The sequence below is a fragment of the Sanguibacter hominis ATCC BAA-789 genome (assembly GCF_012396185.1).
In the GTDB taxonomy this organism is placed as follows: domain Bacteria; phylum Actinomycetota; class Actinomycetes; order Actinomycetales; family Cellulomonadaceae; genus Flavimobilis; species Flavimobilis hominis.
The window spans coordinates 226494-283556 of sequence record NZ_JAAXOW010000004.1 but is presented as its reverse complement, the minus strand read 5'-3'; the positions used below and the strand labels follow the sequence as shown (position 1 = coordinate 283556).

Below are 57063 nucleotides of genomic sequence, written 5' to 3'. Positions count from 1 at the left end.
CCCCCCCCCCCCCCCCCCCCCCCCCCCCCTCGGCGTCACTTGACGGCGATCGAGTCGATCGCCTTCTGGACCTCGGAGCGCAGCTCGTCCGAGATGGGGGCGGAGCCCGCGACGCTCGGGTCGGCAGCGCGGTCCTGGCCCTCGGCGGAGGCGACGTAGGACAGGAACGCCTTGACGTTGGCGACGTCCGCCGCGTCCTCGTAGACCGAGCACGCGACCGAGTAGGACATCAGCACGAGCGGGTAGGCGCCGGCCTCCGTCGTGGTGCGGTCGAGCTCGACGACGAGGCGCTTGTCCGTCGCGTCCTCGGCGCGCGGCGACGCGTCGACGACCTTGGCCGCGGCCTCCGCGGAGAACGGCACGTACTCCTCGCCGACCTTGATCGCGACGGTGCCGAGGTCACCGGCGCGCGAGGCGTCGGCGTAGCCGATCGTGCCCTCGGCCGCGGAGACCGTGTCGACGACGCCCGACGTGCCCTGACCGGACTGGCCACCGGCGACGGGCCAGTCGCCCGAGACCTCGTGCGGCCACGCACCGTTGCCCGCGGCGGCGAGGTACTCGACGAAGTTCTCGGTCGTCCCCGACTCGTCGGACCGGTTGACGGGCGTGATCGCCAGGTCAGGAAGCTCGACGCCCTCGTTCTCGGCGGCGATCGCCGGGTCGTTCCACTTCTTGATGTCGCCGTTGAAGATCTTCGCGATGGTCTCGGCGGAGAGCTGGAGGTGCTCGGCGCTGAGGTTCGGCAGGTTGTAGATGACCGCGATCGGGCTGATGTACAGCGGCAGCTCGAGAGCCTCGCCGCCGTAGCAGCGCTCGGTCGCGGCGGTGAGCTCCTCCGGCTTGAGCGCGGCGTCGGAGCCCGCGATCTGCACGGAGCCGGCGAGGAACTGCTCGCGGCCCGCTCCGGACCCGGCGGGGTCGTAGCTGAGGGAGACGTCAGGGGCGATGTCACCGAAGCCGGCGATCCACCCCTCCATGGCCTTGCCCTGCGAGGAGGCGCCCGCGCCGGCGAGGATGCCGGAGAGGTTCTCCGAGGTGGGGGCCGTGGTGGTGGCGGAGCCGCCCGTCTTGCTCGGCTCGGCGGAGTCGCTGCCGCAAGCAGCGAGGCCGAGAGCGAGAGCGCCCACCGCGAGGACTGCTCCAGAACGAGTGATGCGGCTGAGAGTCACTGGGAGTTCCATCCTGTGCGAATCACGTCGCGGCCTCGTCGGCCGCGCGACGAGAGCGGTGCGCTCTCGATCCGTGACTGACGTTAGGAAGGCAAGGTGACCCCTCCGGAGTTCCTCGGTGAACCCCGGATGAACTCCCCCCGAAGTCGTGGGACGCCTCCGGGGGGCTCTCCTGCGTCGCCGAGCAGCTGACCTGCGTCGATGTCGGGACGGCGACGTCCAGGTGAACGCGCGTCACCTGCCGTTCAGTCGTCCGCGAGCTTGTAGCCCAGGCCTCGCACGGTCAGCAGCAGCACGGGGCTGCCCGGGTCCTTCTCGATCTTCGCGCGGATGCGCTTGACGTGGACGTCGAGCGTCTTGGTGTCCCCGACGTAGTCGGAGCCCCACACCCGGTCGATGAGCTGCCCGCGCGTCAGGACGCGCCCGGCGTTGCGCATCAGCAGCTCGAGCAGCTCGAACTCCTTGAGCGGGAACGCGACCGCCTCGCCGTGGACGCTCACCGTGTGCCGGTCGACGTCCATGCGGACGGCGCCGACGGTGAGGACGCCGTCGTCGTGCGTCTCGACAGGGGCCGCAGGCGCCGCTGCGGACGCCGCGACGACCTCAGCGTGACGTCGCAGGACGGCCCGCATCCGCGCCAGCAGCTCGCGGAACGAGTACGGCTTGGTGACGTAGTCGTCGGCTCCGATCTCGAGCCCGACGACCTTGTCGATCTCCGTGTCCTTGGCCGTCAGCATGATGACCGGGACGTTGGAGCGGGTGCGCAGCTCTCGGCACACCTCGGTCCCGGAGAGGCCAGGGAGCATGAGGTCGAGCAGGACGAGGTCGGCGCCGCCGTCGTCGAAGGCGGTGAGCGCGTCGGGACCGGTCGCGACGGCGACCACCTCGAAGCCCTCGCGCTCGAGCTGGTAGGTCAGCGGCTCGGCGTAGGACTTCTCGTCCTCGACGACCAGGATGCGGGTCATGCGGAGCGTTCCTCCTCGTGGTCGCCCGTCGATGGCACGACGGGAGCTGCAGCGAGCTCCTCGGGCGCGCGGGCGGCCGGGATCTTGATCGTGAACGTGGAACCCTGGCCCGGCTCGGACCAGATGGAGATCTCACCGCCGTGGTCGGCGACGACGTGCTTGACGATGCTGAGCCCGAGGCCGGTCCCGCCGGTCTCGCGCGAGCGCGCAGGGTCGACGCGGTAGAACCGCTCGAAGATGCGATCTTGCTGGTCGGACGATATCCCGATGCCCTGGTCGACGACAGACAGCTCGACGAAGTCGTCGACCCGCTTGACCGCGACCGAGACGGACGAGCCGTCGGCGGAGTAGCTCACGGCATTGTCGAGGAGGTTGCGCAGCGCGGTGACGAGCAGGTTGTGGTCGCCGTAGACGTAGCCCGTCAGGTCGCCGGCGACCGAGAGCCTGATCTTGCGGCTCTCGGCGGGCGTGCGGGCACGGTCGAGCGACTCGGTGACGATCGTCTCGACGGGCACGGCGCGCAGCCCGTCGAGCGCCCCCGCGACCTGGAGCCGCGAGAGCTCGATGATCTCGTGGACGAGCGCGCCGAGACGCATGGCCTCGGACTGCATGCTCCCCGCGAAACGGCGCACGGCCTCCGGGTCGTCCGCGGCGTCCTGCACCGTCTCCGCGAGGAGCGAGAGCGCCCCGACGGGTGTCTTGAGCTCGTGGGAGATGTTGACGACGAAGTCGCGGCGCACCGCCTCGAGGCGGCGCGCCTCGGTCCGGTCCTCAGCGAGCACGAGCACGTGCCGGCTGTCGACCTGCGCGACCCGGACCTGGAGGAGCACGTCGCCGCGTCCCGACGGGCCGCGCGGCAGCTCGAGCTCCTCGTCGAGGATCTCGCCGCTCGCGCGCACCTTGGCGACCATGTCGTCGATCGCCCGGTGCACGATCGCGTCGTGCCTGACGATCCCGAGCGCGTACGCGGGCGCCGACGCGCGGACCACCTCGTCGGCCTCGTTGAGGACGATCGCGGCAGAGCGCAGGACAGCGAGCACCCGGACGAGACCCTGGTCGAGGTCGGCTGGCGGGCCGACGGGATACTCCCGCTGCTTGCTCTCGCTGTACCGGAACGCGAGCATCGCGACAACGCCGGTGCCGAGCCCGACCACCCCGGCGATGAGCATCCCGATTCCGTCCACGGGCCCAGCGTAAGGCCGTCGTCGCAGGCGCAGGCCGCGTGGCAGCCCTTTGTCGCGCAGCGCTCGACAAGTGTTCACCTAGGGACGACCTCGTGTTCACCGAGGGGCCGCGCAGCCCTGGCAGGCTCGCTGAGACAGGCGCCCGTGCGGGCGTTCGGACGATGACGAGGTGGACATGCGGCAGATCTTCGAGGCTGAGCTCAAGCAGGTCGGTGACGACCTCGCGGAGATGAGCCGGCTGGTCGAGCAGGCGATCGTCAAGGCAGGCACGGCGCTCTTGACGGCAGACATCGAGCTCGCGCAGCAGGTCGTCGCGCAGGACCAGGCGATCGACGAGCTCGAGCGAGACCTGGACGAGCGCTGCGTGCTGCTGCTCGCGCAGCAGCAGCCGGTGGCGACGGACCTTCGCGTCGTCGTCTCCGCGCTGCGGATCAGCTCGTCGCTCGAGCGGATGGGCGACCTCGCCCGGCACATCGCCCAGGTGGCGCGCGGCCGGTACCCGCGGCACGCCGTGTCGGGTGACCTGGAGGCGACGTTCGCCCAGATGAACGACGCAGCGGTGCGGGTCGCGCGGCGCGTGACGACGCTGCTCACGACGCGGGACCTCACGGTCGCGCACAACATCGAGCGCGACGACGACCTGCTCGACACGCTGCACCAGGACACGTTCGCGGCGCTGCTCGGCACGACGTGGTCGGGTACCCCGCAGGAGACGGTCGACGTGACGCTGCTGGGCCGGTACTACGAGCGGTTCGGCGACCATGGCGAGTCCGTCGCGCGGCGCATGCTCTACCTCGTGACGGGTGCGTTCGAGGAGGCGCGGCCCTGAGCCGGTCCTCGTGACCCGGCGTGCGCGCCGGTACACCACGCACGACAGCAGGCCCGGACCTCACGGTCCGGGCCTGCTGTCGTGCGTGGGGCCTGCTGTTACTTCTTGCCCTGGTTCGCGACGGCCTTGATGGCCTCCGCCGCGGCGTCGGGGTCGAGGTACTGGCCGGGCTTGACGGGCTTGAGGGTCTCCTCGTCCAGCTCGTAGACGAGCGGGATGCCGGTCGGGATGTTGAGGCCTGCGATGTCCTCGTCGGAGATGCCGTCGAGGTACTTCACGATCGCGCGCAGCGAGTTGCCGTGCGCGGCGACGAGGACGGTCTTGCCGGCCTTGAGATCAGGGACGATCTCCGCGTCCCAGTACGGGAGCGCACGCTCGAGGACGTCCTTGAGGCACTCCGTGAGGACCTGGGGAGCGTCGGCGTAGCGCGGGTCGGCGTCCTGCGAGAACTCCGAGCCGACCTCGATCGCGGGCGGCGGCACGTCGTAGGAGCGGCGCCACAGCATGAACTGCTCCTCGCCGAACTCGGCGAGGGTCTGGGCCTTGTCCTTGCCCTGGAGCGCACCGTAGTGACGCTCGTTGAGGCGCCAGCTGCGCTTGACCGGGATCCAGAGGCGGTCCGCGGCGTCGAGCGCGAGGTGCGCGGTGTTCATCGCGCGGCGCAGGAGGGACGTGTGCACGACGTCCGGGAGGACGCCAGCGTCGCGGAGGAGCTTGCCTCCGCGCTTCGCCTCCTCGACGCCCTTCTCAGAGAGGGCCACGTCGACCCAGCCGGTGAACAGGTTCTTGGCGTTCCATTCGCTCTCGCCGTGGCGGAGCAGCACGAGGGTGTAGGTCATGGTCCCCATTGTTGCGCACGGAGCGCCCGCGCACGCAGGGACCTTTCGGCCGTGGGACGGGCGCGGTGCCTCCCGGCTCGTGCGGTCGGCGCCGCCGGCGATCGCCGACGACGTGCGCTCAGCCGCGCTCGCGCCGCACCTTCGCGGCGAGGTCGTAGACGTCGAGCATCGCCGCAGCCGCGGCGTCCCACCCGTACGACCGGCCGACGGCGAGCGCCCCCTCACCGAGGCGCGCCCGGCGTGCGGGGTCCGCGAGCAGCCGCTCGAGCTCTCCCGCCCAGCGGCGCGGGTCGTGACCGTCGACGAGGACGCCCGACACGTCGTCGTGCACGACCGTCCGCAGGCCGCCGACGGCGGCCGCGACGACCGGGGTGCCGCACGCCTGCGCCTCGACCGCGACGAGGCCGAACGACTCGGTGTGGCTCGGCACGGCGACGACGTCGACCGCGCGGAACCATCGCGCGAGCTCCTCGCGGGGGGCAGGCGGCCGGAACAGGACGTGCTCGCTCACGCCAAGCCGGTGCGCGAGCGCCTCGAGCTCGCGCACCGCGGTGGGCCGGCCCGAGGGGCCGCCGAGGATCACGAGGGTCGGCAGCACGTCGAGCGTCCCGCGCTCGAGCGCGCGGCCGCGCATGATCGCGAGGGCCTCGACGAGCACGTCCGGGCCCTTGAGGAGCTGGACGCGCCCTGCGAACAGGACGACCGGGCCGTCGGGCAGGCCGAGCTTGCGGCGCTCGGCTGCGCGCGGCGTCGCCGACGGCGCGAAGATGTCGAGGTCGACCCCGGGCGGGACGACGTGCACCCGCTCGGGTGCGGCGTCGTACAGGTCGACGAGCTCGTGCGCCTCTTGCGCCGTCGACGCGACAAGGCCGTCCGCGGCCACGACGACCTGCTCCTCGCCGATCACGCGGCCCCGGGGCTCAGGGGTGTCGCCGGGCGCGAGCGCCGCGTTCTTGACCTTCGCCATCGTGTGCATCGAGTGCACGAGGGGTACGTCCCACCGGTCCGCGGCGAGCCAGCCGGCCTGCCCGGACAGCCAGTAGTGCGAGTGCACGACGTCGTACCAGCCGACGCGCCGCGACGCCTCCGTCCGCAGCACGCCGGCCGTGAAGGCGCACAGCTGTCCTGGCAGGTCGTTCTTGTCGAGACCCTCGAACGGTCCCGCCGTCACGTGCCGCACGAGCACGCCGTCGGCCATCTCGACGACCTCGGGCTGGGACGACGCCGTCGCCCGCGTGAAGATCTCGACATCGGCACCCGAGCGCGCGAGCGCGTCCGCGAGCCCGGTGATGTAGACGTTCATGCCGCCCGCGTCGCCCGTGCCGGGCTGTGCGAGCGGCGACGTGTGCACGCTCACCATCGCGACGCGCAGCCCGTCGCCCCGCCCGCTCACCGGAGGAGCCTCGGGGCGTGCAGGACGCCGGTGGGGCAGCACAGATCCATGCGACAAGTATCCGCCCGTCAGCGCCAGCCTGACGTGCGGGACGCGTCACACGCGGCCCCGGACCCGCAGGAGAGGTTCCGCCTCTCCCGCACGGATACGTCCGATCCAGGCCAGAAGTCCCATGCGAGACCGTGAATAACCGCGAGAACGTAGGAGTCATGACAGGAACCACCACGCCAGCGTCCGGCCTCAGCGGCCTCGCAGCGCTGCGTGCACAGCTCGAGTCGGAGCCCGCCGTCGTCGACCCGGACGCCCCGGTCGTCGACGCCGCGAACCTCGCTGACGAGCACATCGTCTGTCACTGCACGAACGTCACGGCTGGCGAGCTGCGCGGCCTCATCCACGAGGCGGGCGTCGCTTCCCTCACCGAGGTCCAGCGCTGCACGCGCGCGGGCGGGAGCTGTGGCAAGTGCCTTCCGCTCCTGACGGAGGTCGTGACGATCGAGCTCGGCCGCGCGGGGATCTCCGCCTGACGCGACCCATGATCACCGGCGCCGGCTCCCTGTCATCCCCCGAGACAGGGCGTCGGCGCTGGTTCTTTCCGCCCAGATGAAGCGTGAGCCCGTGTCTCGCTAGACCGGCACGACGCACGAGGGACGCACGGGCAGCGTCAGCCGGGAGAGCTCGCGCCCTGAACCGTCTGCGCCGATCTCGATCGCGACCAGCTCGTGGCTGCCCTGCGCCGCGACGACGACGACGTCGGCGGACGCGGTCCCGCCTGGGAGCACGGCATGGTGCCGCGGCCACTGCCCGCAGGGCGTGTCCGCTAGGTGCGCGAGGGTGACGCCGTCCGTGCCGCGCGCGACCGCGAACGTCGCGAGGACGTCCTGCCCCCGCACCCCCACGTGCAGGCGCGTGCCGGTGCCGTCGAGGGTGAGGTGCGCGGGCTGGCTCGGCCCGTCTCCGGCAGGGGTCGCGCAGGCCGGGAGCACCTGCAGCACCTCGCCCGCGTCGCCCTCGCCGGGCAGCCGCACGACGGCGACCGTCGAGTCGAGCTCGCACGCGACGATCGCGACGCCCTCGGGCAGCAGCACGAGGTGCCGGGGGCCCGAGCCCGCAGGCATGGCCATCGTCACGCCGTCCTGCTCGATCCCACCGTCGGTGATGCGGTAGCGCACGAGCTGGTCCGTGCCGAGGTCTGCTGCCCACGCGTGCGCGCCGTCCGGGGCGAGCGTCGCGGAGTGCACGTGCGACGCGTCCTGCCGGTCCGCGTGCGGGCCGGTCGCGCCGTCGTGCGCGTGGACCCGCGCGGCCGCCGCGGGGGTGCCGTCGGTCGCGAGCGGGACGCTCCCGAGGACGGCGGAGCCGGGCGCGCCCGAGCCGTAGCAGGACACGAGCAGCTCGGCGCCGAGAGGCTCGAGGTGGCACGGGAAGCCGCCGCCGGCCGACGCCGTCGCGAGCGGGCGCAGGGCCGTCGCGCTGTCGTCGGGGTCACCGATCGCGAACGCCGCGACCGCTCCCTGGGGCTCGAGCTCTTGCGTCGCGTAGAGGACGGGCAGGGTGGGGTGCAGGGCGACGAACGACGCCTGTGCGAGCGGCGCCGCGCGGCCGCGGTCGACGAGCGTGCCGTCGTCGAGCAGGTCGACGCGCCACACCCCCTCGGCTGCGGGGACCACGCCGTCCTGCGACGGGTAGGTGCCGATCCAGAGCCTCACGCGTCCTCCTCCTGCCCGGCCGGGCCGAGGCCCGCGGGGCGCGGTCCTGCTCCGGCGTGGTCCGCAGCCGTGGGTGCGGGGATCCCGTCGAGCTCGGACCACGCCCCTGGCTCGAGGGCTCCCCAGTCCCCCGGGTTCGCGACGACGAGCCGCAGCACGGAGAGCGCGGCGCCCGACATGGCGGCACGAGTTCCCGAGACCGATGCCTTGACCTGCATGTCGACCCACGGCGCGGTCAGCACGCGCTTGTGGAGCTCGCGGTGCACGTGATCGACGAGCCAGTCGGTGAGCGGCGAGTAGATGCCGCCGAGCACGACCTCGTTGATGTCCGTGAGGTTCATGAACGACGACAGCGCGATGCCGAGCGCACGGCCGCCGCGGGCGAGCGCGTCGCGCGCACGGGTGTCGCCGAGGCGCGCGGCCTCGATGAGCGCCTCGACCGGCAGGTCACGGGCGAGTCCGGCCGCGGCCATGAGGGAGTCCTTGCCCGCGTAGGTCTCTAGGCAGCCCTCGGCGCCGCACGTGCAGTCGGGGCCGTTCGGGTCGACGGTGACGTGACCGAGCTCGCCGCTCCAGCCGTGGTCGCCCTTGAAGACGACGCCGCCGTCGACGAGGGCGCCACCGATGCCGACCTCTCCCGACACGTAGAGGAAGCTCGGGCGGGCGGCGTGCAGCGCGCGGATCTCGGCGACTGCGGCGAGGTTGGCCTCGTTGGCGACGCGGACGCCGATGGTGTCGAACGGGGCGACCGTGCGCAGGGCGCTGAGGTCGTCGTCGGCCCATCCGAGGTTGGGCGCGAGGCGGAGCGGCCCGTTGACGCGGTCGACGATGCCGGGGAGGGCGAGGCACGCCCCGGCGACGCGCGCGCCGTGCGCGGTCGCGGCGTCGACGACGCGGCTGCCGAGGCCGCCGAGCAGGGGCAGGACCTCGTCGGGCGACGAGTGGCGGAAGTCGTCCTCGACGATCTCCTCGGCGATGACGTTGCCGGCGAGGTCGATCGCGCATGCGCCGAGGTAGTCGACGTTCGCCTCGAGCCCGATGCCGACGATCGTCCCGCGTGCGGGGACGAGGGGCACCGCGGGGCGTCCTGCGGTGCGGCGCGCGACGGGCTCGAGCTCGTGGACCATGCGCGCGGAGACGAGGAGGTCGACGAGCGCGGACACGGTCGCTCTGGTCAGGCCGGTGCCCACGGCGAGGTCGGCGCGGGAGACGGGCTCGGTCGCGTCGACGATCTGCTCGAGCACGAGCCCGAGATTGTGCTCGCGCATCGCGGACTGGCTGGCTCCTGCGCCCGTGCTGTGCGCGCGAGACGTGGCCTTCGTCCGGGCTGCGGCACTGCCGCCCGTTCCCCTTGCGTTCATGGGTTGACCTTAGCCGAATCTGGCGATAAGTTCAGCCACACAACAAATCTCGACGAGGAGACCTCCCCATGTCGCTCACCCCCACCCGCGAAGACAAGTTCTCCTTCGGTCTCTGGACCGTGGGCTGGAACGCACAGGACCAGTTCGGCAGCGCGACGCGCCCGTGGCTCGACCCGGTCGAGTCCGTGCACAAGCTCGCCGAGCTCGGTGCCGCACACGTCACCTTCCACGACGACGACGTCGTCCCGTTCGGCTCCTCCGCGGCTGAGCGCGACTCGATCCTCGAGCGCTTCAAGGGTGCGCTCGCGGAGACCGGTGTCACCGTCGAGATGGTCACGACCAACACCTTCTCCCACCCGATCTTCAAGGACGGCGCGTTCACCTCGAACGACCGTCGCGTGCGCCGCTACGGCCTGCGCAAGGTCATCCGCAACGTCGACCTCGCCGCCGAGCTCGGCGCCGACACGTTCGTCATGTGGGGCGGCCGCGAGGGCGCCGAGTACGACTCGGCCAAGGACCTCAAGGCTGCGCACGACCGCTACGCCGAGGGCCTCGACACCGTCGCCGCGTACATCAAGGAGAAGGGCTACAAGCTCCGCATCGCGCTCGAGCCGAAGCCCAACGAGCCCCGCGGCGACATCCTCCTCCCGACGATCGGCCACGCCCTCGCGCTGATCTCGACGCTCGAGAACGAGGACATCGTCGGCCTGAACCCGGAGACGGGCCACGAGCAGATGGCGGGCCTCAACTACACGACGGGCCTCGCCCAGGCGCTGTGGGCGAACAAGCTCTTCCACATCGACCTCAACGGCCAGCGGTCCATCAAGTACGACCAGGACCTCGTGTTCGGTCACGGCGACCTGTTCTCCGCGTTCGCGACCGTCGACCTGATCGAGAACGGCTTCCCGTCGGGCGGCCCGAAGTACGACGGTCCGCGTCACTTCGACTACAAGCCCTCGCGCACCGAGAGCTTCAAGGGCGTGTGGGAGTCGGCCGAGGCCAACATCCGCACCTACCTCATGCTCAAGGAGCGCGCGATCGCGTTCCGCGAGGACCCCGAGGTCCAGGAGGCCCTCGAGGAGGCCGGTGTCTACGAGCTGTCGCAGCCGACCCTCGCCGAGGGCGAGACGCTGAGCGACCTGCTCAACGACCCGACCGCCTTCGAGGAGCTCGACGTCGACGAGGTCGCCTCGCGCGGCTTCGGCTTCGTCCGCCTCAACCAGCTCGCTCTCGAGCACGCCATCGGCGCGCGCTGAGCCGTCCGGTCCGCCAGGACCACCTCACCGGAGCTGTACCCCTGCAAGCGCCGGTGACGCTGCCGACTCCCAGGCAGCACCCCGAGCCGTCCGGTCCTCGCCCCTCCAGCGACGACCGGGCGGCTCGACCCTCATCCACCCTCGGTCACGACGCCGTGGCCGCACACCCGAAGGACACTGATGGCACTCGTCGCCGGTGTGGACTCCTCCACCCAGTCCTGCAAGATCGTCATCCGCGACTCCGAGACCGGCGCCCTCGTCCGCTCGGGCCGCGCGAAGCACCCCGACGGCACGACCGTCGACCCGAACGCCTGGTGGGCGGCGCTCGTCGAGGCGGCCGCTGACGCGGGCGGGCTCGACGACGTCGCCGCGATCGCCGTCGGCGGCCAGCAGCACGGCATGGTCGCGCTCGACGCCGACGGCAACGTCATCCGTGACGCGATGCTGTGGAACGACACGAGCTCTGCGCCTGACGCTGCCGACCTGATCGCCGAGCTGGGCGACGGCGACGTCGCGGCGGGCGCTCAGGCGTGGGCGGACGCGATCGGCTCGGTGCCGGTCCCCTCGCTCACGGTCACGAAGCTCCGGTGGCTCGCCCGTGTCGAACCGGAGAACGCTGCGCGCGTCGCCGCCGTCGCCCTCCCGCACGACTGGCTGACGTGGCGCCTCATGGGAGCCCCGAGCCTCGACGCGCTCACGACGGACCGGTCGGACGCGTCGGGCACCGGCTACTGGTCCCCCGCGACGGGCGAGTACCGCCGCGACCTGCTCGTGCGGGCGCTCGGCCACGACGTCACGCTCCCTGCCGTCGTCGCGCCCGGCGCGAGCGCAGGCGTGACCGACTGCGAGCTCACCCGCGGTGCCGTCGTCGGCGTGGGCGCGGGTGACAACGCGGGCGCTGCGCTCGGCCTGAACCTGCGGCCGGGCGACGTATCGATGTCCCTCGGCACGTCCGGCGTCGTGTGCGCGGTCTCCGAGGCTCCCACAGCGGACGGCTCGGGCCTCGTCGCGGGCTTCGCGGACGCGACGGGCCGCTTCCTGCCGCTCGTGTGCACGCTCAACGCGTCCCGGGTCCTCGACTGGGCGTGCCAGCTCCTCGGCGTCGGCTACGACCGTCTCGCCGAGCTTGCGCTGTCGGCACCCGCGGGCGCCGAGGGCGTCGTCCTCGTGCCCTACTTCGAGGGTGAGCGCACCCCGAACCGTCCGACCGCGACCGCGTCGCTGCACGGCCTGCAGCTCGGCACGGGCACGCCGACGAACATCGCGCGTGCAGCGGTCGAGGGCATGCTGTGCGCGCTGGCCGACGGCGTCGACGAGATCGAGCGGCACGGCGCGTCCGTCTCGCGCCTCCAGCTGATCGGGGGCGGCGCGCAGTCGCCCGCGGTGCGGGCGATCGCGCCCGTCGTGCTCGGGGTCGACGTCGTCGTCCCTGCACCGGGTGAGTACGTCGCCGATGGCGCTGCGCGCCAGGCGGCGTGGGCGCTCTCGGGCGCGGCCGAGGCGCCGTCGTGGTCGACGTCGCTCGAGGAGCCGGTGGTCGTCGCTGCGGACACGTCCGAGGCGGGACGCGCGACGACGCGCCTCGTCCGGGAGCGCTATGCGGCGGCGCGCGAGCTGGTTCTCGAGCGCCCCTGACGACCGTCCGCAATAGCGAGAGCCCGTGCGCGAGAGAATCGCGCACGGGCTCTCCTGCGTCGCTCTGAAGCCCCGTCAGCGGGTAGTACGGAGCTCGTTGTTGCGCACTCCTCAGCACGCCGGCGGGTGTGAAAATGGGCCCTAGCCGACAGGTCGGCAGGGCCCATTCTCGGGTCGACCGCTGCGCGGTCGGATCAGATCAGCTGGCCGCCTCGTATGCGGCCTTGATCTCCGCGGAGATACGTCCGCGGTCATTGACCTTATGGCCGTTGGCGCGAGCCCACTCGCGAATCTCGTTCGCGTTCGACGAGCTGCGCGACGAGCCGGAGCGACGTGCCGCGCGGGGGGCCGCCGACCTGCCGACCTTGCGTCCGTGCCCGATCCACGGGGCGAGCGCCTCGCGGAGCTGGCCAGCGTTGTCAGCGTTGAGGTCGATCTCGTAGGTGACACCGTCGAGACCGAACGAAACGGTCTCGGTCGCCTCGCCACCGTCGATGTCGTCCACCAGGATGACCTGGACCTTCTGCGCCATGGTTTCTCACCTCGCCAATCTTCTCAGAGCCTGCAGGCGATCTGAGAATACGCCCGCAGGCGCACGATCGCCCCCGATAAGGCGATTATTGACGCGGACGGCTCTCGCGTCAAAACGAACGCGCCGGACAACCAGGGGGTGAGATGAACGATCAGTCCGTGTGGCCGGATTCCTGGGCGCGACGGGCGGCACGTTCCTTGAGGCGTTCCTCTGCCTCGAATGCGGCGAGAGCGTCACGTTCCGAGCGGTCGGAGCGAATGATCGCGCGGATAGCCAGGTAGAACAGCGCGAAGACCCCGACAGACGGGATGAGTGCGCCCAGGGCCGCGAGGAAGGAGTCCACGACCCCAGCGTACCTACGGGCCCGTCGGCGAGGCCGCCCTCTCGCCTGGGACCTTCGTCACCGCGGCGGTACACGAGATGAACCCATCGCCAGCGCCGCGATGCCCGGGATGTCCGCTTTTACCACCGGGCAATCCGGACAGGTGGCCACCGTTAGCGGATCGTTACCTCCCAGGATTCCGCAGGATGCTGCGGCTGAGATATGTTCAGTCGCAGAACAAATCGACGCAGCGTTGCGTTCAAGAAGTGAAGGCTGCACGATGGTGTCCGCCGGATCCGGTCCGACCCGATGGTGGGTCTGATCACGAGGCGTCGAGGTCGACGCCGGGTCCGGACGCACCCGGTTCTTCGTTCCGACCGGAACAGCAAGATCAGACGAAGGGAAATGCCAACGATGTCTACCACCCGCAAGCTGCTCGCGATCGCCGGCTCGGCGTCGCTCATCCTCGGGATGGCTGCGTGCAGCTCCGAGCGCGAGACCCCCGCCGCCACCACGCCCGCCCCGGGCGCAACCTCCGGCGCCCCCGCAGGCGACGGCGCACTCATCGGTGTCGCGATGCCGACCCGTTCGCTCGAGCGCTGGAACAACGACGGCGCGCACGTCGAGTCCCTCCTGAAGGAGGCCGGCTACGAGGTCTCGCTGCAGTACGCAGACAACAAGGTCGAGGAGCAGATCAAGCAGCTCGAGACCATGATCAACCAGGGCGCCAAGGTCCTGGTCGTCGCCTCGATCGACGGCACCGCGCTCAGCAACGTCCTCGAGACCGCCGCCGCGGCGGGCATCAAGGTCATCGCGTACGACCGTCTCATCAACGGCACGGACGCTGTCGACTACTACGCGACGTTCGACAACTACCAGGTCGGCCAGCTCCAGGGGAAGTTCATCGAGGAGCAGCTCGAGCTCGCGACGACGACCGAGAAGTTCAACCTCGAGCCCTTCGCCGGTTCGCCCGACGACAACAACGCGAAGTTCTTCTTCTCCGGCGCGTGGGACGTCCTGCTCCCCTACGTGCAGGACGGCAAGCTCGTCGTCCCGTCCGGCAAGGACCCGAAGTCGAACGACGAGTGGACCAAGATCGGTATCCAGGGCTGGGAGTCCGCCAAGGCTCAGGCCGAGATGGACAACCGCATCAACTCGTTCTACGGCGACAAGAAGGTCGACGTCGTCCTGTCCCCGAACGACTCGCTGGCCCTCGGCATCGAGCAGTCGCTCGAGTCGAACGGGTACAAGCCGGGTGCCGAGTGGCCGCTCATCACGGGCCAGGACGCCGACAAGGCGAACGTCATCAACATGCTCGCTGACAAGCAGGCGATGACGGTCTGGAAGGACACCCGCACGCTCGGCACGCAGGTCGCCAAGATGGTCGACCAGATCATCAAGGGCGAGACCGTCGAGGTCAACGACACCGACACGTACGACAACGGCAAGAAGGTCGTCCCGTCGTACCTGCTCGCTCCGCAGGTCGTCACGAAGGACACGGTCCAGAAGGACCTCGTCGACTCGGGCTTCTACAAGGCCTCGGACATCGGTCTCTGACCTCACACTGCGTCCACCACGGACCATGACGTCGGGGTGACCTGACGCCACCCGCCGGGGCGGGGCTGCACGCCCCGCCCCGGCACACCGAAATCTCCAGCACGAGGACGAGGACATGTCCACGCACAGCAACATTCTCGAGATGCGCGGTATCACGAAGACCTTCCCGGGCGTCAAGGCGCTCCAGGACGTCACCCTCACGGTGAAGCGCGGGGAGGTGCACGCGATCTGCGGCGAGAACGGCGCAGGCAAGTCGACGCTGATGAAGGTGCTCTCCGGCGTCTACCCCCACGGCTCCTACACGGGTGACATCTACTTCGAGGCCGAGCCCTGCGAGTTCCGCACGATCCGCGACTCCGAGGAGCGCGGCATCGTGATCATCCACCAGGAGCTCGCGCTCAGCCCGCACCTCTCCATCGCCGAGAACATCTTCCTCGGCAACGAACGCTCACGCGGCGGGGTCATCAACTGGACCCGCACGAACGCCGAGGCGGCTCAGCTCCTCGCCCGGGTGGGGCTCAGCGAGAGCCCGGACACCAAGATCAAGGACATCGGCGTCGGCAAGCAGCAGCTCGTCGAGATCGCCAAGGCGCTCTCCAAGCGCGTGAAGCTGCTCATCCTCGACGAGCCCACCGCGGCGCTCAACGACGAGGACAGCGCTCACCTGCTCGACCTGATGCGCTCCCTCAAGGGCCAGGGCATCACGTCGATCATCATCTCCCACAAGCTCAACGAGATCGCCGCGATCGCCGACTCCACGACGATCATCCGCGACGGCCAGACGATCGAGACGCTCGACATGCACGGCGCCGAGCCCGTCTCCGAGGACCGCATCATCCGCGGGATGGTCGGCCGGTCCCTCGAGAACCGCTTCCCGGAGCGCGTCTCGAACCCCGGCGCGGAGGTGCTGCGCATCGAGGACTGGACGGTCCACCACCCGATCGTCCACGAGCGCGTCGTCGTCGAGAGCGCGGCCCTCAACGTCCGCGCCGGCGAGATCGTCGGCATCGCCGGTCTCATGGGCGCCGGGCGCACCGAGCTCGCGATGAGCATGTTCGGCCGCTCGTACGGCAGCAACATCACCGGGCGCCTCTACAAGAACGGTGAGGAGATCAACCCGCGCTCCGTCCGCCAGGCGATCGACCGCGGCATCGCGTACGTCACCGAGGACCGCAAGCGCTACGGGCTGAACCTCATCGAGGACATCAAGCGGAACATCGCCGCGTCCGCCCTCGGCAAGATCTCCCGCCTCGGCGTCGTCGACGGCCAGGGCGAGGTCCGCCACGCGGAGCAGTTCCGCAAGGACCTCAACATCAAGACGCCCAGCGTGGACGCCCTGACCGGAAAGCTCTCCGGCGGCAACCAGCAGAAGGTCGTCCTGGCCAAGTGGATCTTCACCGACCCGGACGTCCTCATCCTCGACGAGCCGACCCGAGGGATCGACGTCGGCGCGAAGTACGAGATCTACCAGATCATGAACGCCCTCGCCGAAGCGGGCAAGGCGATCATCGTCATCTCCTCCGAGCTGCCCGAGCTGCTCGGAACCTGCGACCGCATCTACGCGATGAGCCAGGGCCGGATCACCGGCGAGCTGCCCCGCGAGGAAGCGACCCAGGAAAACCTCATGCGCTACATGACCAAGGAAAAGGAAGGGGCGGACGCGTGAACGCGCTGACGCAAAACCTCACCCGGAACCTCCGCGAGTACGGGATGATGGCGGCCCTCGTCATCATCGTCATCGTGTTCCAGGTGCTGACGGACGGCAAGATGCTGATCCCGAACAACATCGCGAGCCTCGTCCAGCAGAACGCCTACGTGTTCATCCTGACGATCGGCATGGTCATGGTCATCGTGGCCGGGCACATCGACCTCTCGGTCGGTTCGGTCGTGGCTTTCGTCGGCGGCATCATCGGCTACCTGATGATCACGCAGGACCTCCCCTGGCCCCTCGTCGTGCTCATCGCGGTCGGCATCGGCGCCCTGGTCGGCTGCTGGCAGGGCTTCTGGGTCGCCTACGTGGGGATCCCCGCCTTCATCGTGACCCTCGCGGGCATGCTGATCTTCCGCGGTCTCGCGATCGTCATCGCCGGCACCACGATCTCGGGCTTCCCTGACGGGTTCAACCAGATCTCGAAGGGTTCGCTGCCGAACTTCCTCGGCTTCGCGGGCAACCTCGACGTCGTCACCGTCGTGATCGGTGCGCTCGCCATCGTCGGTCTCGTCGTCAGCGGGGTCCGCCAGCGCGCGACGCTCCACCGCGAGGGCCTCGCCACCGAGAGCTTCGTCGGCTTCCTGATCAAGAACGTCGTGATCGCCGCGCTCATCGCGTACATCACGTACCTCCTCGCCAACTCGGCAGGTGGCACGCCGATCGTCCTCGTGATCGTCGGTGTCCTCGTCCTCGTCTACACGTTCGTCATGAACAAGACGGTCTTCGGTCGTCACATCTACGCGATCGGTGGCAACCTGCACGCGGCCGTCCTCTCGGGCGTCAACACCAAGCGCGTCAACTTCATGATCTTCGTGAACATGGGCCTCCTCGCCGGCATCGCCGGTGTCGTCACGACCTCCCGCGCCGGTGCGTCCGTCGCCTCGGCCGGTGTGAACTTCGAGCTCGACGCGATCGCCGCCGCCTTCATCGGTGGAACTGCCGTCACCGGCGGTATCGGCAAGGTCTCCGGGGCCATCATCGGTGCACTCATCATGGGTGTGCTCAACATGGGCCTGTCGATCATGGGCGTCGACGCTGCCTGGCAGCAGTCGATCAAGGGTCTCGTGCTCCTCGCGGCTGTCGCCTTCGACATCCTCAACAAGCGCAAGTCGGGCGGCAACTGACCGTCGTCCCTCCTCCACAGGGAGAAGGCCCCCGGCACCTCACGGTGCTGGGGGCCTTCGGCGTTGCGCGAGACACCAGGGCGATCCCGGGCGGGAACGCGGCGGGCCAGGTGACGGACGTGCCACCCTGGTGCTGCACGACTCCCCTCGACCGCCACACGGAGCCCTCGATGACCACACCCCAGGCCTCAGCCCTCTCCGTCGCCCCGATGCGCGACGAGCACGCCGACGCAGTTCTCGAGATCTACGCGGCTGGCATCGCGACCGGGACGGCGACGTTCCAGTCCGGGCCGCTGTCCTGGGAGGAGTTCGACGCGAGCCACCTCCCCGACCACCGGTACGTCGCTCTCGAGGGTGACCGCGTCGTCGGCTGGGTCGCTGTCTCCCCTGTCTCGGGGCGCTGCGTCTACTCGGGCGTCGTGGAGAGCTCGCTGTACGTCGCCCCGGAGGCGCAGGGCCGCGGCGTCGGCCGCACGCTCGGTGAGCGCCTGATCGAGTCGGCGCGCGACGGCGGCGTGTGGACCGTGCAGTGCGGCATCTTCCCGCAGAACACGGCGAGCCTCGCCCTCCACGAGCGGCTGGGCTTCCGCGTCGTCGGCACGCGCGAGCGCCTCGGCCTCATGACGCACGGGCCGCTCGCGGGCGAGTGGCTCGACGTCGTGCTGCTCGAGAAGCGCCTCTAGACCGCCACGCGCGGGGCACAGCGCGCAGACGGCTGCGGCGCACCCCCGTGACGAGGGTGCGCCGCAGCGGACGGTCTGGCGCGAGGCTCAGGCGAGGGGCTTGACGAGCGGGAACATGATCGTCTCGCGGATACCGAGACCCGTGAGCGCCATGAGCAGGCGGTCGAGGCCCATGCCCATGCCGCCGCTCGGCGGCATGGCGAACTCCATCGCAGCGAGGAAGTCCTCGTCGAGGACCATCGCCTCGTCGTCGCCCGCCGCCGCGAGCAGCGCCTGCGCCTCGAAGCGCTGCCGCTGGATCACCGGGTCGACGAGCTCCGAGTACGCGGTCGCGAGCTCGAAGCCGCGGACGTACAGGTCCCACTTCTCCACGAGGCCCTTCTTGGACCGGTGGTCACGGGTGAGCGGGCTCGTCTCGACCGGGAAGTCACGGACGAACGTCGGGGCGTACAGGTGGTCGCCGACGTGGAACTCCCACAGCTCCTCGACGAGCTTGCCGTGGTTCTGCCGCTTCGGGTCGATCTTCAGGTCGAACTTCTCGACGAGCGCGAGCAGCTCCGCGTCAGGGGTGTCGTGCGTGATCTCGGTGCCGAGCTTCTCCGACAGCGAGTCGTACATCGTGATCTCGGCCCAGTCGCCGCCGAGGTCGTACTCCTCGCCGCCGGGCAGCGTCACGAGGGTCGTGCCGAGGACGTCCTGGGCGGCCGTCTGCACGAGGTTCTTCGTGAGCGCCGCCATCGTGTCGTAGTCGCCGTAGGCCTCGTACGCCTCGAGCATCGTGAACTCGGGAGAGTGCGTCGAGTCCGCGCCCTCGTTGCGGAAGTTGCGGTTGATCTCGAAGACCTTCTCGACCCCACCGACGACCGCGCGCTTGAGGAACAGCTCGGGTGCGATGCGCAGGAACAGCTCGATGTCGAACGCGTTCATGTGCGTCGAGAACGGGCGCGCCGCGGCGCCCCCGTGGATCGTCTGCAGCATCGGCGTCTCGATCTCGAGGAAGTCGCGCCGGTGGAAGTTGTCCCGCAGCGAGCGCACGACACCGGCGCGCAGGCGCACCGTGTCGCGCGCGGCCGGGCGGGCGATCAGGTCGACGTAGCGCTGACGGACACGCGCCTCCTCCGACAGCTCGGCGGTCGTGCCGTCCTCGCGCTCGTACATGTTCGGCAGCGGGCGCAGCGACTTCGCGGCGATCGTCCACGAGTCCGCGAACACGGACAGCTCGCCGCGGCGCGACGACCCGACGCGACCGTGCACGAACAGGTGGTCGCCCAGGTCGACGTCGGACTTGAACGCCGCGAGGCGCTCCTCGCCGACAGCCGCGAGGGAGAGCATCGCCTGGATGCGCACGCCTGCGCCGTCCTGCAGCGTGACGAAGCAGAGCTTGCCCGTGTTCCGCAGGAACACGACACGGCCCGCGACGCCGACGACGTCGTCCGTCTCGACGCCCGCCTCGAGGTTGCCGTACTGCTCGCGCACCGCCGCGATCGCGTGCGTCACCGGCACCGAGACGGGGTACGCCTCCTGGCCGCTCGCAAGGAGGCGCTCACGCTTCTCCTTGCGGACCCGGATCTGCTCGGGCGTGTCGTCCGACGGGGCGGCCGCGGGGTCCTGGGGCGTGGGCGCAGCAGTCTGCGCGGAGTCAGCGGGAGTCACGAGCCCAATCCTACCGAGCACGAGCGACTGGGCGACGCGGTCCGGCGCCAACTGGCGCCGCGCCCCCGGGCGCCGGCTCCGTCGGTTCCAGCACGAGTCCGTCAGATGCGACCGACGGACTGGGCTGGGACCGACGGACTCGCGGGATGCGGCGCGCTCCTACTGAAGGTCGAGCGCCAGGTCGAGGATCGGCGCGGAGTGCGTGAGCGCTCCGACCGACATGTAGTCCACGCCCGTCGCCGCGACCGCTGCCGCTCGGTCGAGCGTCAGGTTGCCCGTCGCCTCGAGCTCGACCCGGCCGTGCGTCGGCTCGAGCGCCCTCACCGCGCGCACGGTCGCCGCGAGGACGTCGTCGGGCATGTTGTCCAGCAGCAGGAAGTCCGCGCCCGCCTCGACGGCCTCGACCGCCTGCTCGAGCAGGTCTGCCTCGACCTGCACGAGCACGTCCGGGAACGTCGCACGCACCCGCTCGATCGCCGCCGACACGGAGCCCGCCGCGACCACGTGGTTGTCCTTGATCATCGCGACGTCGTACAGCCCCATGCGCTTGTTCGTGCCGCCGCCGCAGCGCACCGCGTACTTGTCGAGCTCCCGCAGCCCGGGCGTCGTCTTGCGCGTGTCGAGCACGGTCGCGCACGTGCCGTCGGCGCGCGGTGCGGCGTCGAGCACGTCCGACCACGCGCGCGTCGCCGTCGCGACGCCCGACGCGCGGGACGCGAGGTTCAGCAACGTCCGCTCCCCCACGAGCAGCGCCTGGACCGGCCCGCGCAGCCGCGCGAGGACGACGCCGCGACGCACCCGGGTACCGTCCGCCACGTCGAGGCTCACCTCGACGGGCGCGAGCCCGAACCGTGCGCACACCTGCGCAAGGACCTCCGGCACGACGGCGAGACCCGCGACCGTGCCGTCCTCGCGCGCCACGAGGTGCGCCTCGCGCACGACGTCCGGACCGATCGTCGCCTGCGTCGTCACGTCACGGCCCGGCGCCGCCCCCAGGTCCTCGTCGAGCGCGATCGCGACCGTCCGGGCGATCCACGCCGCGTCGAGCGGCGCGATCCCACGGACAGCCGCCGGGGTGGACGGAGCAGCGGACTCGGGCTGGGAGGCAGGAGTGTCGGTCACGAGCCCACGCTACCGGGGAGGTAGCACGCGAGACGTGCGGGACCGCACCGCGCTCAGTAGCCCGGCGCGGCCGGAAGGCCGAACAGGGTCTCGAGCGAGGTCGCACCCGACTCGATCGCGGCCCGCGCCACGTCGACCCCCACGTACCTGAGGTGCCACGGCTCGGCGTCGTACCCCGTGACCGCCTCCGCACCCTCCTGGTACCGCACGACCCAGCCGTGCTCGTGCGCGTGCTCCGCGAGCCACGCCGCCTGAGGCGTCTCGCCGAAGCACCCGATCGTGCGGCACGCCCCGGTCATCGCGACGACGTCGACCGCAAGGCCCGTCTGGTGCTCCGAGTGGCCGGCCCGCGCCGAGCGCGCCACGGCGCGGTCCTCACCGAGCGTCGCGACCCAACCCTCGAACGTCTGCGCCTGCTCGCCGTACGAGCGGTAGGCGCTGTGCACGGCGATCGGCACGTCTGCCTCCGCTGCCGCCGCCCTCAGGCTCTTCAGAGCGTCAGCCGCCTCGGCGCGCAACCGCACCTGGCTCCCAGCGACCGGGACGAGGTCTGACGGCTCATGGCCGGGGTCGAGCGGCCGCTGCTTGTTCACGATGACCGTCACGCTGTCCGGGGACGACAGGTCCGCCGTAGCGAGGCCGAGCCACCTACCGAGCGTCTGCGCGCCGGCGCGCGCACCGTCGGGAGTTCCCGGGGGGAGAGCGGGCGGCTCCGTGAGCGCACCCGAGCCGGGAGCTGCCTCCGCGCCTGCGCTCTCGCCTGTGCCCACGACGCCCGACGCGGCGTCGACGCTCCCGCTCCCGTGCGGCACCGGCGTCACCGGCGCGCCGCGACGCTCGACGGTCACGACGACGCCGAGCTGCTCCGCGATGACGTACGACACCGCGGCGCTCGCCGCGACGATCGCCACCGCGACCGCCGCCCGCGCCGCGCGCCCGCGCGCGTCAGAGCGCCGCGGGGCGTGGCCTCCGGGGCGCCGCAACGCGTCCGAGCCGCTGGCACCCGCAGTGGGCACCGGCGTCGGGCCGCTCCGGCTGCGTGCCATCTCAACAGTATGTCCGGAATGCGGCGCGGCCGCGACGGGTCAGGCCCGGGCGCCGCCCTGGCCGACCGCGGCAGCCCCCACCACGTCGCGGTGCACGACGACGACACGCCCCTCCGCGTCGAGACTCACCTCGACGCGGACGCGCCACGCGTCGTCCTGCTCCGGGAAGTCGGTACGGAAGTGACCCCCGCGCGACTCGGTCCGCTCGAGCGCGGTCACCGCGAGCACCGTCGCGAGCTGGTGCAGGTTCGTCGTCTCCCACTCGGCGACCTGCGGACGCGCGTCGACCACACCCGCCGGACGCGGACCACCGTCGATCGGCACCGCCGCAAGGCGGTCGAGCGACTCGACGAGGCCCTCGTGGGACCGCACGACACCCGGCCCGAACGCCGCCGCACGCTGGATGCGCGACCGCATCGCCGCAGGCACGAGCGCGACCGGGCCCGAGTACTCGGACGGCTCGACCGGGACGAGACGACCCGACCGCAGGCCCTCCGCGACGTCGGCCGCCGCACGGTGCGCGAACACGAGCCCTTCGAGCAGGGAGTTCGACGCGAGACGGTTGGCGCCGTGCACACCCGTGCACGCGACCTCCCCGACCGCGTACAGCCCTGGCACGCTCGTGCGGCCGTGCAGGTCGGTGACGACCCCGCCCGAGTGGTAGTGCTGCGCCGGCGCGACGGGCACGAGGTCCGTCGTCCAGTCGATGCCGTGCTCGGCGAGACGGTCCGTGATCGTCGGGAACCGCTCGCGCAAGAAGTCCGCGCCGAGGTGGCGCGCGTCGAGGAACACGTGGTTCGCGTCGGTCACCTTGAGACGCTCGACGATCGCGTGCGCCACCACGTCACGCGGCGCGAGCTCGGCCATCGGGTGGACGTCCGGCATGAAGCGCACGCCGTCGATGTCGACGAGCCACGCCCCCTCGCCACGCACAGCCTCCGAGATGAGCGGCAGCTGCCCGCGCATGCCCGAGCCGAGCCACAGCACCGTCGGGTGGAACTGCACGAACTCCACGTCGCCCAGGACGGCGCCCGCCCGCAGCGCGAGCGCGTCACCGTCGCCCGTCGCCTGGACCGGGTTCGTCGACGAGCGGTACACCTGACCGATCCCCCCGGTCGCGAGCACGACCGCAGGCGCGAGGACCGCGCCCACGCCGTCGCGCTGCCCCGCACCGATCACGTGGAGGGTCACACCAGCAACAGCCCCGGGGACCTCACCGCCGTCCGCGTCGCGGCTCGGCTCACCCTGGATGAGGTCGAGGACGAGCGCGTGCTCGATCACGTCGATGCCCGGGTCCGACGCGACCGCGTCGAGCTGCGCGAGCAGCGCGCGCGAGATCTCCGCACCCGTCGCGTCGCCGCCCGCGTGCGCGATGCGGTCCGCGTGGTGGCCGCCCTCGCGCGTCAGCGCGATGCCGCCGCCGGGGGCACGGTCGAACCGCGCGCCGAGCCCCACGAGCTCCCGGACCCGGTCCGGTCCCTCCGTCACCAGGACCTCGACCGCAGCACGGTCGCACACGCCCACACCTGCGACGAGCGTGTCCTCGAGGTGCGCCTCAGGCGAGTCCGCCGGGTCGAGCGCCGCGGCGATGCCGCCCTGCGCCCACACCGTCGAGCCCGACGACAGCTCCCCCTTCGTCACGAGCAGCACACGCCCCGACTCGCCGAGCCGCGAACGCAGCTCGAGCGCCGCCGTCAGCCCCGCGATTCCCGATCCGACGACCACCACGTCAGCGCGCGCCGTCCAGCCAGGCTGGGGCGCCTCGAGCCGGCGCGCGAGCACCGGCCCGGTCACGAGAGGTCCGCCGGACCGACCGGGTGCTGGAAACCCGCGATCGGCAGGCCGGACGCCTCGAGGCCATAGCCGTCGGGGACCTGCCCGGGCTCCTCGTTGACCTCGACGATCCGGTTCTCCGCATCCACGAACACGACGTGCGGCATGAAGGTGCGCGCGTCAGCGTCGTTCATCATCCCGTAGGCGATGAGGATGACGACGTCGCCCGGGTGCACGAGGTGCGCGGCCGCGCCGTTGATGCAGATCTGGCCGGAGCCGGGCTTGCCCGGGATGACGTACGTCGTCAGGCGCGAGCCGTTCGTCACGTCGACGACGTCGACGCGCTGGCCCGCGACCAGGTCGGCGGCGCGCAAGAGGTCCGCGTCGACCGTGATCGAGCCGACATAGTGGAGATCGGCCTGCGTGACGGTCGCCCGGTGGATCTTCGCGATCATCATCGGGCGCATCAACGAGGCCGGAGGGGTGCTGTTCATCAGTGTCCTTCCACGGACGCGGCGGGTCAGGCCTGGACGGGCCCGCGCAGGTCGACGGCCGTGTTGTCGATCAGTCGGGTGGTACCCACGCGAGCTGCCACGAGCAGCCGCGCCGGGCCGGAGAAGTCCGACGGCACCTCCTCCACGTTAGTCGCGTCGACGAGCGCGAGGTAGTCGGCTGCGATCCCGGCGTCGTCGAGCACCGCCTGAGCCGCGGCGCGGACGGCGTCAGCCCCGCGACCGGACGCCTCCGCACCCGCGCGCAGTGCAGCCGACAGTGCGAGCGCCTGCGCGCGCTCGTCGTCGGACAGGTAGGCGTTGCGCGAGGACAGCGCGAGGCCGTCCTCCTGGCGCACGATCGGCACCCCGAGGATCTCGACCGGCAGGTCCAGGTCGAGGACCATGCGGCGGACCGCGAGGAGCTGCTGCGCGTCCTTCTCACCGAACACGGCGACGTCAGGCGCCGTGAGGTTGAGCAGCTTGAGGACGACGGTCAGGACACCGTCGAAGTGCCCCGGGCGCACCGCACCCTCGAGCACCTGGCCGATCGGCCCCGCGGTCACGCGGACGATCGGACCCGACGGGTACATCTCGTCCTCGCTCGGCGCGAACACGACGTCGACGCGGCCCTTCGCGCCCGCCGCCCCGAGCGTCCGCACGTCCTTGTCGAGGTCGCGCGGGTACGCCTCGAAGTCCTCGCCCGGCCCGAACTGCAACGGGTTGACAAAGACCGTCACGACGACCTGCCCGTCCGGCCCGACCGCCTCGCGCGCCGCACGCACGAGCGACAGGTGCCCGTCGTGCAGAGCGCCCATCGTCATGACGACGGCGCGGCGCGGCGCGGTCTCGTCACCCACGTCGTCGAGGTCGAGGCCTGCAAGCTCCTCGGGCGCCCACAGCGCCTCGTCGAGCTCGGCACGCGTGCGGGCGATGGTGGTCATGGTCGGTCCTCCGGTGCTGCTGAGTCGTTCAGGGTGTCGAGCAAGGCGCGCGCCTGGTCAGGGTCGATGCGCCCGACGCCGAGGGCGCGCTGCGTCGCCGCCCGGCTCAGGGCGCGATAGCTCTCGACGACGTCGAGCGCGTCCTCGTCGGCCGCGAGGTCGGCGAGCACCTCGAGGTGCTCGCGGACGGTTCCGACGTCGCCCCGCGAGACGGGTCCCGTGAGAGCGGCGATCGCACCCGGGTCGCCCGCGCTCGGCGCCTGAGCCGAGTCGCCGACGTCGGCCGCGCGCAGGGCGCTCTCGAGGCTCGCGTGCACGAGCGGGGCGAGCATCCGGCCCGGGTCCTCGACGCCCGCGACACCGAGCGCCTGCGCGGCCTGCGCGAGCAGGACCACGAGATGGTTCGAGGCGTGCGCGAGAGCCGCGTGGTAGAGCCCGCGACGGCTCTCGTCGAGGACGACCGGCTCCCCGCCGAGCTCGACGACGAGCGCCTGCCCGATCGGCGCGACCATCGGCGCCGACGTGACCGCGAACGCCGCGCCCTCGAGCCGCGCGAGGTCGAGCGACGTCCCCGTGAACGCCATCGCCGGGTGCAGCGCGAGCGTGATCGCGCCCGCAGCCGCCGCGGGCGCGAGGACGTCGGTGCCGTAGCGGCCCGACGTGTGCACGACGATCTGACCCGCCTGCCACGCACCGAGCGTCGCGAGCCCCGACACGAGGTCCGCGAGCGCGTCGTCGGGCACCGTGAGGAGGACGAGCTGGCTGCGCCGCACGACCTCAGGGACCTCGAGCACCGGCACGCCCGGCAGGAGCGCCTCGATCCGGTCCCGCGAGGACTCGGAGACGCCCGACGCGCCGACGACCGTGTGCCCGACGGAGCGGAGCGCGGAACCGAGCACGGCGCCCACCCGGCCCGCGCCCACGACCCCCACCCCGAGCCGGCCAGGCCGCTGGGACTGCGTCACTGGGGCGCTCCCCCGTCCGCGGAGCGGTCTCCGGGCACCGGCGGCGCTGCGGGCGCCGGCGGCGCTGCGGGCACGTCGAGCGCGGGCGCGGGCGCGTCCGGGGCGGCCGGAGCCGCGTCCACCGCGGGCACCGCGATCTGCCGCATCCACTGCTCCGGGCCCGCGCCCAGGCGTGCGGTGCGGGCGCGCTCGTCCTGCTCGAGGAGCAGACGGGTCGCCTCCGCGTCAGCGAGGTGCGGCACGACAGGTGCCACGGGGCCAGCGGACACGTGCAGCGTGAAGCTCGTCAGGCCGAGACGGCGCTGCAGCGGGCCCTGCTGCAGCGCGAGCGACTGCGTACGCTCGTGCGGCACGAGCACGACCGACCGCGTGAACCGCCCCTCCCGGATCACCAGGCCACGACCAGTGACCGCGTAGCCGTTGCGCCGCCAGCTCCACGGATCGACCCACCGCGCCGACCGGGGGCTCGTGACGAAGCGCTCGCTCGGCCCCGACCCCGTCATCGCCTCGTCGAGGAGGCCGAGCGGGTCCTGGACACCGAGGTCGGGCAGCACGAGCCACATCGCGTCGAGCGCCGCGCGCCGGTCACCGACCGGCAGCAGGAGGTTCGACGTCGTCTTGGACGCCTCCGCACCCCCGTAGTAGCCGGCGATCGTCACGTCGACGCGCCACCAGTCCTTGCGCCGCCACAGCAGCGGCTGCCGCAGCCGCAGCGCCTGGACGCGCCCGGGCGGGATCGTCTGGGCACGCGTCTCGAGCAGGCCCGAGCGCAGCCGGATGCCGTCCGGGGACACCGCAGCCGTGAAGTTGGCCTCACCGAAGAAGCGGCCGGCGAGATAGCTGCCGAAGCCGAACACCGCAGGGATGAACGAGAACAGCACGCCCCACTGGCCGCTGATGACCACGACGACGGACAGGCCCACGAGCACGAGCAGGAACGCCGGGAGCGCCCACGTGCGCACGATCGACCCGACGAGCGTGCCGAACGGCACGTCGAGGACGCTCTCCTCGGGTGCCACCGGGGCGGCCTCGCCGTCGACGAGGTCCACGCCTGCGGCGCGCGCCAGGATCTCGGCGCGCAGCGCGTTCGCCTCGTCGATCTTGAGGAAGCCGATCGCCACGGTCGAGTCCGCACCTCCCGCGACCTCGATGCGCAGCTCGCCGAGCTGGAAGATCCGTGCAAGGACCGGCTGGACGACGTCGATCGCCTGGACCCGGTCGAGCCGCGCCTGGCGCTGCTGCCGGAAGAGGATGCCCTTGTGGAGGTGGACCGCGTCGGGGCCGACGGCGTAGCGCATCATCCGCCACGCGAGCGCGCAGTACGCGAAGACCACGAGCAGGACACCCGCGAGGACGAGCGCGACGATCCCGAGCCCGACGTCCTGGACCGCCTCACCGGCCTCGCCGAGGTTCTCGCCGGCGTTGTTGAGCGCGACGAACAGGAGCGCCACGATCACGGCCCAGCCGCGCACGACAGGCGTCACCGGGTGCATGCGTCGCCAGGACAGCCCTGCTTCGCTCTCCGGCGGGGCGCTCACGGGTGTCGTCTCCGGTCCCGCCGCGCTCACAGTCCCGCCAGCTGGGCCTCGCCGCGCGACGCGAGCCGGTCGCGCAGGCGCGCCGCCTCGGCGGGCTCCAGACCGTCGATGGTCGCGTCGGTCCCCGGCGCAGCGGTGTGCAGCTGCACGGACGCGATGCCCAGGGCGCGCGCGAGCGGGCCCGCGGTCACGTCGACGTACTGCATGCGCCCGTACGGCACGACGACGAGCGAGCGGAACATGACGCCCTTGCGCAGCAGCAGGTCGTCCTCGCGCTCGACGTAGCCGATCGCACGCACCTGCCGCCAGATGACGGTCGCCGCCCACAGCCACACGAGGGCGAGGACACCAGCGCCGATCCACACCCACGGCGTCACGAGCACGGCGACCACGGCGGCGCCGATCGCAGGGAGTCCGAGGAAGATCGCCGCGAGGATCTGCCGGGCGATGACGAGCCGCGAGGAGACGCGCTGCCACGCGATGCCCTCCGGGTCGAACGGGTTGCTCGCGGCCGCGCCGCGCGCGCTCGTGGGAGTCAGCTCCGAGGTCATGCGCCCATCCTCCCACCGTCGAGCACCTTCGGGTCCAGCCGCAGGTCCCCCGCAGCCGCGCGCCCGAGCACCTCGGCGAGGTGCTGAGCCGCGGCGGGCTCGAACGGCCCAGCCGTGACACGCACAGGACCTTCGACGAGGTGGACGTCGACACCGACGACACCAGCGCGCCGCAGCAGCGGCCCCTCGTCGAGAGCCACGCCCTGGACGTGGCGCAACGGCACGAACGTCACCCGTGGCGCGAGCCGGCCGGTGCGCACGAGGACACCGTCCGCGACGATCGCGGCGACACGGCAGCGCCACGTCCACGGGTAGAGCCACCACGCCCGCGCGGGGACGCGGAGCACGCTCACGGGGGCGCCGTCGACCTCCGGGTCCGGGACGACGACGTGGTCGGCGGCCGGCCACACGTCCCGCAGCAAGCGCCTGTCCACACGGGCGAGGTCCGGGAGCGCTGCCTGGGCGACCGCGAGCGCCGTCTCCGCGCCCGCGGCGGTGACGACGGCGCCGGACATCTCGTCGTCGTCCTCCTCCGACTCGTCCGCCGCCTCCGAGGCGCCCCCCAGGGCCGTCACGGTCCAGAGGTCGGCGCCCCACCAGGCTGGTCGCCTGCTGAGGCGGACGGCGTGCGTCCGCCCACGACGCAGCGTGCGGGTCGTCAGGGTCCCGAGCCCCGACGTCACGACGAGGCCTTCGGGCGCCGACGCCACGGTGCGCCCCAGGCTCGAGTCGAAGGACTGCCACGCCCTGCGGCCCGCGAACGCGAGCGCTGCGAGGCACGGGAAGAGCATCTCGGAGCTGCCGCTGACGAGCGCGACCGCCGTGCCCACGACCCCGACCAGCGCGGCAGGCAGCAGCGGGTCGCGGACGACGAACGCCCGCACGACCGTGGCCTTGTCGGTCACGGCGAGCGGGTGCGCATCGAGCAGCGCGGGTTGCGCGGGTGTGCCGGCGAGCGTCTGCTCCCGCGCGGCCGGCGCCTTCTCGTCGCTCGCGTCCCGAGCCGCGACGAGCAAGCGGGCACGCAGGTTCTCCGCGCGGTCGCGCGGCAGCGGACCGATCGTCGTCGCGTCGTCGCCCACGGCTGTCATCACCTTGACGGTCGCGAGGCCCAGCACCCGCTCCCCCAGCCCGACCGTGAGGTCGACACGCTCGATGCGCTCGACCGGGGTGGTCGTGTGCCGGCGGCTGCGTCCGGTGTACCTCTCGTGCAGCAGCCCACCGTCGAGCGCCCACGCCGTCCTTCGCCGGACGAGCTCCGACCAGACCGTCCCGAGGAGCACGAGCCCGACGACGGCGCCCGCGCCGACCTGCACGCGCCCTGCGGACGCGAGCCGCTCGAGCGCACCGGCCATCGACGCGACATCCTCCGACTCCCGCAGCACGAAGTACCCCGCGAACGCCGTCAGCGCCAGCACGGTCGACACCCACGTCGCGGCGGCTGAGGCCGGGTGCGCGCGGAACCAGGCGCCTGCGTCCGCGACAGCGTCGGCCGCGCCGCCGGTCGAGGTCTGGGTCCGCTCCTCTGTCGGCGTGTCCTCCCTGGGCGCGTCGGCTGCCAGGTGCTCGGCGACCAGAGCCCTGGCCGCCGCGTCCGGGTCGGTCACCGGTCGGCCCGCCCGCGTGAGGATCTCGGCGCGGAGCGTCCGTGCCTGGTCGGCGGCCAGCCCGCGGACGGGGAGGCCGAATCCTGGCACCTTGACGACGAGCGACGCGAGCCCGAGCCGCGAGTCGACCAGCCCCTCGGTCAGCTCGACCGCGCGCACGCGCGACCACGGGAGCGCGGACGACGAGCGCACGACGACGCCGCGCTCAGCCAGGAGCGCGTCCGCCGTGCAGGCCCAGCGCTGCGCCCGCACGTGGGCGCGCGCAGTCGTGAGGATCAGGACGAGCCACACGGCGAGCGCGCCGGCAGGGATCCACGCCCAGGTCGCCCACGCGACGGCGACGACCGCCCACAGAGCGGCAGGCAGGCCGAGCCACCAGAGCGCCGTCTCGCACCGCGCCCGGACCTGCTGGCGCAGCGGGCCCGACCAGTGGACGGTCTCGTCGGCAGGCACCGCTCCCCCTCTCCGCGGGCCCCCTGCCCGCGTGGGCGAGCATAGTCCGGATCCTCGGGCGGGTTCCTCGGGCGAGCTCCTCAGGCCGGCTGACCGTCGGGCTCGGCGCCGCGGCCACCAGGGCCGTCGACGTCGTCGTGGGGCGACGCGATCCGGCACCAGCGCTCGACGATGCAGCCGGCGACCGTGAGCACGACGGACAAGAGCGCCGCGGCGCCCGCACCGATCGCCCGGTCACGCATCGGCTCGAAGCCGAGGTCGCCGACGACGAGCAGCACCTGAGCCACGTACCAGCCCGTGAGCCCCGCTCCGGTGAGCGCGGCCGCCTGGGCCAGCACGAGGGTCCGTGCCGCACGAAGACCGTCGAAGGACGGCCGCCTGCCGCGCAGGTACGACCGCACCTGGAGCCCCGCGACGACCACCCCGACGCACAGCAGCACGAGGCCGACGTGCACCGGCCAGCGGACGGGCGCCAGCATGGTCCCGCGGCCGCGCGCCTGATCCAGGAGAGCCCAGCCGAGCGCCGCGACAGCGAGCGCGACGACGACGAGCCACCGCAGGCGCAGACCGCGAGTCACTGCCCGGGGCCCCCCTCAGCGAGCGGCGTCGGGGCGGACGGCTGCACGCGCGTCGGCGGCACGTCCTCGACCGAGCCCTCACCGGGCTCCTCGTCGAGCCAGTCGAGCGCGAGCCAACGCACACCCTGCAGGTCCGGGGCGGTCGCGGCGAGAGCGTCGACCGGGCCGCCACCGAGACCGGGCAGCACGGCGCCCGGCTCGATCTGGTCCCACGGCTGCAGGACGAACGCCCGCTCGTGCGCCCGCGGGTGCGGCAGCTCGAGATCGTCGGTCACGCCAGTGACCTGGCCGTACGTGATGATGTCGATGTCGAGGGTGCGCGGGCCCCAGTGCTCGGTGCGCACCCGTCCGTGCACCTGCTCGATGTGCTGGCACAGGTGCAGGAGCTCACGGGGAGCCAGGAACGTGCGCACCATGATCACCGTGTTGAGGAAGTCGGGCTGCTCGGGCCCGCCGACCGCGGCCGTCCGTGCGAGCGGCGCGACGGCCTCGATGTCGATCACGCCGGACGACTCGAGCTCACGGACAGCCTGACGCAGCGTCGCACGGGGGTCGCCCAGGTTGGCGCCGAGCGCGAGGATCGCCCGGACCGGCTCGGACGGGACCTCGTCCATGCGGTCGCGCTCGCGCGGCTGGTCGGGCTGCTCGGCTGCCACGGCGGGCGCTGCCTCGACCTCCGGCTCGACGTCGGGCACCGCGGCCGCGTCAGGAGCGGTGACGGGCGCGAACGGGTGCGCCGAGACCTCCGCCACGAGCGGCACGTCCGTCACGGCGCCCGCAAGCTCGGGTGCGGTGACCGGGGTGAACGGGTGGGGGGTGTCGGCGATGTCCGCCAGACCGGCCCGCTCACGAACCGGCTCGGCCCCCTGCGAGCTCACCGGCGCGAACGGGTGACCGGGGACCGCCGTGACCGGCGGGGCGACGACGGGAGCGGCCTCGACGTCGGGGGCAGTCACGGGTGAGAACGGGTGACCGGGGATCTCCGCGGGCGGCAGCACGTCCGACGCCGGGGCGTCCTGTGCCACCGGCGCGGCCTCGTCCGCGGCCTCGGCAGTCGGCTCGACGTCGGGCACGTGCCAGGTCTCGAGCGCCCCGAGCAGGGCCACCGGCTCGTCCTCCGGGAACGGGATGAGATCGGGACCGTCCTCGACCGCTGGAGGCTCCGGCGCGGCCTCGGCCTGCTCCTCGGCACCGGACTGCGGGTCGACGACCGCGTCGGCGACGGGCTCGGCCTCCGCAGACGGACGGTCCTCGACGAGGGGCATGGCCTCCGTGGCGGAGGGCGTGGACTCCGTGGCAGGGGCGGTCTCCACGGCAGCCGCCGCAGTCTCGCGCAGGGGCGCGAACGCCGACGTGCGGCGCGGGACGTCCCCCAGTGTCACGAGACCCTCGACCGGTGCGGTGCTCTCCACGGGAGCGACGGCGTCGACCGTTGCGGCGCTGTCGACGGGGGCCGCGCTGCCGACCAGAGCCTCGCTGTCGATCGGACCCTCGCGGTCGATCGGAGCGAAGGCGTCGACCGGGACGAAGGCGTCGGCCGGGGCCGCGCTCTCGGCCGGCGCGAAGGCGTCAGGGCGCGCAGTTGCGTCGCCCGACGACGCCTCGTCAGCGAACACCGAGACGTCCGCCGGACCTGCGGCGTCGGACGACGCCTCGTCGGGCGAGACCACGGGCGCGGGCTCCTCCACGGCGTAAGGCTCGTCGTCGAGCGCCGGGACGGGCATCTCGATCGTCGCGTCGAGCGGGGCGACGTCGAAGCGTCGCGCCGGAGCGGGCTCGTCCGCCGCAGGGACAGCCGTGCGGCTGGCGTCGGACGGCAGGACGGGCTCGCCCAGGTCGTCCGTGCTCGGCGGGAAGGTCATGCCACCTCGCAGGCTCGCGCCGCCCGTACCCGGGAGCGCGCCCCCGCTCGCGAACGTGCCACCGCCCGGCAGCGGGGCGTCGCCGAGGCCCGCTGCAGCACCGAGGGCACCAGCACCGAGGGCACCGAGGCCGCCTCCCGGCGCATCCTCACGCACGGCCGCGTCGGTGGTCGCCGCCGCGTCGCCGTCAGCGCTGGGCACGCCCTCCAGGGGGGCGGCCTCGAGAGACGGAGCCCCGAGGGGCGGCTCCTCGACCGGCACATCCCCGCTCCCGAGCTCGACCGCGGCGTCGTCGGCAGCCGTACCGTCGGCCAGGTTGTCGCTCGCGAACAGCATCGCGTCCGCGCCGAGAGGGGCCTCGATCGGAGCCGGAGCGTGCTCGAACGCGGGCTCCGCGACAGCCTCGCCGTCGTCGTGCAGCGACGGCAGCGACGCGACCGACGCAGCTGGCAGCGCCTGCGGGTCGAAGCGCGCAGCGGGCAGCTTCGTCCGGTCACGGTGCACCGCGACGACGACGTCGTCGAACGGCACCGGCACGGGCGCGTGCGGCTTGTGCACGAACACGTCGACCGCCCCGACGACCGCGTGGTCCATGACGACGGACGCGATCTGCTCCGCGAGCGTCTCGACGAGCTGCACCGCCGGGCCCTCGATGACCTCGACGACCTGCTCGGCGAGCGTCGCGTAGCTCAGCGTGAGCGACAGGTCGTCGCCCGCCGCTGCACGTCGGGTATCGAGGTGCACGACGACGTCCGCGACGAACACCTGCCCCTCGGCGCGCTCGTGGTCGAGCACACCGTGGTAGCCCTTCGCTCGGATGCCCGTCAGGCGCACCTGATCGAGCGGCCGACCGTGCTGGTCGGCGACAGAGCCGGGATGTGGCAGGGACACGTGGTCCTCCAGAGTCGTCAGTCGTGGCGCCGTGCGGACGCCCATCGATGGGCGACCCGTACCGCGTCGACGGTGCCAGGAACGTCATGAACTCGCACGCACCACGCTCCGGCTGCAGCCGCGAGCGCCGAGATGGCTGCGGTCGCACCGTCGCGAGCGAGCGGAGGAACCGGCTGCCCGTCCGGTCCAGCGAGCAGCCTACCGAGGAATCGCTTTCTTGACGCCCCGACGAGGACGGGCAGGCCGACGTCGAGAAGCTCGTCGAGCCTGCCGAGCAGCGGCCAGTTCGCCTCGCCCGGCTTGGCGAAGCCGAGACCCGGGTCGAGCACCACCTGCTCGCGCCGCACGCCAGCAGCCTCGAGCGCCGCGAGGCGCTCGAGCAGCTCACGCCGCACGTCGGTGACGACGTCGGCGTACTCCGCGAGCCCGTCCATGACGTCGGCATGACCCCGCCAGTGCATCGCGACGTAGACCGCGCCCGTGCGCGCGACGACGTCGTACATGTCCGGGTCTGCGAGGCCGCCTGAGACGTCGTTGATGATCTGAGCGCCCGCCGCGACCGACGCCTCGGCGACCGACGCGCGCGTCGTGTCGACCGACACGACGGCGCCTCGCGAGACGAGGTCGCGCACGGCCGGGAGAACGCGCCGCAGCTCTTCGTCCTCGGGTACGCGCTCCGCGCCAGGCCGGGTGGACTCGCCACCGATGTCGAGGATGTCGGCGCCCTGCGCCATGAGCAGCACGCCGTGCGCGATGGCAGCGGCCGGCTCGAACCACTCGCCGCCGTCGGAGAACGAGTCCGGGGTGACGTTGACGACGCCCATGACGAGCGTCCGGTCGAGCGTGCTCAGGCTCTCCGGGAGGGATGACGGGTGGCGCGGGACGTCAACGGGAGGCACCCCTCCATGCTAGTCGGGGCGTCCTGCGCCGGGCCCGGCGCCCGGTCGTCAGCGGCCGAGGATGAGGCTCATCGCCTCGGCGCGGGTCGCAGCGTTGCGCATCTGCCCGCGCACGGCCGAAGTCACGGTCCGCGACCCGGGCTTGCGCACCCCGCGCATCGACATGCACAGGTGCTCGCACTCGATCACGACGATCACGCCGCGCGGCTGCAGGTGCTGGACGAGCGCGTCCGCGACCTGCGACGTCAGGCGCTCCTGCACCTGCGGGCGGCGGGCGAACACGTCGACGAGGCGCGCGAGCTTGCTCAGGCCTGTCACGCGCCCGTCCACGTTCGGGATGTAGCCCACGTGCGCGACGCCGTGGAACGGGACGAGGTGGTGCTCGCACGTCGAGTACAGCTCGATGTCCTTGACGAGGACCATCTCGTCATGACCGATGTCGAACGTCGTCGACAGGACGTCGGCCGGGTCCTGGTACAAGCCTGCGAACGTCTCCGCGTAGGCGCGCGCGACCCGAGCCGGGGTCTCCTGGAGCCCCTCGCGGTCCGGGTCCTCGCCGACGGCGAGCAGGAGCTCGCGCACGGCTGCCTCAGCACGCGCGAGGTCGACGTGGCCGGCGGCGACAGCAGCGCCGGCCTCTGGCGTGAGGTGCTCGCTCATGGTGTCCTCTCTCAGGGCTGGACGGTGCCGCCGTCGGGTACGGGGCCCTGCGGGTCGGCCGGGTGCTCGTCGCGCGCCGCGCCCTCGTCCTGCGGGACGATCGGCTCGTCGCCACGCGTCTCCTGCTCCGCAGCGGTGAGCACGGGCGGGCGATCCGAGACGGAGCGCTGCTCGCTCGACAGCCACACCTCGCGTGCTGGCCGCTTCTCGACCGGGGCGAAGATCTCGGCGAGCTCGGCCTGGTTGAGCGTCTCCTTCTCCAGCAGCTCGAGGACGAGGTGGTCGAGCACGTCGCGGTACTGGACGAGCACCTCCCACGCCTCGTCGTGACCCGACTCGATGAGCTTGCGCACCTCGTGGTCGACCGTGCCGGCGACGGCCTCGGAGTAGTCGCGCTGGTGGCCCATGTCGCGACCGAGGAAAGGCTCGCCCGAGCCGGAGCCGAGCCTGATCGCGCCCACACGCTCGCTCATGCCGTACTCGGTGACCATCTTGCGGGCGATCGCGGTCGCCTTCTCGATGTCGTTGGACGCGCCCGTCGTGGGGTCGTGGAACACGAGCTCCTCGGCGACGCGCCCGCCCATCGCGTACGCGATCTGGTCGAGCAGCTCGTTGCGGGTGGTCGAGTACTTGTCCTGCGTCGGCATGACCATCGTGTAGCCGAGGGCACGGCCGCGCGGGAGGATCGTCACCTTCGTGACCGGGTCCGTGTAGCGCATCGCCGCCGCCACGAGCGCGTGACCACCCTCGTGGTACGCGGTGATCTTCTGCTCCTTGACGTTCATCACGCGGGTGCGCTTCTGCGGTCCCGCGATGACGCGGTCGATCGCCTCGTCGAGCGCGCGGTCGTCGATGAGCTGGGCGCCCGAGCGGGCAGTGAGGAGCGCCGCCTCGTTGAGGACGTTGGCGAGGTCCGCACCGGTGAAGCCGGGCGTGCGGCGGGCGACGGTCGCGAGGTCGATGCCCTCGACGATCGGCTTGCCCTTCGCGTGCACGGCGAGGATCGCCTCGCGGCCCTTGAGGTCAGGCGCCTCGACGGCGATCTGCCGGTCGAAGCGGCCAGGCCGCAGGAGCGCGGGGTCGAGGATGTCGGGGCGGTTCGTCGCCGCGATGAGGATGACGTTGGCCTTCGGGTCGAACCCGTCCATCTCGACGAGGAGCTGGTTGAGCGTCTGCTCGCGCTCGTCGTGACCGCCGCCCATGCCCGCACCACGGTGGCGGCCGACGGCGTCGATCTCGTCGACGAAGATGATCGCCGGGGCGTTCTCCTTCGCCTGGTGGAACAGGTCGCGCACGCGGCTCGCGCCGACACCGACGAACATCTCGACGAAGTCCGAGCCGGAGATCGTGTAGAACGGGACGCCCGCCTCGCCTGCGACGGCACGTGCGAGCAGCGTCTTTCCGGTCCCGGGCGGGCCGTACAGCAGGACGCCCTTGGGGATCTTCGCCCCGACCGCCTGGAACTTGGCGGGCTCCGCGAGGAACTCCTTGATCTCGTGGAGCTCCTCGACCGCCTCGTCGGCACCGGCGACGTCGGCGAACGTGACCTGCGGGCTCTCCTTGCCGACGAGCTTCGCCTTGGACTTGCCGAAGCCCATGACGCGCGAGCCACCGCCCTGCATCCGCGACATGAGGAAGAAGAACAGCACACCGATGATCAGGAAGGGCACGAGCACCGAGATCATCGACGTGAAGAAGCTGACCGTCGCGATGTCGGAGTTGTAGCCCTTGGGCGGGTCGGCTGCGACGACCGCGTCGATCACGTCCTCGCCCTGCGGCTGGACGTAGAGGAACTCGACCGTCTTGCCGAAGTCCTTGTCGCCGACCTTGAACGGCTCGGTCAGCGTCAGCTGGACCCGCTGGTCGCCGTCGACGACGAGCGCCTGCTCGACCGTCTTGCCCTTGAGGAGCTGCAGCCCCTGGGACGTGTCGATGCGCTCGACCTTCGTCCCCGTGAACAGCGAGAAGCCGACCCAGACGAACAGGGCGGCAAGAGCGATCCACAGGTACGGCGCGCTGGCGATCTTCTTCATGGTCATCTGCTCGGGGGCGTCCCCGGTCCTTCCGCTCGCGGTGCTCTCAGGAACGCTACACGCCGAAACTGGAGGAGACCTGATTGTTCGCCGAGGGCGTGGGACGGTCGCCGCACCCCGTCACGCCCCAGGTGGGAGGGGCTCGGGACGAGCGCGCGTCAGCTCTCGTAGACGTGCGGGGCGAGCGTGCCCACGAACGGCAGGTTGCGGTACTTCTCCGCATAGTCGAGGCCGTAGCCCACGACGAACTGGTTCGGGATGTCGAAGCCGACGTAGCGCACGTCGAGCTCGACCTTGACGGCGTCGGGCTTGCGCAGCATCGCAGCGATCTCGACGCTCTTCGGGCCGCGCGAACGCAGGTTCGAGAGCAGCCACGACAGCGTCAGGCCGGAGTCGACGATGTCCTCGACGATCAGGACGTTGCGGCCGGTGAGATCGGCGTCGAGGTCCTTGAGGATGCGGACGACGCCCGACGACTTGGTGCCGGAGCCGTACGAGGAGACCGCCATCCAGTCCATCTCGGCCGGGTGGTGCAGGCGACGCGCGAGGTCCGCCATGACCATGACGGCACCCTTGAGCACGCCCACGAGCAGCAGGTCCTGGCCCTTGTAGTCCTCGTCGATCTGAGCAGCCATCTCCGCGAGGCGGTCGTTCAGCTGCTGCTCGCTCAGCAGGACGGACTCGAGGTCGTTCCCGATGTCGGACAGGTCCACGACGAAGTTCTCCTCAGGGTGCGGGGGTGCCCGCCGAGCGGGCGTGCAGCACAAGCCTGCCACAGGATCGGGTTCCCTCGACGCGCCCCGGGAGGGGCACCGCCCCCTGGCCGCGCCACGCGACGAGGAGGGCATCGAGCGCGAGGACGTGCGTCCGCGTGAGCGCTCCCGCGAGGCTCCCCGCCTGGACGGCCGCAGCACGCAGCGCCCGACGCCGCACCGCCGCGGGCGCCGCCGCGAGCGTCGCGACGTCGTACCCCTCGTCCTGCGGTCCGCCCGCAGCACGGGCGAGGAGGTCCGCCGCGAGACCGGTGAGCGCGTCGTCGTCCTCGCGCAGCTGCTCAGCCGTGCGTGCGAGCGCGGCGGGCACACCCGGCCCGAGCACGTCCTCGAGGACAGGAAGCACGCGGCGCCGGACCAGCGAACGGCGCGGCCCACCGCCGTCGGGCGTCGGCACGTTCGTCGGGTCGTGCCAGACGTCGAGGCCCAGCTCGGCGCACACACCCTCGGTGTCCGCGCGGGTCAGGTCGAGGAAGGGGCGGCGCAGCCGCCCCCGCTCGGCGCGCATCCCGGCGAGGGAGCGTGCGCCCGCGCCGCGCGCCAGGCCGAGCAGGACCGTCTCGGCCTGGTCGTCACGCGTGTGCCCCACCAGGACGACGCCGCCCGGCGCCCCCGCGGCGGCGACCTCTGCGTCGAGCACACCCTCGAGCGCCGCGTACCGCGCGGCTCGCGCCGCGGCCTCAGGGCCCCCGTCGGTGCCGACGTCGACCCGCACGACCCGCGCCGTCAGCCCTAGCCGCTCGCACGCCGCCGCGGCGTCCCGCGCCACCTCGGCGGACGACGCCTGCATCCCGTGGTCCACGACGACCGCACGCACGACGAGCTGACGACCCGCCCGCGGACCGCTCGTCTCGTGAGCGACGCACGCCGCGAGCGCGAGCGAGTCCGCCCCGCCGGAACAGCCGACGACGACGACCGAGCCCACCGGCAACGCCTCCAGGACCTTGCGGACCGCTCTGCGGCCCGCGACGAGACGGGGCTGCGGCAGGCTCATGCCCGCGAGCGCCCGCCGAGCCCGACCCGTCGGCTCCACGCGGCCGGGTCGTGGATCTCCCGAGCGGTGGGCAGGTGCTCGGGCGCCTCCCAGACGACGTTGAGCGCGTCGTCGCCGTGCGCGCGGCGCACGGCCCGGACGAACGCTGCGCCGTCGGTGTACTGCGCGAGCTTCTCCTCGACTCCCAGCAGACGGCCGACCTGACGGGCCAGCCCCGTCGCGCTGCGGCGTCGAGCGTCGAAGCCTCGCCGGATCTCGTCGACGGACGGCACGATCGACGGGCCGACGGCGTCCATCATCACGTCGGCGTGCCCCTCGAGCAGTGCCATGACCGCTCCCACCTCGGCCACGACCTCCCGCTGCGCGGGCGTCAGCACACGGTCCGTGAGCGACGCCTCGCGCCCCGCCGCGACGAAGCGCTCCGCGGCCTGCCACCACGAGCGCAGCCGCGCAGGAACAGAGCCTTCGCCGTGTTCCCGGCCCGTCCGCGCGACATCGTCGAACAGCGTCGCGACGCGCGCGCGCAGGTGGTCCGCGAGCCACGGTGCTGCAGCGAGCTGGAGCGCGTGCGTCTGCTCGTGCAGGCACACCCACAGTGCGAAGTCGCGTGCTGGCGCGCCGAGCGCACGCTGCACGCCGAGGATGTTGGGCGCCACGAGCAGAAGCCGACCGGGCGCAGGTGCGAACGGGTCGAACTGGCCCAGGATCCGGGTCGAGAGCAGCGCGAGGCCGCCACCGATCTCGGCGCCGCCCGCAGCGCGCGCGAGCGCGCCGGGCCGCGAACCGCTCGGGGCGAGGTCCGGGAGCAGGGAGCGCGCCGTGCCCGCCGCAGCCCGCACCCACGACGCCCGGTCCACGACGAGAACCTCGGAGAGCGCCCCGGGCGCGGACGTGTCCCGACCGTCCGCCGGCGTCATCCCCGTGACGCGCAGGACGTGCGGCACGGCGTCCTGGGCAGCGGAGCGCAGCAGGGCGACGTGCGCCGCCAGCTCGTCGCGGGAACCGGTCGGCCCCGCCGGGACGAGCCCGCTGCCGATCGCGTCGGCGACAGTCCAGTCCACCGGGTCCGACGGGGCGGTCACGAGCACCCGCAGCCCGTCAGGCGCGTCGTGAACGCGTCAACCGCCGCGCGCGCGTTCCACGCGCCACCCTCGGGCACCTTGTCCGCCATGACCACGAAGACGAGGAGCCTGCCGTCGGCCGTCACGGTCGTGCCCGCGAGCGACGTGACGCCCGGCAGGGACCCGGTCTTCGCGCGGACGAGGCCGCGGGCCGGCGAGATCGTGAAGCGCTCGTGCAGCGTGCCCGACAGTCCTGCGACCGGGAGGGCCGCCGCGACGTCCCGCAGATGGGGGTTGTCCGGCGAGACGATCTTCAGGAGCAGGTCGACGAGCACGATCGGCGGCACCGACGAGCCGTCCCCGAGACCCGAGCAGTCGGAGAGCCGGACGGTCGAGGTGTCCACCCCGAGCCTTCCCACCGCCGCGAGCACGGCCGCGGTCGCGCCGTCGAACGACGTCGGCAGACCGGCCTCCGCAGCGACGACCCGTCCGACAACCTCGGTGATCGAGTTGTCGGAGGTCTGCAGGAAGTACGCGACGACGTCGGAGAGCGGGGCCGACGAGACACGGCCCGTCTCGTCGCCGTCGGCGGGCGCCGTCGCGCGGGTGACCGAGCCGTGGACGGTGACGCCGACCTCGGCCAGCGCCGCGGCGAACTTCTGCGCCGCCGCGAGCGAAGGGTCCGCGAAGCGTGGGACGTACTCACCCTCGACGCGTCGGCCGACGTCGACCGCGAGCGCGGTCACGGGTGCGACGTAGCCTGCCTCGACGTTCCGCTTGTCCCACGTCGGTGACACCGTCGGCCCCGAGAAGAACGAGTCGTCGAAGCGCAGGTTCACGGAGTCGATCCCGGCGAGCTTGAGCGCCTGCGCAGTCTGCGCGGCAAGGTCCGCGAGGCCGGCACGGCCGTTGACCACGGACGCGTCACCCCGGCCGGCCGCGAGCATCATGTCGCCGCCGCCCACGAGGAAGAGCTGGTCGCCGTCGCCGAGGACCGTGCGGGTGTCGAGCGTGTGGTCGGGCCCAGGCGACCCGAGCGCCGCGGCCGCGGTGAACAGCTTGGCGGTCGACGCGGGCGTACGACCGATCGTGGCTCCGGTCCCCGCGATGCCCGTCCCTGTCAGGGCGTCCGCGACGAGGACGCCGACGGCGGGACCGACCTTGTCGTCCTCCTCGGCGAAGCTCGACACGAGATTCTCGACCGCTGTGGCGGACGGCACAACGGCGTCCGGGGAGAGCGGTCCGAGCCCGGGCGCGAGCTCGGTCGCCCCGACCGTCGCGTCGACGCTCGGGAAGGGGGCCGCCGGGGCCGGGACCGGCGCATTCGTGAGGAAACCGGGCACCGTGTCGGTGATGTCGGCGACGACGTAACCGCCGCCCGCGAGGAGCACGAACGAGACCGTCAGCCCCGTGACGCGCGCCGCGAGCCCCATCGTCACGCCTTCCCTCGATCGATCATCGTTCACAACATACGCTGTCCGTGCGTCACACTAGAGCAGAGCCGCGGGAGGCTGGATCTGCGACGACGCGGACCGCCCCCGCACACGAGTCGATACGCGCCCGGACTGGCACGCACGCCAGCCGTGGCACTTGGAGGAGAGCTGTGGAGTTCGACGTCACGATCGAGATCCCCAAGGGGCAGCGCAACAAGTACGAGGTCGACCACCACACCGGCCGCATCCGCCTCGACCGCATGCTGTTCACGTCTACCCGTTACCCGGACGACTACGGCTTCATCGAGGGCACCCTCGGCGAGGACGGGGACCCGCTCGACGCGCTCGTGCTCCTCGAGGAGCCCACGTTCCCCGGCTGCCTGATCCGCTGCCGCGCGCTCGGCATGTTCCGCATGCGCGACGAGGCGGGGGGCGACGACAAGGTCCTGTGCGTGCCGACGGGTGACCAGCGCGCCGCGTGGCGCCAGGACATCGACGACGTCTCGGACTACCACCGTCTCGAGATCCAGCACTTCTTCGAGGTCTACAAGGACCTGGAGCCTGGCAAGTCCGTCGAGGGCGCCCACTGGGTCGGCCGCGACGAGGCCGAGGCTGAGATCGAGCGGTCGCGCCAGCGAGCGATCGACTCCGGCTACACGCACTGACCTTCCGGGGCTGCGCCCCGCACGACAGATCGCCCGTCCGCACACGTCTGGTGTGCGGGCGGGCGATCTGTCGTTCAGGGGTGCGAGTCTTGCCGGGGTCTGCGGTTCAGGGACGCCCGGCGTAGGCCATGGTTCCGGCATAGCGGACCGGGGTCACCCGGAGCGGGACACCGGGGCGCGCGGCCTCGACCATCATCCCGCCGCCCGCGTACATCGCGACGTGGTGGATGGTGGCGGGGTTCGAGGTGTCGGTCGCCCAGAAGATCAGGTCGCCGGGACGCATCTGGGCGTAGGTGATCTTCTTGACGTACTGGTACTGCGAGCGCGAGGTGCGCGTGATCCCCACGCCCTGGCTCGCCCACGCGGTCATCGTCAGCCCAGAGCAGTCGTACGCGTCGGGACCTGTCGAGCCCCAGCCGTAGGGGAGCCCCACGCGCTTCTTCGCCCACTTGACGGCGGCGGCACCCTGAGCAGCCGTGCCGACGGACCGGCCGGTGCCGAGGTCAGAGCTTGCCGGGGGCGGCGTGGGCGCCTGGGTGGGCGCCTGGGTGGGCGCCTGGGTCGGTGCCTGCGTGGGCGCCTGCGTCGGGCTCTGCGTGGGCGCCTGCGTCGGGGTCTTGGTCGGGGTCTTGGTCGGCTTCTTCGTCGGCGCCTTGGTCGGGGTCGACGTGGGCGCCTTCGTCGGCGTGGCCGTCGGGGTCTTCGTGGGTGTCTTCGTGGGCGTCTTCGTCGGAGCCTGCTCGGGCTCGCGCTCGCGCTCACGCTTGGCAGCAGCCTCCTCGCGCTGCTTGCGCTCCGCGTCGAGGGCGTCCTGGCGTTCCTTCTCGAGCGTGGTCGTCGTGTTGCGTGCTGCGGCGAGGCTCGCGATGAGGGCGCTGCGACGCGACTCTCCCTCGACGAGCGCGGCGTCGGCCTCTTCCTGCTTCTGCTGCGCCGTGCGGTAGGCGGTGTCGGCCTTCGACGCGGCTCGGGTCGCGGTGGCGAGCGACTCGTCGGCCTGCTGCTGGAGGTTCTTGGCGACGAGCGAGTCGGCGCGGTACTGCTGCACCGCGGTGTCCGCGACCGAGCCGACGACGCCGAGCGAGCTGGTGCGCTCGATGACCTCGGTGATGCCGTCCGCTGAGAGGACCGCCTCGAGGTTCTTGATGGCGCCGCCGGAGCGGTACTGCTCGAGCGCGACGCCGACGAGGATCTTGCGGGACGCCTCCATGCGGTCGAGCGCGGTCGAGAGCCGCGCTGTCGCGGCGTCGGCCTGCTTCTGCGCGGACTCGAGCTCGACGGTGGCCGTGAGGTACTCCTCGCCGGCGGTCGCGGCGGCGTCCACGGCGGCCTGCGCGGTGGAGCCGAGCGTCGCGAGCTCGACCTCCATCTGCGCGACGGTGCCCGCGAGAGCGTCCTCGTCCTGGCGTGCCTTGTTCACGTCGTCTGACGACGGCGGCGTGGGGTCGGCGATCGCCGGCACAGCCGCGCCAAGGCTCAGCAGCAGCGCTGAAGAGGCCAGGACGGCGGCGCCGCGCACCCGACGGGTGCGCTTGCGGGCGGGACGAAGCATGGACGACCTCCAGGACGTGAGCAGCTCGAGGCTATCTGCCCCACGGCCTGTTGGGAACACCCGCCCCAGGAATCACTTCAGTCACACGTGTCACAACAGTCACACCAGCCACTTCTGTCACTTCCCGTCCGGCCCGTCGGGGGACCCGTCTCACCATTGACCAGATCGTGAGACACCTGTATCGCCGACCGATCGACCGCCCCTAGAGTCAGCCGCATGAGCCGTCGAATGTGTAGCTGACCAGCCGCACATCCGCATGCCCGGACAGCCGGACGGACGTCGTCGCCGACGCTCCCCGTCCCGCCACCGTGGCGACGCGCAGGTGCGGACCACGCCCCCTCCCTCACGAGCGGCGGAAACCCACCTGGCTCTCAGCTCCCGACGCGCCGAGCCCAGGCCCCCGCTCCGCAGGACCCGCCACAACAGTCCCAGGAGCCACTCATGAGCAACCCCGCCAGCTGGTCGTTCGAGACCCGCCAGATCCACGCCGGCCAGACGCCCGACCCGACCACCGGCGCACGCGCCCTCCCGATCTACCAGACGACCTCGTTCGTCTTCCCCGACGCCGACACGGCAGCCGCACGGTTCGCGCTCGCCGACCTCGGCCCCATCTACACCCGCATCGGCAACCCGACCCAGGGCGCCGTCGAGGACCGCATCGCCTCGCTCGAGGGCGGCGTCGCCGCACTCCTCGTCTCGTCCGGCCAGGCGGCGGCCCACCTCGCGATCCTCAACATCGCCGAGGCCGGCGACCACGTCGTCGCGAGCCCCTCGCTCTACGGCGGCACGTACAACCTGCTGCACTACACGCTCAAGAAGATCGGCATCGAGACGACGTTCGTCTCCGACCCGCACGACGCGCAGGCGTGGCGCGACGCGGTCCGCCCCAACACGAAGCTCTTCTTCGCCGAGACGATCCCGAACCCGCGCGCCGACGTCCTCGACATCGAGACCGTCGCGAGCGTCGCCCACGAGGCCGGCGTGCCGCTCGTCGTCGACAACACGGTCGCGACCCCCTACCTGCTCAACCCGCTGCGGTGGGGCGCGGACGTCGTCGTCCACTCCGCGACGAAGTTCCTCGGCGGCCACGGCACCGCGATCGGCGGGGTCATCGTCGACGGCGGCTCCTTCGACTACGCACAGCACCCCGAGCGCTTCCCGAACTACAACACCCCGGACGAGAGCTACCACGGCCTCGTCTACGCGCGCGACCTCGGCGTCGGCAGCCAGTTCGGTGCGAACCTCTCGTTCATCCTCAAGGCCCGCGTCCAGCTCCTGCGCGACCTCGGGGCCGCGATCAGCCCGTTCAACGCGTTCCTCATCGCGCAGGGCATCGAGACGCTCTCCCTGCGTCTCGAGCGCCACGTCGAGAACGCGACCAAGGTCGCGGAGTACCTGGAGGCGCGCGACGAGGTCCGTAAGGTCCACTACGCCGGTCTGCCGTCGAGCGAGTGGCACGCGAACGCGCAGAAGTACCTCCCGCGCGGCGCCGGCGCGGTGCTCGCCTTCGAGCTCGACGGCGGCGCCGAGGCCGGCAAGGCGTTCGTCGACGGCCTGAGCCTGCACTCCAACCTCGCCAACATCGGCGACGTCCGCTCGCTCGTCATCCACCCGGCGTCGACGACGCACTCGCAGCTCACGCCCGAGCAGCAGGCCTTGTCGGGCGTCACGCCCGGCCTCGTCCGCCTGAGCGTCGGCCTCGAGAACATCGTCGACATCCTCGCGGACCTTGACGCCGGCTTCACGGCGGCCAAGGCCGCGATCGAGCAGGGCGCCTGATGTGTCCCGGTGCGGCGCCGGGCGCCACCGTCTCCACCCCTTCAGCCCCGCGTCCGGACTCCGGACGCGACGGCCACAACGTGGACACGTCGCGCCCCGGCGCCGCACCGGCCCTAGATTCCCGTGACATGAGGACCGACGACGCATCGGCGCGCCCCGGGCCCCGCCCGTCCGTGCGCCGAGGAGCACCCGCCTTCGCGGGCGCCCCCCAGCGCCTCGCCGCGTTCCCGCCCCGCACCCCGCTCCCGACCGCGCCCGTGCCCGCGACCGGCGCCTGGCGCCCCGGCGACGACCCCGGCCGCCGCCAGCTCGTCGACGTCGGCGACCTCGACCTCGAGTCCGGCCAGGTCCTCCCCGGCGTCACCGTCGCCTACGAGACGTGGGGCGAGCTCGACGCCGACGCCTCCAACGCCGTCCTCGTCCTGCACGCCCTCACCGGCGACTCGCACGTGACCGGCCCCGCCGGCCCCGGACACCCGAGCGCAGGCTGGTGGCAGGACATGATCGGCCCCGGCGCGCCGATCGACACCGACACGTACTTCGTCGTCGCCCCCAACGTCGTCGGCGGGTGCCAGGGCTCGACCGGGCCCGCGTCCGACGCCCCGGACGGCCGCCCGTGGGGCAGCCGCTTCCCCGACGTCACCGTCCGTGACCAGGTCGCCGCCGAGATCCGGCTCGCCCAGAGCCTGGGCATCCGTTCGTGGCGCTTCGTCGTCGGCGCGTCCATGGGCGGGCTCCGCGTCCTCGAGTGGGCGCTGCTCGGCCCCGAGCAGGGCGTCGACGTCGCCGCGATCGGCGTCATCGCCTCCGGCGCACAGACGACCGGCGACCAGATCGCCTGGGCCCACCCGCAGATCGCCGCGATCCTCGCCGACCCGGGCTTCCGCGGCGGCGACTACTACGACGCGCCCGACGGCGACGGCCCGCACGTCGGCCTCGGCATCGCGCGGCAGATCGCCCACGCCACGTACCGCAGCGCCGCAGAGCTCGACCAGCGCTTCGGCCGCATCCCCCAGGGCGGGGAGGACCCGCTGCGCGGCGGTCGCTATGCCGTGCAGTCGTACCTCGACCATCACGCCCACAAGCTCGCCCTGCGGTTCGACGCGAACAGCTACCTCGCGCTCACGCAGTCGATGCTCACGCACGACCTCGGCCGCGACCGCGGCGGCGTCGAGCACGCGCTCTCGCTCGTCACGGCCCGCGCGCTCGTCGTCGCCGTCGACTCCGACCGGCTGTTCCTCCCCGCCGACTGCGCTCGCCTCGCCCGACACCTGCCCGGTGCAGGCCCGCTGCGGACGCTGCGCTCGGAGCACGGCCACGACGGGTTCCTCATCGAGTTCGACCAGCTCGGCCCGATCGTCACCGAGTTCCTCGCGACCGAGGCCGTCCGCGGTCGCTGAGCACCCCGGGTGCACGGCCGAGCACGGCCACGACCGCCACCGCGAGCAGCACGCCACCACCGATCCACAGCCCCGGCGCGACCGCGCTGCGGAGGCTGTCCGCGAGCACCTCGCCACCGCGCGCGACGACGAGCCCAGCGAGGCCGTCCGGATCGTCCAGCTCGCGCTGCAGGACAGCAGGGACCGTCCCCGCGAGCGCCCGTGCCACCGCGGTCGCCACGACGAGCCCCGCACCGATGACCGCACCGACGAGGCCGCGTCGTCGTGCCGCGGTGACCGCCCCCGCCCCAGCCAGAGCCACGACGCACCAGCCCCACACGCGCACCGCGCCCGCCCACCGGTATGCCGTCCGGGCCTGCGCGACCTCCTCCCGGTCGAGCACGACGACCGTCAGGTCGACGCGGCCGAGCACGTCCGGGACCGGCAGCCGCTCGGCCTCGAGGCGCGCCGCGACCTGGTCGGCCACCGCACCGAGATCGAGCAGCACCTCGCCCGACGCCGACACCCCGGCCACGCCCGTACCTCCCACCGACGCGGGCGCGTCCGTCGTCAGGACCCACCGCAGCCCCTCGTGCATCCGTCGGTTCGCGCCGTCCCAGGTCGCCGACGCGGCGTCCGACACGAGCGCGCGCTCGACGCCGTCGCGCACCGTCGCCCGCAGCAGCGAGGTCGACGCCGCCACGAGCGCCTCACGGACCCGGTCGGCATGCCCGGCAGGTCCCAGCGTCGCGTCGAGGGAGCGGCGCACGAGGGCCTCGACGTCGACCGCGCCCAGCAGCCTGTCGCTCACCTCGGCTGACGCGACCGACCGCACCTCGGGGTCGTCGGCGATCCTCGCCATCGCCGACGAGTAGGCGTCCGGGTCGCTCACGACGCGGTGGGCCCAGCCCGCCGCGAGCGTGACCGGCACCCCGAGGACCGCCACGGTCACGAGGACCACGACGAGCGCGCGACGCACGACCGGGCTCGCTCCCATGTGCCCAACCTAGAGCCGTCCCCCTGCGCCGAGGTAGGGGTGCGCACGCGAGACAGGGGCTCTGAAGGCCCTACCTCGCGAGCGGCCCCCTCCGTCGCGAGCACGCCCCTACGTCGAAGCACCGGACGTGCGTGGGAGCCGATGGCAGGATTGGCGTCATGACCACGCCCCTCGCCGATGTCGCGGCCGCCCTCAACCGCCAGTGGGACCTCCTCGAACGGTGGCTCGAACCGCTCGGCGACGACCTGCTCGGCACCGCCGACCAGCCGAGCGCGCTGCCCGGCTGGACCAACGGCGAGCTGCTGGCCCACCTCGGCCGCGCGATGAGCGCCGTCACCGCCGCGATGCCCTGCCCTCCCGGCAGCCACCCGCTGAGCCTCGCCGAGTACCTCGGCACCTATCCGGGCCGCGCCCAGGAGATCACCGACACGACGAAGGACCTCGCTCACGAGATCGCCGCGACGCCGCAGGCGACCGTCCGCGAGATGGCGCACGACGCGCTCGAGCACCTCGTGGCGCTCGGCGACGACGGCGACCGCGTCGTCCAGGCCCGCCGCGCGCCGATCAAGCTGCGCGAGCTCGCCGTCTCCCGCCTCGTCGAGCTCGTCGTCCACGCCGACGACCTCGTGACGTCCCTGCACGGCACCGTCGACTCGACCGGTCCCGCCGACCCGCGCGACCCCGAGGCGACCCGCATCGTCGCGGACGAGCTCCTCAAGATCGTCGTCACGCGCGGCGGCTGGTCGCTCGAGGTCGTCGAGCCGCTGCTGTGGGTGCGTCTCGCGAGCGGCCGCCAGCCGTACGACGTCGACGCCCTCGCCCGCGCGCTGCGCACGGGCGACACCGCGACCGGCGTCCCCGACCTCGGCAGGATGCTCCCGCTGTTCTGAGCCGCGCCGCCCCTGGCGCGGCAGGACCGGGTCGGTATGTTAGGGACATGCTGGCTGCCTACGCTGCGTCGACGTCCCCCACCGATCCCCTCAGCGGCCTCGTCGTCGGGGAACGCCCCGCGCCCGAGGCGCGCGAGAACTGGACGGTCGTCGACGTCCGTGCCGCGTCCCTCAACCACCACGACCTGTGGTCGCTGCGCGGCGTCGGCCTGCCCGACGAGGCGCTGCCGATGATCCTGGGGACCGACGCCGCAGGCGTCACCCCCGACGGTCGCGAGGTCGTCGTCCACGGCGTCATCGGCGCCGACGGGCACGGTGTCGGGCCGCGCGAGCGCCGCACGCTCCTCTCGGAGAAGTACCCCGGGACGCTCGCCGAGCAGGTCGCCGTCCCGACCGCCAACCTCCTCGACAAGCCCGCCACACTGTCCTTCGCCGAGGCCGCATGCCTCCCGACCGCCTGGCTCACCGCCTACTCCCTGCTCTTCCGCGCGTCCGAGCTGCGCCCCGGAAGCAGCGTCCTCGTGCAGGGTGCGGGCGGCGGCGTCTCGTCGGCGGCGATCGCGCTCGGCGTCGCCGCCGGCCTCGAGGTCTTCGCGACGAGCCGCTCCGCCGAGAAGCGCGAACGCGCGGCCGCCCTCGGCGCGACCGCCGTCGAGCCCGGTGCCCGCCTCCCCCGCCGCGTCGACGCCGTCGTCGAGACCGTCGGTCGCGCGACGTGGGCGCACTCCGCCGCGAGCGTCCGCCCCGGCGGGACCATCGCCGTCGCCGGCGCGACGACGGGCGACGCCGACGCCGCCCAGCTCACCCGCATCTTCTTCCAGGAGATCCGCGTCCAGGGCGTGACCATGGGCAGCCGCGACGACCTCGCCGCGCTGCTCGCATTCCTCGGGACGCACGACCTGCGCCCCACGATCGCGCTCGAGGTGCCGCTCACCGACACGGCGCGCGGGATCGGGCTCATGGCCGAGGGCACCCAGTTCGGCAAGGTCGTGGTCCTGCCGTGAGCCCGCGCCGCTACCCGCCCGGGTGGCGGCAGGACGTCCTCGGCCCCGACTTCCGGGCTCTCGACCTGGACCTGGCCGCCGACGACGAGGGCGACGTCGTCGCGACCCTCGTCCGGTTCGCGCCGGAGCCCGACCCGTACCCGCGCCCCGCTCGCGCCGTGCTCTACCTGCACGGCTGGTCCGACTACTTCTTCCACACCGGGCTCGCCGCGTACTGGCACGCCCAGGGCGTCGCGTTCTATGCGCTCGACCTGCGCAAGTACGGTCGCTCGATGCGCGCGCACCAGACGCCCGGGTACGTCGAGGACCTCACGACGTACGACGAGGACATCGCCGCCGCGCTCGACGTCGTGCGCGCCGAGCTCGGGGCGCACGCGTCGCTGCTGCTCATGGCGCACTCGACCGGCGGCCTCACGGCTGCCCTGTGGGCGGACCGGCACCCGGGGATCGTCTCGGGGCTCGTCCTCAACTCCCCCTGGCTCGAGCTGCAGGGCTCCTCGGTCGCGCGGACCGTCTCCGCCCCCGCGATCGCTCAGCTCGCCCGCTTCCAGCCGCGCACGGCCCTGCCGAACATCGACCCCGGCTTCTACTCCCGGACCGTCGACCGCGCCTCCGGCGGCGAGTGGGACACGGACCCACGGTGGCGCCCGACGCCGTCGTTCCCCGTGCGGGCCGGATGGCTCAACGCGATCCTCGTCGGCCACGCCGCCGTCGCACGCGGGCTCAGGCTCGACATCCCCGTGCTGACGCTCCTGTCGGGACGCTCCGCGATCAGCCCTCGCTGGAGCGAGGACATGCGCGAGGCCGACGCCGTGCTCGACGTCGAGGCGATCGCGCGACGCGTGCCGAACCTCGGGAACGTCGTCACGCTCGTCCGCATCCCCGGCGGCATCCACGATCTCGCGCTCTCACGCCCCGGCCCGCGGGCCGCGTTCTACGAGCAGATCACCCGGTGGGTCGTCGCGTACGGGTGGCAGTGAGCCCCCACCCCTGAGCCACGGTGCGGGCTGGTCAGCCCTGGGCGCGCAGGTCGCGCAGCGTCGGGCCGGTCTCCTCGCCGACGCGCCACGCACCCCAGCCGTCGACCGTGTGCTCGGCGTCGGACACGATCGTCGCGGCGACGTCCGGGGACATGAACCGGCGGCCGTCCGGCAGCTCGATCACGCCGTCCGGGTGGAGCGTCACCTCGAAGCGCTCGTTGCGCCGGTGCCGGACCCACAGGAGCGGCGTCGGCTCCTCGAGGCGGCCGGCAAGCTTCTTCAGCGCGGCGTCCCGCCACCCCTGCGGGATCGGCTGGCGCGGGCCGCGCGGCGGCGGCGTGGGCTCCGTGACCGAGCCGTACGACATGGCGGCGGCATAGCTGCGCGACGACTCGCGCAGCGTAGACAGGTCGTTCGGGTTCGTGTCGATCGACGTCTCCTCGACCGACGCGAGCCGCGCGCGCGACCGGGCACCCGCGAACGCTGCAGGGTGCGTCGCCGCACCCGTCACGGACGGCGTAGGACCCCCGAGACGCGGAGTCGTCGACGATCCTGCGCCGGAGGCTCCGAGGGTGACCGTCCGCTTGGCGCGGGCGGTCGGTGAGACGACTGCGGCGGCCGATCCCCGCGGGTCGGCGACAGGACGAACGCCGACGCTGGGCGCGGGCACCACCGGGGCGACCGGGTTCGGATCCACCTCGATCGCGGACCCGGGTGCGAGCGCCGGGACGGACGCGAGGGCCACGCCGGCAGGGACGTGAGCCATCGCAGCGGCGTAGCCGGCGGCGGCCGTCGCCTGGACGGCTGCGGCGGGCGCGACGGCGGCAGCGCCACCGCCGACCGGCATGCGCGCAGGCGCAGGTGTGTCCGGGCCGGCGGGTGCCGACGCGGCGGGCGCGTGCGCGGTCCGGGCGGACGGCGACGAGACGGACGAGGCCGCCGACGGCATCGACTCCATGCCACGCGGGCCGCGGGCGCTGTCTCCGAGCGGCGACACGTCGACGTAGCGGCGCCCGTCGGGCGCGCGGACCACGCCGAGACGGAACACGTCGACCTGCATGCCGGGCTGGCGCAGGAAGTCCAGCGCGTCGACCGTCGTCAGCCCTGCGGACGCGCACACGAGCACGAGACGGACGCCGCCCGTGCGCACGTGCGGCTGCGTCGCGCCGAGCGACGGGACACGGGCGAGGAACATCGCGTGGTCGGTGCCGAAAGCCTCAGGCCCGTGGTCGTAGCCGGCGACGAGCTCGCCGCGCGACTGGCCGCCCGCTCGACCCGCGCGGCCGAGGGCCGCGACGAGCGCCGAGTCGTCGAGCATGCCGACGAGCTCGACGACCACGACCGCACCGTACGCGTCGAGCGCTGTCAGGTAGGGGGCGTCCTCGTCGGGCAGCGCGTGGTGCACGGGCATGACGGGCTCGCCGAGGAGGGAGTCCAGGTGGTGCTCGACGACGCTGCGAGCCTCGGGCAGGAACGCGACGGGCGCAGGCTGCATCGACGGCACGGGAACGACCCGGTCCGACTCGATCTCATAGATGGGCAAGGCACTTCCCCCGAACTCAGCTCGAGCGCCGTACGTGTCCCCCCGGACCGGTCGCTCGTGGTCATGCTACGAGGAAAGTCAACGCACGGGAAGGATGAAGCCGGGCCTCACAGGTGCTCGGCGAGCAGCTCCGCGAGCGCCTTGCCGTGCACGTCCGCGAGCCCGAGCGCCTGGGTGCGGCACGAGTAGCCGTCGGCGACGTACGTGTCGCCGTCGGCCATGTCCCGCAGGGCTGGGAGGAGCGAGTTCTCCGCGACCTGCACCGACACGTCGTAGTGGCCCTTCTGCATGCCGAAGTTGCCGGCGAGGCCGCAGCAGCCGGCGAGCGTCGTGATCGTCGCGCCCGCACCGCGCATGAGCGCCTCGTCCGCGGCGAAGCCCATGACGGAGTGCTGATGGCAGTGCGGCTGCACGACGGCGGTCACGTCGGACAGGTCCGGCACCTGCCACACAGCGGGGTCGGGGCCGAGCGGCGCGGGCGCCGTGAGGAGCTCGGCGAGCGTGTGGGTCGCACGGGCGACGGCGTGGGCGCGCGGGTCGTCGGGCAGGAGCTCGAGCAGGTCGGAGCGCAGGACGCCGGTGCAGGACGGCTCGAGGCCGACGATCGGCACGCCGTTGACCGCGAACGGGCCGAGGACGCCGAGGAGGTTCTCGAGGCGCTTGCGGGCGCCGTCGAGCTGGCCGGTCGAGATCCAGGTGAGGCCGCAGCACGCCTCGTCCTCGGGGATGATCACGTCGTATCCCGCGGCGACGAGCACCCTGACCGCTGCCTCGGGGACGCTCGGGGCGAGGGTGTCGCTGAAGGAGTCGGTCCACAGCACGACCTGCGTGCGGGAGCGCACGCCGGGAGCCTGCGGCTGGTCGCCCGCGACGCCCAGGACGCCCGTCGCGGGCCTCACCTCGCTCGACGGGGTCACGCCCAGCTCGGTGCGGCGGCGGCGCCAGGTCTTGCGGAACGGCTCCGTCGCGAAGCTGACCATCGTGCGGCGCGGGTCCATGCCGCCTAGCCTCATGACGGCCTTCGCGACCGGGCGCACACCGAGCACCGCGTTGGCGACCGACGCCAGGCCGGGGACGGCGGTGACGAGGCGCGTCCAGCGCGGCAGCCAGCCGAGCGCGTAGTGGTCGACGGGGCGGACGCGTCCCCGGTAGGTGCGGTACAGCGTCTCGGACTTGAACGCCGCCATGTCGACGCCGGCCGGGCAGTCGCGCGAGCACGCCTTGCAGGAGAGGCACAGGTCGAGCGCCGCGTGCACCTCGGGCGAGCGCCAGCCGCCGCGCACGAGGCGGCCGTTGACCATCTCCTGCAGCACGCGGGCGCGGCCCCGGGTCACGTCGGTCTCGTCCTTCGTGGCCTGGTACGACGGGCACATGAAGCCGCCCGACGCGGAGCTGTCCGCACGGCACTTGCCGACGCCCGTGCAGCGGTGCACGGCCTTCGTGAAGTCGCCGTCGTCGTGCGTGAAGGCGAAGCCCGTGCCCTTCTTCCCCGGCCGGTCGACCCGCACGGGCGCGGCCGCAGGACGGCGCAGGTCCGCGTCGATCGCCGCGGGCCGCACGATGATCCCCGGGTTGAGCAGGTCTGCCGGGTCGAGGAGCGCCTTGAACTCCTCGAACAGCCGGATCGCGTCCGGGCTGTACATGAGCGGCAGCAGCTCGCCGCGGGCGCGCCCGTCGCCGTGCTCGCCCGAGAGCGAGCCGCCGTGCGACGCGACGAGCGTCGCCGCGTCCGTGACGAAGCGTCGGAACACCGCGGCGTCGTGCTCGAGCGGGACGTCGAGGCGCACGTGCATGCACCCGTCGCCGAAGTGGCCGAACATCAGGCCCTCGACGTCGTACGACGCCATGAGCGCCTCGAACTCCCGCAGGTACGTGCCGAGCCGCTCGGGCGGCACGGCCGCGTCCTCCCAGCCCGGCCACGCCTGGTTGCCCGACGGCGTGCGCCCACCGAGTCCGGCTCCGTCAGCCCGGATCTGCCACATGGCACGCGCGTCGGGGCCCGGGGGCAGGACGGTCTTCGCGTCCGTCGATGCCGCGTCCGCGATCGCGTAGGCCTTGCCGAGCGCCTCCTCGACGTCCGCGCCCGTCACCTCGACCATGAGCCAGCCGCCGCCCGGCGGCAGCGGCGGGACGGCGCCGTCGCCCTTGTGGCGGCGCACGACCTCGACGAGTCGCGCGTCGAGCCCCTCGATCGCCAGCGGGTCGAGCGCGAGGAGCGCCGGGACGTCGTCGGCCGCCGTCGCCATGTCCGGGTAGCCGAGGCACACGAGGACAGGCGCCGCGGCCACCGGGTGCAGGCGGACGGTCGCGCCGAGGATCGTCGCGACCGTGCCTTCCGTGCCGACGAGCGCCTTCGCGAGGTCCGTGCCGTTCTCGGGGAGCAGGTGCTCGAGGCTGTAGCCCGAGACCTGCCGGCCGAAACGCCCGAGCTCGGTGCGGATGAGCGCCATGTTCGCGGTGACGAGGTCGCCGAGCCCGGGCACGACGTCGAGCGCGCCCTTCCCTGCGCCCGCCGTGAAGCGGCGTCCCAGACCGTCGACGACGTCGAGCTCGAGCGTGTTGTCGGCCGTGCGGCCGTAAGCGACCGCGTGCGGGCCGCACGCGTTGTTGCCGATCATGCCGCCGAGGGTCGCGCGGTTCTGCGTCGAGGGGTCAGGGCCGAAGCGCAGGCCGTGCGGTGCGGCGGCCGCCTGCAGGCTCGACATGACGACGCCCGGCTCGATGTGCGCGGTGCGCGCCTCGGGGTCGATCTCGTGGATCGTGCTGAGGTGCTTGGAGAAGTCGAGGACCACGCCCGGTCCGACGGCGTTGCCCGCGACCGACGTCCCCGCGCCGCGCGAGGTGATCGGCACGCCGGCCTCGCGGGCGACCTCGAGCGCCGCGAGCACGTCGTCCGTGGAGCGCGGGAAGACGACGACCTGCGGCGGGACGCGGTAGTTCGAGGCGTCGGTCGAGTACTGGGCCCGGCGCAGCGTCGAGCCGTCCACCTCGCCCGAGACCGCGGAGCTCAGCGACGCGACGAGCGCGGAGCTGTCCACGTCGGCGAGAGGCTGGGGTGCTGGTGGGGTCGCGGGGGTCTCGAGGGTGCTGGCCACGCGACCAGTTTCCCACGTCACACCGGCAGACGTTCAGACCTTGGACCCGGTCGTCTCACCGCGACGCAGACGAACGACCGCGGGCGAGCACGGCCGCGGTCGTTCGTGCGCGTCGGGCGACGAAGGGGGGAGCCCGCCGCGGGTCTGGTCAGGCGAGCGACGCCTCGAGAGAGATCGCCGTGCCCGCGAGCGCCTTGCTCACCGGGCACGTGTCCTTCGCGGCCTGGGCGATCTCGACGAACCTCGCCTCGTCGACGCCGTCGACCTCCCCGCTCACCGTCAGGGTGATGCTGGGGATCTGGAAGCCGCCCGCGGGGTCAGGGCCGAGCGCGACCTCGGCGGAGACGTGCAGCGCCTGGGGCGTGAACCCAGCCTCGCCCAGCAGAGCGCTGAGCTGCATCGCGTAGCAGGAGGAGTGCGCTGCGGCGATCAGCTCCTCAGGGCTCGTGCGGCCGCCGGCCTCGTCGGCCGAGCGGCTCGGGAAGGAGACCTCGTACGTACCGATCCCGGAGCTCGAGAGCTCGACCTGGCCCGAGCCCTGCTCGAGCGTGCCGTTCCATGCGGTCCGTGCCTTGCGCGTGGGCATCGCGTCCTCCAGAGGGATGGGGTGACTGTTCCTCGAATGTATCGACGGTCGCCGCACCCGGCACGGCGAGCGGGACTCACCCTGGTTCTCACCCGCTTCTTCACCCGGTCGCTCACCCGCGCGGAAGCCTGACCGGCTCATCTTTCGGCACGCCCGTGCCGATACGTAGGGTATGAAGATGTTCGCCTGGTCGACCGACGCCTCGAGCGGCGTGCGCGCTGCCGAGACCGCCGCGCCTCCACGCACGGCGCCGCGGACGGCTCTCCCCGACCCTGCGCAGCTCGTCTGGATGGAGGAGCTCCGCGAGTTCCTCCGCGAGCCCACCATGCGGCTCGACAACGCCGCCGCCGTGCAGGCCCTCTACATCGACTACTGCAGCCGCTGGCACGGGACACCTGAGAGCGACCGCTGGAACCCCAACACGTCGATCAACGCGATCGGCGTCGTCGTCGGCGACCTCATGCGCGCCCGCCGCCCCGAGCTGGAGTGGCGCGTCATCGCCGACTGCCGGCCCACCACGCTCCTGCTCACCGACGCCGCCGGCCAGCCGGTCGCGTCGCCCCTGAGCGACGTCGCCACCCGCTGGATGACGAAGGAGATGCTCTGGATGGACGCGTACCTCAACCAGCACGCGCCCACCGAGACGACCGAGGCCACCTGGATCCCCACCAAGCTCGCGCAGCGCGTCGAGACGCGGAACCACGCCGCCCGATTCTGAGCACCATCGCGAGGCTCGTCGGAGCCCCGCGCGCCCGGCTCAGCCAGCCAGGCCCATCCTCAGCCGACCAGGTCCATCGCGTCGTCCTGCAGCGCCAGGACACGCCACACGTTGTCCCGCCCGTCCGTGAACGCGTAGACCGGGACCACCCAGTCACGGCCGTCGCCCCCGCGAACGATCTCGCTCGACACATCGGCACCAGTGATCGACACCTCGATCACACCCCACGGCACCTGCCCGTCGGGCACGTCCGCCGGGTCCGACGCCGTCGCCACGAGCGGC

Annotated in this window: 49 protein-coding genes (1 of these 49 cut by a window edge); 15 read left to right on the top strand and 34 right to left on the bottom strand. The window is 72.6% G+C overall.

Annotated features, from left to right (window positions below):
* Positions 1–35 precede the first annotated feature (35 nt).
* From pstS to HF995_RS12645, 3 genes are all read right to left on the bottom strand, one after another.
* Positions 36–1181 (bottom strand): phosphate ABC transporter substrate-binding protein PstS, encoded by a 1146-nt coding sequence (pstS, locus tag HF995_RS12655; RefSeq protein WP_168448152.1) that lies wholly within the window; start codon positions 1179–1181, stop codon positions 36–38.
* Positions 1182–1414: 233 nt separating this feature from the next.
* A complete protein-coding gene (locus tag HF995_RS12650; RefSeq protein WP_168448151.1) occupies positions 1415–2134 on the bottom strand; it encodes a response regulator transcription factor in 720 nt (239 codons plus the stop codon).
* Entirely contained in the window at positions 2131–3303 is a 1173-nt protein-coding gene (locus HF995_RS12645; RefSeq protein WP_168448189.1) for a sensor histidine kinase, read from the bottom strand. Before HF995_RS12645 ends, HF995_RS12650 begins: the two co-directional genes overlap by 4 nt.
* 190 nt (positions 3304–3493) lie before the next feature.
* Here HF995_RS12645 and phoU point away from each other — a divergent pair, with 190 nt between their 5' ends.
* A complete protein-coding gene (gene phoU / locus HF995_RS12640) occupies positions 3494–4147 on the top strand; it encodes a phosphate signaling complex protein PhoU (RefSeq protein ID WP_168448150.1) in 654 nt (217 codons plus the stop codon).
* Positions 4148–4245: 98 nt separating this feature from the next.
* On the opposite strand, the gene HF995_RS12635 is transcribed toward phoU, so the two are convergent.
* The gene (locus HF995_RS12635) at positions 4246–4986 is read right to left on the bottom strand and encodes a phosphoglyceromutase (RefSeq protein ID WP_168448149.1); all 741 of its coding nucleotides are present in this window, start codon (positions 4984–4986) and stop codon (positions 4246–4248) included.
* A gap of 118 nt (positions 4987–5104) precedes the next feature.
* The gene (mshA, locus tag HF995_RS12630; RefSeq protein ID WP_168448188.1) at positions 5105–6346 is read right to left on the bottom strand and encodes a D-inositol-3-phosphate glycosyltransferase; all 1242 of its coding nucleotides are present in this window, start codon (positions 6344–6346) and stop codon (positions 5105–5107) included.
* 242 nt (positions 6347–6588) lie between these two features.
* On the opposite strand from mshA, the gene HF995_RS12625 reads away from it, so the two are divergent.
* Positions 6589–6903 (top strand): (2Fe-2S)-binding protein, encoded by a 315-nt coding sequence (locus HF995_RS12625; RefSeq protein ID WP_168448148.1) that lies wholly within the window; start codon positions 6589–6591, stop codon positions 6901–6903.
* 99 nt (positions 6904–7002) lie between these two features.
* Here HF995_RS12625 and HF995_RS12620 read toward each other — a convergent pair whose 3' ends face one another.
* Both HF995_RS12620 and HF995_RS12615 read right to left on the bottom strand, forming a co-directional pair.
* Complete coding sequence (locus HF995_RS12620; protein WP_168448147.1) at positions 7003–8085, bottom strand: lactonase family protein; 1083 nt, start codon at positions 8083–8085, stop codon at positions 7003–7005.
* A complete protein-coding gene (locus HF995_RS12615; RefSeq protein WP_168448146.1) occupies positions 8082–9446 on the bottom strand; it encodes an ROK family protein in 1365 nt (454 codons plus the stop codon). Before HF995_RS12615 ends, HF995_RS12620 begins: the two co-directional genes overlap by 4 nt.
* Positions 9447–9514: 68 nt before the next feature.
* On the opposite strand from HF995_RS12615, the gene xylA reads away from it, so the two are divergent.
* Both xylA and xylB read left to right on the top strand, forming a co-directional pair.
* On the top strand, positions 9515–10702 hold the full coding sequence (gene xylA, locus HF995_RS12610; protein WP_168448145.1) for a xylose isomerase: 1188 nt from the start codon (positions 9515–9517) through the stop codon (positions 10700–10702).
* Between the two features lie 180 nt (positions 10703–10882).
* A complete protein-coding gene (xylB, locus tag HF995_RS12605) occupies positions 10883–12337 on the top strand; it encodes a xylulokinase (RefSeq protein WP_168448144.1) in 1455 nt (484 codons plus the stop codon).
* A gap of 199 nt (positions 12338–12536) precedes the next feature.
* Here xylB and HF995_RS12600 read toward each other — a convergent pair whose 3' ends face one another.
* Complete coding sequence (locus HF995_RS12600; RefSeq protein WP_168448143.1) at positions 12537–12869, bottom strand: histone-like nucleoid-structuring protein Lsr2; 333 nt, start codon at positions 12867–12869, stop codon at positions 12537–12539.
* A 151-nt stretch (positions 12870–13020) separates the two neighbouring features.
* Positions 13021–13212, bottom strand: a complete 192-nt coding sequence (locus HF995_RS12595) for a hypothetical protein (RefSeq protein WP_168448142.1) — start codon at positions 13210–13212, stop codon at positions 13021–13023.
* Positions 13213–13596: 384 nt separating this feature from the next.
* On the opposite strand from HF995_RS12595, the gene chvE reads away from it, so the two are divergent.
* The 4 genes from chvE to HF995_RS12575 all read left to right on the top strand — a co-directional run bounded on the left by chvE (position 13597) and on the right by HF995_RS12575 (position 18266).
* The gene (gene chvE / locus HF995_RS12590) at positions 13597–14748 is read left to right on the top strand and encodes a multiple monosaccharide ABC transporter substrate-binding protein (RefSeq protein ID WP_434060863.1); all 1152 of its coding nucleotides are present in this window, start codon (positions 13597–13599) and stop codon (positions 14746–14748) included.
* A gap of 115 nt (positions 14749–14863) precedes the next feature.
* Positions 14864–16414: a multiple monosaccharide ABC transporter ATP-binding protein gene (gene mmsA, locus HF995_RS12585; RefSeq protein ID WP_168448140.1), complete on the top strand. Its 1551-nt coding sequence runs from the start codon at positions 14864–14866 to the stop codon at positions 16412–16414.
* A complete protein-coding gene (mmsB, locus tag HF995_RS12580) occupies positions 16411–17583 on the top strand; it encodes a multiple monosaccharide ABC transporter permease (RefSeq protein WP_350308892.1) in 1173 nt (390 codons plus the stop codon). The genes mmsA and mmsB overlap by 4 nt, the downstream gene beginning before the upstream one ends.
* A gap of 170 nt (positions 17584–17753) precedes the next feature.
* Positions 17754–18266: a GNAT family N-acetyltransferase gene (locus HF995_RS12575; RefSeq protein ID WP_168448139.1), complete on the top strand. Its 513-nt coding sequence runs from the start codon at positions 17754–17756 to the stop codon at positions 18264–18266.
* A gap of 87 nt (positions 18267–18353) precedes the next feature.
* Here HF995_RS12575 and lysS read toward each other — a convergent pair whose 3' ends face one another.
* From lysS to dacB, 19 genes are all read right to left on the bottom strand, one after another.
* Positions 18354–19919, bottom strand: a complete 1566-nt coding sequence (gene lysS, locus HF995_RS12570) for a lysine--tRNA ligase (RefSeq protein ID WP_168448138.1) — start codon at positions 19917–19919, stop codon at positions 18354–18356.
* Between the two features lie 159 nt (positions 19920–20078).
* Positions 20079–21041 (bottom strand): carboxylating nicotinate-nucleotide diphosphorylase, encoded by a 963-nt coding sequence (gene nadC, locus HF995_RS12565; RefSeq protein ID WP_168448137.1) that lies wholly within the window; start codon positions 21039–21041, stop codon positions 20079–20081.
* Positions 21042–21094: 53 nt separating this feature from the next.
* Positions 21095–22087, bottom strand: coding sequence for a M15 family metallopeptidase (locus HF995_RS12560; RefSeq protein WP_168448136.1), 993 nt, complete (start codon positions 22085–22087; stop codon positions 21095–21097).
* Between the two features lie 39 nt (positions 22088–22126).
* The gene (locus tag HF995_RS12555; RefSeq protein ID WP_168448135.1) at positions 22127–23881 is read right to left on the bottom strand and encodes an L-aspartate oxidase; all 1755 of its coding nucleotides are present in this window, start codon (positions 23879–23881) and stop codon (positions 22127–22129) included.
* Complete coding sequence (gene panD / locus HF995_RS12550; RefSeq protein WP_286189611.1) at positions 23878–24354, bottom strand: aspartate 1-decarboxylase; 477 nt, start codon at positions 24352–24354, stop codon at positions 23878–23880. Before panD ends, HF995_RS12555 begins: the two co-directional genes overlap by 4 nt.
* Before the next feature lie 26 nt (positions 24355–24380).
* On the bottom strand, positions 24381–25295 hold the full coding sequence (panC, locus tag HF995_RS12545; RefSeq protein WP_168448134.1) for a pantoate--beta-alanine ligase: 915 nt from the start codon (positions 25293–25295) through the stop codon (positions 24381–24383).
* On the bottom strand, positions 25292–26260 hold the full coding sequence (locus HF995_RS12540; protein WP_168448133.1) for a Rossmann-like and DUF2520 domain-containing protein: 969 nt from the start codon (positions 26258–26260) through the stop codon (positions 25292–25294). The genes panC and HF995_RS12540 overlap by 4 nt, the downstream gene beginning before the upstream one ends.
* A complete protein-coding gene (locus HF995_RS12535) occupies positions 26257–27798 on the bottom strand; it encodes a PH domain-containing protein (protein WP_350308891.1) in 1542 nt (513 codons plus the stop codon). Before HF995_RS12535 ends, HF995_RS12540 begins: the two co-directional genes overlap by 4 nt.
* Positions 27799–27824: 26 nt before the next feature.
* Complete coding sequence (locus HF995_RS12530; protein WP_168448132.1) at positions 27825–28349, bottom strand: PH domain-containing protein; 525 nt, start codon at positions 28347–28349, stop codon at positions 27825–27827.
* Positions 28346–30409 (bottom strand): PH domain-containing protein, encoded by a 2064-nt coding sequence (locus HF995_RS12525; protein WP_168448131.1) that lies wholly within the window; start codon positions 30407–30409, stop codon positions 28346–28348. Before HF995_RS12525 ends, HF995_RS12530 begins: the two co-directional genes overlap by 4 nt.
* 80 nt (positions 30410–30489) lie before the next feature.
* On the bottom strand, positions 30490–30987 hold the full coding sequence (locus HF995_RS12520; RefSeq protein ID WP_350308890.1) for a DUF3180 domain-containing protein: 498 nt from the start codon (positions 30985–30987) through the stop codon (positions 30490–30492).
* Entirely contained in the window at positions 30984–33740 is a 2757-nt protein-coding gene (gene folK, locus HF995_RS13945; protein WP_350308889.1) for a 2-amino-4-hydroxy-6-hydroxymethyldihydropteridine diphosphokinase, read from the bottom strand. The genes HF995_RS12520 and folK overlap by 4 nt, the downstream gene beginning before the upstream one ends.
* A 17-nt stretch (positions 33741–33757) precedes the next feature.
* Complete coding sequence (gene folP / locus HF995_RS12505; protein ID WP_434060862.1) at positions 33758–34639, bottom strand: dihydropteroate synthase; 882 nt, start codon at positions 34637–34639, stop codon at positions 33758–33760.
* Between the two features lie 48 nt (positions 34640–34687).
* Positions 34688–35299: a GTP cyclohydrolase I FolE gene (gene folE / locus HF995_RS12500; protein WP_168448130.1), complete on the bottom strand. Its 612-nt coding sequence runs from the start codon at positions 35297–35299 to the stop codon at positions 34688–34690.
* Positions 35300–35310: 11 nt separating this feature from the next.
* Positions 35311–37338 (bottom strand): ATP-dependent zinc metalloprotease FtsH, encoded by a 2028-nt coding sequence (gene ftsH / locus HF995_RS12495; RefSeq protein WP_168448129.1) that lies wholly within the window; start codon positions 37336–37338, stop codon positions 35311–35313.
* 152 nt (positions 37339–37490) lie between these two features.
* Complete coding sequence (hpt, locus tag HF995_RS12490; RefSeq protein ID WP_168448128.1) at positions 37491–38045, bottom strand: hypoxanthine phosphoribosyltransferase; 555 nt, start codon at positions 38043–38045, stop codon at positions 37491–37493.
* Between the two features lie 13 nt (positions 38046–38058).
* Entirely contained in the window at positions 38059–39099 is a 1041-nt protein-coding gene (gene tilS / locus HF995_RS12485; protein ID WP_168448127.1) for a tRNA lysidine(34) synthetase TilS, read from the bottom strand.
* Positions 39096–40181, bottom strand: coding sequence for a zinc-dependent metalloprotease (locus HF995_RS12480; protein WP_168448126.1), 1086 nt, complete (start codon positions 40179–40181; stop codon positions 39096–39098). The genes tilS and HF995_RS12480 overlap by 4 nt, the downstream gene beginning before the upstream one ends.
* Positions 40178–41593, bottom strand: coding sequence for a D-alanyl-D-alanine carboxypeptidase/D-alanyl-D-alanine endopeptidase (gene dacB, locus HF995_RS12475; protein WP_168448125.1), 1416 nt, complete (start codon positions 41591–41593; stop codon positions 40178–40180). The genes HF995_RS12480 and dacB overlap by 4 nt, the downstream gene beginning before the upstream one ends.
* A gap of 170 nt (positions 41594–41763) precedes the next feature.
* Here dacB and HF995_RS12470 point away from each other — a divergent pair, with 170 nt between their 5' ends.
* A complete protein-coding gene (locus HF995_RS12470) occupies positions 41764–42258 on the top strand; it encodes an inorganic diphosphatase (RefSeq protein WP_168448124.1) in 495 nt (164 codons plus the stop codon).
* A gap of 106 nt (positions 42259–42364) precedes the next feature.
* On the opposite strand, the gene HF995_RS12465 is transcribed toward HF995_RS12470, so the two are convergent.
* Positions 42365–43810 carry a C40 family peptidase gene (locus HF995_RS12465; protein ID WP_168448123.1) on the bottom strand — a complete coding sequence of 482 codons (1446 nt, stop codon included), beginning with the start codon at positions 43808–43810 and terminating at the stop codon, positions 42365–42367.
* 441 nt (positions 43811–44251) lie between these two features.
* Between HF995_RS12465 and HF995_RS12460 the strand changes: the two genes are divergently transcribed.
* Both HF995_RS12460 and metX read left to right on the top strand, forming a co-directional pair.
* Positions 44252–45589 (top strand): bifunctional o-acetylhomoserine/o-acetylserine sulfhydrylase, encoded by a 1338-nt coding sequence (locus HF995_RS12460; RefSeq protein WP_168448122.1) that lies wholly within the window; start codon positions 44252–44254, stop codon positions 45587–45589.
* A gap of 128 nt (positions 45590–45717) precedes the next feature.
* Entirely contained in the window at positions 45718–46989 is a 1272-nt protein-coding gene (gene metX / locus HF995_RS12455; RefSeq protein ID WP_286189609.1) for a homoserine O-acetyltransferase MetX, read from the top strand.
* Here metX and HF995_RS12450 read toward each other — a convergent pair.
* Positions 46949–47965 (bottom strand): hypothetical protein, encoded by a 1017-nt coding sequence (locus HF995_RS12450; RefSeq protein WP_168448120.1) that lies wholly within the window; start codon positions 47963–47965, stop codon positions 46949–46951. The genes metX and HF995_RS12450 overlap by 41 nt on opposite strands.
* A gap of 158 nt (positions 47966–48123) precedes the next feature.
* On the opposite strand from HF995_RS12450, the gene HF995_RS12445 reads away from it, so the two are divergent.
* Genes HF995_RS12445 through HF995_RS12435 form a run of 3 tightly spaced genes read left to right on the top strand, consistent with a single transcriptional unit; the run spans position 48124 to position 50839 of the window.
* Positions 48124–48855: a maleylpyruvate isomerase N-terminal domain-containing protein gene (locus tag HF995_RS12445; RefSeq protein WP_168448119.1), complete on the top strand. Its 732-nt coding sequence runs from the start codon at positions 48124–48126 to the stop codon at positions 48853–48855.
* 47 nt (positions 48856–48902) lie between these two features.
* Entirely contained in the window at positions 48903–49859 is a 957-nt protein-coding gene (locus HF995_RS12440; protein ID WP_168448118.1) for a zinc-binding dehydrogenase, read from the top strand.
* Positions 49856–50839: an alpha/beta hydrolase gene (locus tag HF995_RS12435; RefSeq protein WP_168448117.1), complete on the top strand. Its 984-nt coding sequence runs from the start codon at positions 49856–49858 to the stop codon at positions 50837–50839. Before HF995_RS12440 ends, HF995_RS12435 begins: the two co-directional genes overlap by 4 nt.
* A gap of 31 nt (positions 50840–50870) precedes the next feature.
* Here HF995_RS12435 and HF995_RS12430 read toward each other — a convergent pair whose 3' ends face one another.
* The 3 genes from HF995_RS12430 to HF995_RS12420 form a co-directional block, all read right to left on the bottom strand.
* On the bottom strand, positions 50871–52382 hold the full coding sequence (locus tag HF995_RS12430) for a restriction system modified-DNA reader domain-containing protein (RefSeq protein WP_168448116.1): 1512 nt from the start codon (positions 52380–52382) through the stop codon (positions 50871–50873).
* Between the two features lie 107 nt (positions 52383–52489).
* Positions 52490–55420, bottom strand: a complete 2931-nt coding sequence (locus tag HF995_RS12425) for an FAD-binding and (Fe-S)-binding domain-containing protein (protein ID WP_350308894.1) — start codon at positions 55418–55420, stop codon at positions 52490–52492.
* A gap of 205 nt (positions 55421–55625) precedes the next feature.
* Positions 55626–56063 (bottom strand): OsmC family peroxiredoxin, encoded by a 438-nt coding sequence (locus HF995_RS12420; protein WP_168448114.1) that lies wholly within the window; start codon positions 56061–56063, stop codon positions 55626–55628.
* 178 nt (positions 56064–56241) lie between these two features.
* Here HF995_RS12420 and HF995_RS12415 point away from each other — a divergent pair, with 178 nt between their 5' ends.
* Positions 56242–56781 carry a DUF3806 domain-containing protein gene (locus tag HF995_RS12415; protein WP_168448113.1) on the top strand — a complete coding sequence of 180 codons (540 nt, stop codon included), beginning with the start codon at positions 56242–56244 and terminating at the stop codon, positions 56779–56781.
* 59 nt (positions 56782–56840) lie between these two features.
* On the opposite strand, the gene HF995_RS12410 is transcribed toward HF995_RS12415, so the two are convergent.
* On the bottom strand, positions 56841–57063 hold the final stretch of the coding sequence (locus HF995_RS12410; RefSeq protein WP_168448112.1) for a hypothetical protein. The gene runs 698 nt beyond the window's last position; only the last 223 of its 921 coding nucleotides appear in the window; its start codon lies beyond the right edge, outside the window — the gene reads right to left on this strand; it ends in the stop codon at positions 56841–56843.

Coding starts and splice junctions, on each gene's coding strand:
- HF995_RS12460 (WP_168448122.1), top strand. CDS start 44,252: ATGAGCAACCCCGCCAGCTGGTCGTTCGAGACCCGCCAGATCCACGCC.
- metX (WP_286189609.1), top strand. CDS start 45,718: ATGAGGACCGACGACGCATCGGCGCGCCCCGGGCCCCGCCCGTCCGTG.
- HF995_RS12415 (WP_168448113.1), top strand. CDS start 56,242: ATGTTCGCCTGGTCGACCGACGCCTCGAGCGGCGTGCGCGCTGCCGAG.
- HF995_RS12575 (WP_168448139.1), top strand. CDS start 17,754: ATGACCACACCCCAGGCCTCAGCCCTCTCCGTCGCCCCGATGCGCGAC.
- HF995_RS12635 (WP_168448149.1), bottom strand. CDS start 4,986: ATGACCTACACCCTCGTGCTGCTCCGCCACGGCGAGAGCGAATGGAAC.
- HF995_RS12560 (WP_168448136.1), bottom strand. CDS start 22,087: ATGGCACGCAGCCGGAGCGGCCCGACGCCGGTGCCCACTGCGGGTGCC.
- HF995_RS12645 (WP_168448189.1), bottom strand. CDS start 3,303: ATGCTCATCGCCGGGGTGGTCGGGCTCGGCACCGGCGTTGTCGCGATG.
- HF995_RS12445 (WP_168448119.1), top strand. CDS start 48,124: ATGACCACGCCCCTCGCCGATGTCGCGGCCGCCCTCAACCGCCAGTGG.
- phoU (WP_168448150.1), top strand. CDS start 3,494: ATGCGGCAGATCTTCGAGGCTGAGCTCAAGCAGGTCGGTGACGACCTC.
- folE (WP_168448130.1), bottom strand. CDS start 35,299: ATGAGCGAGCACCTCACGCCAGAGGCCGGCGCTGCTGTCGCCGCCGGC.
- HF995_RS12600 (WP_168448143.1), bottom strand. CDS start 12,869: ATGGCGCAGAAGGTCCAGGTCATCCTGGTGGACGACATCGACGGTGGC.
- HF995_RS12530 (WP_168448132.1), bottom strand. CDS start 28,349: ATGACCTCGGAGCTGACTCCCACGAGCGCGCGCGGCGCGGCCGCGAGC.
- chvE (WP_434060863.1), top strand. CDS start 13,597: ATGCCAACGATGTCTACCACCCGCAAGCTGCTCGCGATCGCCGGCTCG.
- HF995_RS12650 (WP_168448151.1), bottom strand. CDS start 2,134: ATGACCCGCATCCTGGTCGTCGAGGACGAGAAGTCCTACGCCGAGCCG.
- xylB (WP_168448144.1), top strand. CDS start 10,883: ATGGCACTCGTCGCCGGTGTGGACTCCTCCACCCAGTCCTGCAAGATC.
- HF995_RS12440 (WP_168448118.1), top strand. CDS start 48,903: ATGCTGGCTGCCTACGCTGCGTCGACGTCCCCCACCGATCCCCTCAGC.
- HF995_RS12465 (WP_168448123.1), bottom strand. CDS start 43,810: ATGCTTCGTCCCGCCCGCAAGCGCACCCGTCGGGTGCGCGGCGCCGCC.
- panC (WP_168448134.1), bottom strand. CDS start 25,295: ATGACCACCATCGCCCGCACGCGTGCCGAGCTCGACGAGGCGCTGTGG.
- panD (WP_286189611.1), bottom strand. CDS start 24,354: ATGAACAGCACCCCTCCGGCCTCGTTGATGCGCCCGATGATGATCGCG.
- xylA (WP_168448145.1), top strand. CDS start 9,515: ATGTCGCTCACCCCCACCCGCGAAGACAAGTTCTCCTTCGGTCTCTGG.
- HF995_RS12615 (WP_168448146.1), bottom strand. CDS start 9,446: ATGAACGCAAGGGGAACGGGCGGCAGTGCCGCAGCCCGGACGAAGGCC.
- pstS (WP_168448152.1), bottom strand. CDS start 1,181: ATGGAACTCCCAGTGACTCTCAGCCGCATCACTCGTTCTGGAGCAGTC.
- mshA (WP_168448188.1), bottom strand. CDS start 6,346: ATGGTGAGCGTGCACACGTCGCCGCTCGCACAGCCCGGCACGGGCGAC.
- HF995_RS12450 (WP_168448120.1), bottom strand. CDS start 47,965: ATGGGAGCGAGCCCGGTCGTGCGTCGCGCGCTCGTCGTGGTCCTCGTG.
- HF995_RS12625 (WP_168448148.1), top strand. CDS start 6,589: ATGACAGGAACCACCACGCCAGCGTCCGGCCTCAGCGGCCTCGCAGCG.
- mmsA (WP_168448140.1), top strand. CDS start 14,864: ATGTCCACGCACAGCAACATTCTCGAGATGCGCGGTATCACGAAGACC.
- tilS (WP_168448127.1), bottom strand. CDS start 39,099: ATGAGCCTGCCGCAGCCCCGTCTCGTCGCGGGCCGCAGAGCGGTCCGC.
- ftsH (WP_168448129.1), bottom strand. CDS start 37,338: ATGACCATGAAGAAGATCGCCAGCGCGCCGTACCTGTGGATCGCTCTT.
- dacB (WP_168448125.1), bottom strand. CDS start 41,593: ATGGGGCTCGCGGCGCGCGTCACGGGGCTGACGGTCTCGTTCGTGCTC.
- HF995_RS12420 (WP_168448114.1), bottom strand. CDS start 56,063: ATGCCCACGCGCAAGGCACGGACCGCATGGAACGGCACGCTCGAGCAG.